General features: G+C 69.0%; 54 protein-coding genes and 1 pseudogene (2 of these 55 cut by a window edge). 20 read left to right on the top strand and 35 right to left on the bottom strand.

Annotated features, from left to right (window positions below; genetic code table 11):
- Together PTQ19_RS01325 and PTQ19_RS01320 are read left to right on the top strand one after the other, a co-directional pair.
- A protein-coding gene (locus PTQ19_RS01325) for a carbohydrate ABC transporter permease (RefSeq protein WP_274368159.1) crosses the window boundary here: on the top strand, positions 1-771 show its 3' portion. It extends 213 nt beyond the left edge of the window; the window shows 771 of its 984 coding nt (coding positions 214-984); the start codon falls outside the window, past its left edge; it ends in the stop codon at positions 769-771.
- Positions 772-773: 2 nt separating this feature from the next.
- Complete coding sequence (locus tag PTQ19_RS01320) at positions 774-1,682, top strand: carbohydrate ABC transporter permease (protein ID WP_274368158.1); 909 nt, start codon at positions 774-776, stop codon at positions 1,680-1,682.
- Positions 1,683-1,795: 113 nt separating this feature from the next.
- Here PTQ19_RS01320 and PTQ19_RS01315 read toward each other — a convergent pair whose 3' ends face one another.
- Entirely contained in the window at positions 1,796-2,782 is a 987-nt protein-coding gene (locus PTQ19_RS01315) for a hypothetical protein (RefSeq protein ID WP_274368157.1), read from the bottom strand.
- 244 nt (positions 2,783-3,026) lie between these two features.
- Positions 3,027-4,790 carry a glycoside hydrolase family 35 protein gene (locus PTQ19_RS01310; protein WP_274368156.1) on the bottom strand — a complete coding sequence of 588 codons (1,764 nt, stop codon included), beginning with the start codon at positions 4,788-4,790 and terminating at the stop codon, positions 3,027-3,029.
- Between the two features lie 88 nt (positions 4,791-4,878).
- Here PTQ19_RS01310 and PTQ19_RS01305 point away from each other — a divergent pair, with 88 nt between their 5' ends.
- Entirely contained in the window at positions 4,879-5,904 is a 1,026-nt protein-coding gene (locus tag PTQ19_RS01305; RefSeq protein ID WP_206550694.1) for a LacI family DNA-binding transcriptional regulator, read from the top strand.
- 8 nt (positions 5,905-5,912) lie between these two features.
- Here the strand turns inward: PTQ19_RS01305 and putP are convergent, their stop codons facing one another.
- Positions 5,913-7,427, bottom strand: a complete 1,515-nt coding sequence (putP, locus tag PTQ19_RS01300; protein WP_179409322.1) for a sodium/proline symporter PutP — start codon at positions 7,425-7,427, stop codon at positions 5,913-5,915.
- A 92-nt stretch (positions 7,428-7,519) separates the two neighbouring features.
- Between putP and PTQ19_RS01295 the strand changes: the two genes are divergently transcribed.
- The gene (locus PTQ19_RS01295) at positions 7,520-8,185 is read left to right on the top strand and encodes a DNA alkylation repair protein (RefSeq protein WP_274368155.1); all 666 of its coding nucleotides are present in this window, start codon (positions 7,520-7,522) and stop codon (positions 8,183-8,185) included.
- Between the two features lie 111 nt (positions 8,186-8,296).
- Here PTQ19_RS01295 and PTQ19_RS01290 read toward each other — a convergent pair whose 3' ends face one another.
- The 6 genes from PTQ19_RS01290 to PTQ19_RS01265 all read right to left on the bottom strand — a co-directional run bounded on the left by PTQ19_RS01290 (position 8,297) and on the right by PTQ19_RS01265 (position 14,401).
- Positions 8,297-9,259, bottom strand: coding sequence for a siderophore-interacting protein (locus tag PTQ19_RS01290; protein WP_274368154.1), 963 nt, complete (start codon positions 9,257-9,259; stop codon positions 8,297-8,299).
- The gene (locus tag PTQ19_RS01285; protein WP_274368153.1) at positions 9,249-10,061 is read right to left on the bottom strand and encodes an ABC transporter ATP-binding protein; all 813 of its coding nucleotides are present in this window, start codon (positions 10,059-10,061) and stop codon (positions 9,249-9,251) included. Before PTQ19_RS01285 ends, PTQ19_RS01290 begins: the two co-directional genes overlap by 11 nt.
- A complete protein-coding gene (locus PTQ19_RS01280; protein WP_274368152.1) occupies positions 10,058-11,101 on the bottom strand; it encodes a FecCD family ABC transporter permease in 1,044 nt (347 codons plus the stop codon). Before PTQ19_RS01280 ends, PTQ19_RS01285 begins: the two co-directional genes overlap by 4 nt.
- Entirely contained in the window at positions 11,098-12,144 is a 1,047-nt protein-coding gene (locus PTQ19_RS01275; RefSeq protein WP_274368151.1) for a FecCD family ABC transporter permease, read from the bottom strand. Before PTQ19_RS01275 ends, PTQ19_RS01280 begins: the two co-directional genes overlap by 4 nt.
- Before the next feature lie 46 nt (positions 12,145-12,190).
- A complete protein-coding gene (locus tag PTQ19_RS01270; RefSeq protein ID WP_274368150.1) occupies positions 12,191-13,258 on the bottom strand; it encodes an ABC transporter substrate-binding protein in 1,068 nt (355 codons plus the stop codon).
- Between the two features lie 120 nt (positions 13,259-13,378).
- The gene (locus PTQ19_RS01265; RefSeq protein ID WP_274368149.1) at positions 13,379-14,401 is read right to left on the bottom strand and encodes a GGDEF domain-containing protein; all 1,023 of its coding nucleotides are present in this window, start codon (positions 14,399-14,401) and stop codon (positions 13,379-13,381) included.
- Between the two features lie 33 nt (positions 14,402-14,434).
- Between PTQ19_RS01265 and PTQ19_RS01260 the strand changes: the two genes are divergently transcribed.
- Positions 14,435-15,175: an EAL domain-containing protein gene (locus PTQ19_RS01260; protein WP_274368148.1), complete on the top strand. Its 741-nt coding sequence runs from the start codon at positions 14,435-14,437 to the stop codon at positions 15,173-15,175.
- Here PTQ19_RS01260 and PTQ19_RS01255 read toward each other — a convergent pair.
- The 3 genes from PTQ19_RS01255 to PTQ19_RS01245 form a co-directional block, all read right to left on the bottom strand.
- Positions 15,137-15,343, bottom strand: a complete 207-nt coding sequence (locus PTQ19_RS01255) for a hypothetical protein (protein WP_241263490.1) — start codon at positions 15,341-15,343, stop codon at positions 15,137-15,139. The genes PTQ19_RS01260 and PTQ19_RS01255 overlap by 39 nt on opposite strands.
- Positions 15,340-16,800, bottom strand: a complete 1,461-nt coding sequence (locus PTQ19_RS01250; RefSeq protein ID WP_274368147.1) for a glycosyltransferase family 2 protein — start codon at positions 16,798-16,800, stop codon at positions 15,340-15,342. The genes PTQ19_RS01255 and PTQ19_RS01250 overlap by 4 nt, the downstream gene beginning before the upstream one ends.
- A gap of 79 nt (positions 16,801-16,879) precedes the next feature.
- Entirely contained in the window at positions 16,880-17,959 is a 1,080-nt protein-coding gene (locus PTQ19_RS01245) for a DUF998 domain-containing protein (protein ID WP_274368146.1), read from the bottom strand.
- A gap of 176 nt (positions 17,960-18,135) precedes the next feature.
- On the opposite strand from PTQ19_RS01245, the gene PTQ19_RS01240 reads away from it, so the two are divergent.
- Positions 18,136-19,185, top strand: a complete 1,050-nt coding sequence (locus PTQ19_RS01240; RefSeq protein ID WP_274368145.1) for an FUSC family protein — start codon at positions 18,136-18,138, stop codon at positions 19,183-19,185.
- Positions 19,186-19,250: 65 nt separating this feature from the next.
- Here the strand turns inward: PTQ19_RS01240 and PTQ19_RS01235 are convergent, their stop codons facing one another.
- The 7 genes from PTQ19_RS01235 to PTQ19_RS01205 all read right to left on the bottom strand — a co-directional run bounded on the left by PTQ19_RS01235 (position 19,251) and on the right by PTQ19_RS01205 (position 27,258).
- Positions 19,251-20,639 carry a tripartite tricarboxylate transporter permease gene (locus PTQ19_RS01235; protein WP_224818263.1) on the bottom strand — a complete coding sequence of 463 codons (1,389 nt, stop codon included), beginning with the start codon at positions 20,637-20,639 and terminating at the stop codon, positions 19,251-19,253.
- On the bottom strand, positions 20,636-21,064 hold the full coding sequence (locus PTQ19_RS01230; protein WP_274368144.1) for a hypothetical protein: 429 nt from the start codon (positions 21,062-21,064) through the stop codon (positions 20,636-20,638). The genes PTQ19_RS01235 and PTQ19_RS01230 overlap by 4 nt, the downstream gene beginning before the upstream one ends.
- A gap of 14 nt (positions 21,065-21,078) precedes the next feature.
- Positions 21,079-22,023 (bottom strand): hydroxymethylglutaryl-CoA lyase, encoded by a 945-nt coding sequence (locus PTQ19_RS01225; RefSeq protein WP_274368143.1) that lies wholly within the window; start codon positions 22,021-22,023, stop codon positions 21,079-21,081.
- A complete protein-coding gene (locus tag PTQ19_RS01220) occupies positions 22,020-23,294 on the bottom strand; it encodes a hydroxymethylglutaryl-CoA reductase, degradative (RefSeq protein ID WP_179409332.1) in 1,275 nt (424 codons plus the stop codon). Before PTQ19_RS01220 ends, PTQ19_RS01225 begins: the two co-directional genes overlap by 4 nt.
- A 157-nt stretch (positions 23,295-23,451) precedes the next feature.
- On the bottom strand, positions 23,452-25,239 hold the full coding sequence (locus PTQ19_RS01215; RefSeq protein WP_274368142.1) for a helix-turn-helix domain-containing protein: 1,788 nt from the start codon (positions 25,237-25,239) through the stop codon (positions 23,452-23,454).
- Between the two features lie 31 nt (positions 25,240-25,270).
- A complete protein-coding gene (locus tag PTQ19_RS01210) occupies positions 25,271-26,896 on the bottom strand; it encodes a SulP family inorganic anion transporter (protein WP_274368141.1) in 1,626 nt (541 codons plus the stop codon).
- Positions 26,893-27,258, bottom strand: coding sequence for an ArsR/SmtB family transcription factor (locus PTQ19_RS01205; RefSeq protein WP_179409335.1), 366 nt, complete (start codon positions 27,256-27,258; stop codon positions 26,893-26,895). Before PTQ19_RS01205 ends, PTQ19_RS01210 begins: the two co-directional genes overlap by 4 nt.
- 62 nt (positions 27,259-27,320) lie before the next feature.
- Here PTQ19_RS01205 and PTQ19_RS01200 point away from each other — a divergent pair, with 62 nt between their 5' ends.
- Complete coding sequence (locus tag PTQ19_RS01200) at positions 27,321-27,680, top strand: zinc ribbon domain-containing protein YjdM (RefSeq protein ID WP_274368140.1); 360 nt, start codon at positions 27,321-27,323, stop codon at positions 27,678-27,680.
- A 145-nt stretch (positions 27,681-27,825) separates the two neighbouring features.
- Positions 27,826-30,321 (top strand): DEAD/DEAH box helicase, encoded by a 2,496-nt coding sequence (locus PTQ19_RS01195; RefSeq protein ID WP_274368139.1) that lies wholly within the window; start codon positions 27,826-27,828, stop codon positions 30,319-30,321.
- On the opposite strand, the gene PTQ19_RS01190 is transcribed toward PTQ19_RS01195, so the two are convergent.
- From PTQ19_RS01190 to PTQ19_RS01145, 10 genes are all read right to left on the bottom strand, one after another.
- On the bottom strand, positions 30,299-30,487 hold the full coding sequence (locus tag PTQ19_RS01190) for a hypothetical protein (RefSeq protein ID WP_179409346.1): 189 nt from the start codon (positions 30,485-30,487) through the stop codon (positions 30,299-30,301). The two genes, PTQ19_RS01195 and PTQ19_RS01190, sit on opposite strands and share 23 nt — an antisense overlap.
- 96 nt (positions 30,488-30,583) lie before the next feature.
- Complete coding sequence (locus PTQ19_RS01185) at positions 30,584-31,123, bottom strand: histidine phosphatase family protein (RefSeq protein ID WP_274368138.1); 540 nt, start codon at positions 31,121-31,123, stop codon at positions 30,584-30,586.
- Entirely contained in the window at positions 31,120-32,202 is a 1,083-nt protein-coding gene (locus PTQ19_RS01180; protein ID WP_274368137.1) for an ABC transporter ATP-binding protein, read from the bottom strand. Before PTQ19_RS01180 ends, PTQ19_RS01185 begins: the two co-directional genes overlap by 4 nt.
- Before the next feature lie 21 nt (positions 32,203-32,223).
- Entirely contained in the window at positions 32,224-33,885 is a 1,662-nt protein-coding gene (locus tag PTQ19_RS01175) for an ABC transporter permease (protein ID WP_274368136.1), read from the bottom strand.
- Complete coding sequence (locus PTQ19_RS01170) at positions 33,885-34,922, bottom strand: ABC transporter substrate-binding protein (RefSeq protein ID WP_206821247.1); 1,038 nt, start codon at positions 34,920-34,922, stop codon at positions 33,885-33,887. Before PTQ19_RS01170 ends, PTQ19_RS01175 begins: the two co-directional genes overlap by 1 nt.
- A gap of 8 nt (positions 34,923-34,930) precedes the next feature.
- A complete protein-coding gene (locus tag PTQ19_RS01165; protein ID WP_206550711.1) occupies positions 34,931-35,737 on the bottom strand; it encodes a metallophosphoesterase family protein in 807 nt (268 codons plus the stop codon).
- On the bottom strand, positions 35,734-36,405 hold the full coding sequence (locus tag PTQ19_RS01160; protein WP_206821248.1) for a tyrosine-protein phosphatase: 672 nt from the start codon (positions 36,403-36,405) through the stop codon (positions 35,734-35,736). The genes PTQ19_RS01165 and PTQ19_RS01160 overlap by 4 nt, the downstream gene beginning before the upstream one ends.
- Before the next feature lie 164 nt (positions 36,406-36,569).
- Complete coding sequence (locus tag PTQ19_RS01155) at positions 36,570-37,400, bottom strand: MurR/RpiR family transcriptional regulator (RefSeq protein WP_274368135.1); 831 nt, start codon at positions 37,398-37,400, stop codon at positions 36,570-36,572.
- An 81-nt stretch (positions 37,401-37,481) separates the two neighbouring features.
- The gene (locus PTQ19_RS01150; RefSeq protein WP_274368134.1) at positions 37,482-38,990 is read right to left on the bottom strand and encodes an SDR family NAD(P)-dependent oxidoreductase; all 1,509 of its coding nucleotides are present in this window, start codon (positions 38,988-38,990) and stop codon (positions 37,482-37,484) included.
- 19 nt (positions 38,991-39,009) lie between these two features.
- The gene (locus tag PTQ19_RS01145; protein ID WP_274368133.1) at positions 39,010-40,263 is read right to left on the bottom strand and encodes an ATP-binding protein; all 1,254 of its coding nucleotides are present in this window, start codon (positions 40,261-40,263) and stop codon (positions 39,010-39,012) included.
- Between the two features lie 248 nt (positions 40,264-40,511).
- Here PTQ19_RS01145 and PTQ19_RS01140 point away from each other — a divergent pair, with 248 nt between their 5' ends.
- From PTQ19_RS01140 to PTQ19_RS01105, 8 genes are read left to right on the top strand one after another with little or no spacing between them, the layout of a single operon-like run.
- A complete protein-coding gene (locus PTQ19_RS01140) occupies positions 40,512-41,567 on the top strand; it encodes an extracellular solute-binding protein (protein WP_274368132.1) in 1,056 nt (351 codons plus the stop codon).
- A 47-nt stretch (positions 41,568-41,614) separates the two neighbouring features.
- Complete coding sequence (locus PTQ19_RS01135) at positions 41,615-42,679, top strand: ABC transporter ATP-binding protein (protein ID WP_274368131.1); 1,065 nt, start codon at positions 41,615-41,617, stop codon at positions 42,677-42,679.
- Positions 42,676-44,442: an ABC transporter permease gene (locus tag PTQ19_RS01130; RefSeq protein ID WP_274368130.1), complete on the top strand. Its 1,767-nt coding sequence runs from the start codon at positions 42,676-42,678 to the stop codon at positions 44,440-44,442. Before PTQ19_RS01135 ends, PTQ19_RS01130 begins: the two co-directional genes overlap by 4 nt.
- Positions 44,439-45,359, top strand: a complete 921-nt coding sequence (locus PTQ19_RS01125; protein ID WP_274368129.1) for a glycerophosphodiester phosphodiesterase family protein — start codon at positions 44,439-44,441, stop codon at positions 45,357-45,359. The genes PTQ19_RS01130 and PTQ19_RS01125 overlap by 4 nt, the downstream gene beginning before the upstream one ends.
- Entirely contained in the window at positions 45,356-46,408 is a 1,053-nt protein-coding gene (locus PTQ19_RS01120) for a LacI family DNA-binding transcriptional regulator (RefSeq protein ID WP_274368128.1), read from the top strand. The genes PTQ19_RS01125 and PTQ19_RS01120 overlap by 4 nt, the downstream gene beginning before the upstream one ends.
- A 32-nt stretch (positions 46,409-46,440) precedes the next feature.
- Positions 46,441-47,526: a M4 family metallopeptidase gene (locus PTQ19_RS01115; RefSeq protein WP_274368127.1), complete on the top strand. Its 1,086-nt coding sequence runs from the start codon at positions 46,441-46,443 to the stop codon at positions 47,524-47,526.
- A complete protein-coding gene (locus tag PTQ19_RS01110; RefSeq protein ID WP_274368126.1) occupies positions 47,504-47,866 on the top strand; it encodes a protealysin inhibitor emfourin in 363 nt (120 codons plus the stop codon). Before PTQ19_RS01115 ends, PTQ19_RS01110 begins: the two co-directional genes overlap by 23 nt.
- A 47-nt stretch (positions 47,867-47,913) precedes the next feature.
- Positions 47,914-48,147 carry a hypothetical protein gene (locus tag PTQ19_RS01105; RefSeq protein WP_274368125.1) on the top strand — a complete coding sequence of 78 codons (234 nt, stop codon included), beginning with the start codon at positions 47,914-47,916 and terminating at the stop codon, positions 48,145-48,147.
- Positions 48,148-48,157: 10 nt separating this feature from the next.
- On the opposite strand, the gene PTQ19_RS01100 is transcribed toward PTQ19_RS01105, so the two are convergent.
- Genes PTQ19_RS01100 through PTQ19_RS01090 form a run of 3 tightly spaced genes read right to left on the bottom strand, consistent with a single transcriptional unit; the run spans position 48,158 to position 51,479 of the window.
- On the bottom strand, positions 48,158-49,552 hold the full coding sequence (locus PTQ19_RS01100) for a hypothetical protein (protein WP_274368124.1): 1,395 nt from the start codon (positions 49,550-49,552) through the stop codon (positions 48,158-48,160).
- Entirely contained in the window at positions 49,549-50,625 is a 1,077-nt protein-coding gene (locus PTQ19_RS01095; RefSeq protein ID WP_274368123.1) for an NAD-dependent epimerase/dehydratase family protein, read from the bottom strand. Before PTQ19_RS01095 ends, PTQ19_RS01100 begins: the two co-directional genes overlap by 4 nt.
- On the bottom strand, positions 50,622-51,479 hold the full coding sequence (locus PTQ19_RS01090) for an MTAP family purine nucleoside phosphorylase (protein ID WP_274368122.1): 858 nt from the start codon (positions 51,477-51,479) through the stop codon (positions 50,622-50,624). The genes PTQ19_RS01095 and PTQ19_RS01090 overlap by 4 nt, the downstream gene beginning before the upstream one ends.
- 141 nt (positions 51,480-51,620) lie before the next feature.
- On the opposite strand from PTQ19_RS01090, the gene PTQ19_RS01085 reads away from it, so the two are divergent.
- The 4 genes from PTQ19_RS01085 (at position 51,621) to PTQ19_RS01070 (ending at position 53,629) form a co-directional block, all read left to right on the top strand.
- Positions 51,621-52,229 (top strand): hypothetical protein, encoded by a 609-nt coding sequence (locus PTQ19_RS01085; protein WP_274368121.1) that lies wholly within the window; start codon positions 51,621-51,623, stop codon positions 52,227-52,229.
- On the top strand, positions 52,219-52,824 hold the full coding sequence (locus tag PTQ19_RS01080; protein ID WP_274368120.1) for a molybdopterin-dependent oxidoreductase: 606 nt from the start codon (positions 52,219-52,221) through the stop codon (positions 52,822-52,824). Before PTQ19_RS01085 ends, PTQ19_RS01080 begins: the two co-directional genes overlap by 11 nt.
- Positions 52,824-53,054, top strand: a complete 231-nt coding sequence (locus tag PTQ19_RS01075) for a hypothetical protein (protein WP_274368119.1) — start codon at positions 52,824-52,826, stop codon at positions 53,052-53,054. Before PTQ19_RS01080 ends, PTQ19_RS01075 begins: the two co-directional genes overlap by 1 nt.
- 152 nt (positions 53,055-53,206) lie before the next feature.
- Positions 53,207-53,629, top strand: coding sequence for a GNAT family N-acetyltransferase (locus PTQ19_RS01070; RefSeq protein WP_274369010.1), 423 nt, complete (start codon positions 53,207-53,209; stop codon positions 53,627-53,629).
- On the opposite strand, the gene PTQ19_RS01065 is transcribed toward PTQ19_RS01070, so the two are convergent.
- The 3 genes and pseudogenes from PTQ19_RS01065 to PTQ19_RS01055 all read right to left on the bottom strand — a co-directional run.
- The gene (locus PTQ19_RS01065) at positions 53,567-54,127 is read right to left on the bottom strand and encodes an HIT family protein (protein WP_206821259.1); all 561 of its coding nucleotides are present in this window, start codon (positions 54,125-54,127) and stop codon (positions 53,567-53,569) included. The genes PTQ19_RS01070 and PTQ19_RS01065 overlap by 63 nt on opposite strands.
- Positions 54,128-54,290: 163 nt before the next feature.
- Positions 54,291-54,854 (bottom strand): hypothetical protein, encoded by a 564-nt coding sequence (locus PTQ19_RS01060; RefSeq protein ID WP_274368118.1) that lies wholly within the window; start codon positions 54,852-54,854, stop codon positions 54,291-54,293.
- A gap of 446 nt (positions 54,855-55,300) precedes the next feature.
- A pseudogene (locus PTQ19_RS01055) lies at positions 55,301-56,063 on the bottom strand (MFS transporter); its annotated part runs 110 nt beyond the window's last position; the annotation flags it as partial.

The following is a 56,063-nucleotide window of genomic DNA, read 5'->3' as shown; positions in this document are numbered from 1 at the left end:
GCCGGCGGCGGGCTCTACGGCGGCGGCGAACTGGTCGACACCTTCGTCGGCTTCGACAACTTCGCCCTTGCCATCGGCAACAGCGCCTTCTGGATCGGTATGGGTCGCGTCGTGCTCTACGCGGCGTTCCAGATCCCGGTGATGATCATCGTGGCGCTGGCCCTGGCGCTGCTGCTGGACTCGTTCATCGTGCGACGACCGGCGCTGTTCCGGCTGTCGTTCTTCCTGCCCTACGCCGTGCCGGGCGTGATCGCCGCGATGATCTGGCTGTACCTGTACACGCCAGAGGTGTCGCCGTTCATGGACTACCTGCCCGCCGGCACCGACTTCATGGCGCCGAGCACGATCCTGCTGTCGATGGCGAATATGACCACGTGGACGTACACCGGCTACAACATGCTGATCTTCCTGTCGGCGCTCCAGGCGATCCCGCGCGACCTGTATGAGGCCGCCCGGCTCGACGGCGCCACCGGCTTTCAGATCGCCACGCGCATCAAGGTGCCGATGGTGCGCGGTGCCGCGCTGCTGGCCGTGCTGCTATCGATCATCGGCACGATCCAGCTCTTCAACGAACCGGTGATCATGGAGGGCGCCAACTCGTGGATGGGCAAGGACTTCACGCCCATGATGCTCACCTACAACTCGATGATGGGTGAGATCTCACCCTCGGGCAGCGGCCCCGCCTCGGCCTACTCCCTGCTGATGGCCGTCATCGCCGGTGCGCTCGCAATCGTCTACGCGCTGCTGCAGCGCCGTAAGGGAGATGCATGATCATGGCATCCACGACTCTCACAACCGTTCCCCGTCGCGCAGGCAAGCCCCGCGGCGCCGATGAGCCGCCCCGTTCGATCGCGCCGACGCCGCTGGCCCGCACGCTCGGCGTCATCGTCCTCGTCGTGGCGATGCTGTACTTCCTGGTACCGGTGTTCTGGCTGATCGTCGCCTCCACCAAGGACAACGCCGACCTCACCTCGTCGTTCGGGTTCTGGTTCGCCGACTGGAACCTGCACACCAACTACGACAGCCTCATGGGCTGGACCCAGGGCCTGTTCTGGCGCTGGGTGGCCAACTCGATCCTGTACTCGGTCAGCGCCGGCGTGATCGGCACGCTGTTCGCCGTGATGGCCGGCTACGCGATCGCGAAGTTCGCGTTCCCTGGCAAGAAGATCGCGGTCGGCGTCATCATGGCCGGCCTGCTGCTGCCGGTGGCGCTGCTCACCGTGCCGCTGTACATCGAGTTCAGTGCGCTCGGGTTGACCAACACGATCTGGGCGATCATCATCCCGTCGGCCGTCTCGCCGTTCGGGGTCTTCCTGGGCATGGTGTTCGCGCAGTCGTCGGTTCCGACCGAGCTGCTCGAAGCCGCCCGGATCGACGGAGCCAGCGAGGCGCGCATCTTCTTCACGATCGTGCTGCGTCTGCTGAGCCCGGCCATGGTGACGATCTTCCTGTTCATCTTCGTGGCCACGTGGAACAACTTCCTGCTGCCGCTGATGATGGTCTCGAGCCCCGAGCTCAAGCCCGTCACGCTGGGCCTGTACGGCATGATGAGCTACTTCTCGCCTGACAAGGGCGCGGTCATGCTCGGCGCGCTGCTCGGGGTCATCCCGCTGGTGATCCTGTTCTTCACGTTGCAGCGCTACTGGCGCAGCGGCCTGGCCGCCGGCGCCGTGAAGGGCTGACCCCCGCCCGCGCGCCCGCCCCGCTCGTCGCGCTCGTCGCGCCCACCGCTGAGAAACCACTTCCCGTCTGAGAAATCACGCGGGAGGTGGTTTTTCGTACGGGAAGTGATTTCTCAGCGAGAGGCTCGGACCGTGCGTGGGGAGTATGACGCGAGAGTCGCCAGGAACGTGGAGTGGGGAGCGTACGTACGTCGGATGCCGGCGGCGCGCAGCGCCCGAACGAGAGGATCCACCCGCCACGCCTCGGCCAGATCCCACCGAGCGAACGGATGCCCGTAGCGCCGCAGCCTGTCCTCCCGGCGCTTCTCATCAGCAAGGCGCTGCGCCGCGGCATCCGGATCTGCCAGCGCGTACTTCTCCCACCCGTCGACCTCGCCGATGGCATCCGATTCGGGAAAGTGGAAGTCGACCCGATCGCGGTGCCCCTCGTACCGGAACGTGCGCTGCAGCACTGGCCGCGGAAAGCCGACCCACTCGATCACCGCCCGGCTGACGCTCTCGGCCGGCGATTCGGCGGCCCCGTCGGCGAACTCCCAGAGCCACCGCAGGTGCACGCGCCCGCGGCGGGCGCGCTGGGACGCCGCCCGCGCCGACAGTTCGGGCAGAGCCTGCGAGCCGCCCTGCACGGAAGAGATCGACGCGTCGACCACGGCGAGGGCCTGGGCGGGCGGCAGCACGCGGGCGAGATCGACGACGGTGTCGATCATCGTCGTCACGAGGATGCCATCGACCGACGTCACTGCGCGAGGATCGTCGCTGGTGTGCACGGCAACGTCGCCGAAGCGCCGGGATGCCGCGCGATCCGGATCGTAGACATGGATGTCGCGGGCTTCGCCGAACGTCGGCAAGCCGAGCACGACCGCCGCGGATTCGAGGCAGAGCACCGCCGACGGATGCCGCCGGGCGAACGCCAGCACCCGCACGGCGTACCGCTCCCAGGGCTTCAGCGCATCATAGGCGGCGCCATCGACATACACGCCCTTGCGGATGCGGCGGTGCGTCGCCCGCGAGACGGATTGCCCGAGCATCCGCGCTTCTTCGATGAGGAGCAGCGGCAACGGTGAAACGGTGACGGCACGGTCGACGAGTTGGAACGGCATCCGACGATGATGGCGGGTCACGGGCATCCGAAACCCGCCTGTGGAAAGTTCGCGTCCCTCTCCCCCACCCCCTGTGGACAACTCCCTCCCCACCTCGCCCTGCCCCCTACCCGTGAGAAACCACTTCCCGTCTGAGAAACCACGTGTGGCGTGGTTTCTCGAACGGGAAGTGGTTTCTCAGCGGAGAAGCGGCGCGAAGCGGCGCGGCGCGGCAGCGTCGCGAGAGCGGCAGCGGCGCGGCGCGTCAGCTGCCGATGAACTCCTCGACGGGGCCGAAAGCGGGCTGTTCGCGGATCTCGACGGTGGCGCCGAGGCGGTCGGTGTCGAGCACGACGACCTCGTTGGTGCCCGCGTGCCAGAGGGGTGCCGGGGCGTACAGGGTCTCCTGAGGGCCCCGCTCCCAGTAGCGGCCGAGCAGGAAGCCGTTCAGCCACACCATGCCCTTGGCCCCGCCGGGGAACGCGAGCCACGCATCGGCGACATCGGTCACGTCGAAGGTGGCTGCAGCGAGGCCGGCGGCATCGGCCGCACCGCCAGCATCCGCACCCGCACCCGACGGCACGGCGTCGCCGAGCACCCGGTGGTCCCAGCCGTGCACGTAGCGGCGGCCGTTGATGACGACGCCCTGCAGAATGCCCTTGGCCTCGCCCGTGAACGGGCCGTAGTTGATGCGTCCCAGGCTCTCGACGATGATCGTCAGGCGTCCGCTGCCGCCGTCTGCGGGCAGCGCAAGGGTGTGCTCACCGTCGTGCTCGAACGTGCCCAGGCGCACGTCGTCGAGGTAGAGCGTGGCGCGGTCGCGCAGCCCGAGAATGCCGACGGTCGCGCCCTCGGGGTAGGTGATGTCGGCCTCGTAGACGACGAGCCCGTCTTCGGCGCCGAGCGCCTCGAACGTCAGCGGCACCGGTGCGTGCGCCGTCACCGGCACGGCGCGGACGATGTCGAGCAGCGGCGCCTGCGTCGCCAGGGGTGCGGATGCCGCAGACTGGCGCCGTGGTGCGTCGGGCACCGCGGGCAGTTCGCCGTCGTGGAACGGGGCGAAGGCGGCGCGCAGCGCGTGGAACTTGTCGTTCAGCGTGCCGTCTTCACCGATCGGAGCATCGGAGTCGTAGCTGGTGACGGTCGGCTGGATGAGGCCGTCGTGGTTCGCGCCGGCCCACAGCCCGAAGTTGGTGCCGCCGTGCGCCATGTACATGCTGACCGATCCGCCGGCCTGCAGAAGCTCGTCGACGGTGGCGATCATGCTGTCTGCCGAGCGCACGTGGTGCTGCTCGCCCCAGTGGTCGAACCAGCCGCCCCACAGCTCGCTGCACATCAGGTGCTCGTCGTCGCGGCGCAGCTCGACGGCGGCCGGCACGCCGGTGCCGAAGGTGAACGTGCCCATGGCGCCCGGCGTGCTGCCGTTGCGCACCATGTCGGCGGTGGTGCCGTCGGCCGTGGTGAGCAGTTCGACCATGCCGCGCCGGGTGAGCGCGTCGCGCAGGTGCGCCATGTAGTCGGCGTCACTGCCGTAGGAGCCGTACTCGTTCTCGACCTGAATCAGGCGGATGGGCCCGCCGTGGGCGGCCTGCAACGGCACAAGCTGCGGGATCAGCTGGTCGTACCAGGCATCGACCGCGGCGAGGAACTCGGGGTCGATCGTGCGCAGGGCGCGGGTGCGTCCCGAGAGCCAGAACGGGATGCCGCCGTTCGACCATTCGGCGCAGATGTAGGGGCTGGGGCGCACGAAGACGTCCAGGCCGACGTCGCCGGCGATGCGGATGAAGCGGGCGACGTCGCGCCAGCCCGAGAAGTCGTATTCGCCCTCGACGCGCTCGTGGAAGTTCCAGGCGATGTAGGTGTCGACGGTGTTCGCGCCCATCGCAGCCAACCGGCGCAGGCGGTCTTCCCACTGATCCGGGTGCACACGGAAGTAGTGCACCGCGCCGGACAGGATGCGGTGCGGCTTGCCGTCGCGCAGGATCTCGCCGTCGCGCCAGACGAGCGACGGGGATACGGAGGTGGACATGAATCTCCCTTGAAGACGATGTTTGCGCTCTCATTGTGGCATCCACCGGGGGAACCGGCCAATCCTGAACGGTCGCTAGCATGAGCACATGTCTCCGCGTCACCCATCCGAAGATCGCGCACCCAACCAGGTCGACGTCGCCCGCATGGCCGGGGTCTCGACGCAGACCGTCTCGCGGGTGATGTCCGGGCAGCAGAACGTGCGCCCCGAGACCGCCCGACGCGTGCTCGCCGCCGTCGAAGAGCTCGGCTATCGGGTGCATGCGGCCGCGGCATCACTGGCATCCGGCCGGTCCCGCATCCTGGGCGTCATCGTCGTATCGACCGACCGCTACTCGACCGCCGCGGTCGGCGTCGGCATCGAGCAGGCCGCCGCCGCCCATCGGTACACCGTGACCACCGCCTCCGTCGCCGATCACGCCTCGCCCGAGGCGTTCATCGAGGCGTTCGACCGCCTCGAACGGCAGGGCGCCGAAGGTATCGTCCTCGGCGTCCCCGTCGAACTCGACAGCCCGGCGATGCGACTGCGCACCGACCGGACCCCGTCGACGCGCAACGAGCGCGCCTCGGTCGATCCGGATGCACCTCTGCTGCTCGACCAGCATGCGATCGCGCGCCTCGCCGTCGAGCACCTGCTCGATCTCGGCCACAAGACCGTCTGGCACGTACCCGGTGACGAGTACTGGCTCGAGACGCAGCAGCGCCAAGAGGCGTGGGAACAGGTGCTCACCGAGCGCGGCATCACTCCGCCACCGGTCATCGCCGGTGACTGGACGCCGGAGTCGGGTTACCGCGCCGGGCGCATCATCGCCTCGATCCCCGACGCCACAGCAGTGTTCGTCTCGAGCGATGAGATGGCGTTCGGGCTGATCCGCGCCTTGCACGAGGCGGGGCGCAGCGTGCCCGAGGACGTCTCGGTGGTCAGCGTCGACGACATCGCGCTGGCCGGCTTCGCGTCACCAGCCCTGACCACGGTCCGCCAGCCCTTCGAGCAGATGGGGCGTGCGGCGGCGCTGCGACTCATCTCGCAGCTGGAAGGCACGGACGTGACGGATGCCGTCGACGTACGACCGGAACTGGTCGTACGCGCGTCGACGGCTCCGCCACGCCCGTAGCATCCGACTCAGGGCATGTCGCCGACCGCGTGCGGACGCGGCAGCGTGAGCATCGTCCCGGTGTCGGTGAACTCCTTCTCGATCTCGTCGTTCTTGCGGTAGGTGAGCAGGCTCACCACGACCGCCACAACGAGGGCGAGCACGAATGCCGGCAGCAACTCGTAGAGGCCGGTGTCAAGCGCCTTCCAGATGAACACCGTCGCGGCTCCCACGAACATGCCCGCCAGGGCACCCCAGTTGGTCAGGCGGCGCCAGAACAGGCTGAGCAGGATCAGCGGACCGAACGCGGCACCGAATCCGGCCCACGCGAACGAGACCAGCTCGAGGATCGTGTCGTTCGGGGTGAACGCGAGCAGCATGGCGATCAGGCCGATCACCAGCACGGTCGCACGTCCCATCAGCACGAGCGTCTTCGGCTTCGGCGCGTCCTTGCGGACAACCTTGAACAGGTCCTCGACCAGCGCCGACGACGACACGATCAGCTGGCTGGAGATCGTGCTCATGATCGCGGCCAGCACGGCGGCCAGCACGAGACCCGCGATGAACGGGTGCAGCAGCGTCTGCGACATCACCAGCACGACTGTCTCGGGGTCGGCGAGGTCGATGCCCTTGGCTGCCATGTAGGCGATACCGACCAGGCCCGAGATGATCGCGCCGAAGAGCGAGATCACCATCCACGACATGCCGATGCGGCGGGCGCTCTTGGCCTCCTGCGGCGAACGCAGAGCCATGAACCGCACGATGATGTGCGGCTGCCCGAAGTACCCCAGGCCCCAGGCGAGCGACGACACGATCGCCAGGATCGTGGCGCCGGTGATGGCCGTGCCACCGAACCACGAGAGGTGTCCGTCGCCGGTGTTCGCCGCGATCAGGCTGGTGGTCTCGTCGATACCGCCGATGGCGATGACCGCCGCGATCGGCACGACAATCAGCGCGATGATCATCATCACGCCCTGCACGACGTCGGTGAACGAGGCCCCCAGGAACCCGCCGAAGAGGGTGTACAGCAGGGTGATCACACCGATCAGCACCACGCCGAACAGGTACTCACCGCCGAACGAGCTCTCGAAGAACACGCCCGCGGCGACCATACCGGCCGAGATGTACAGGGTGAAGAACACCAGGATGACGATGCCCGAGAGAATACGCAGCAGGCGCGTGTTGTCGCGCAGGCGGTTCTCGAAGAAGCTCGGCACGGTGATCGAGTTGCGCGAGACCTCGGTGTAGGCGCGCAGTCGCGGGGCGACCAGCAGCCAGTTGAGGTACGCACCGATCGTCAGACCGATGGCGATCCACGCTTCGATCAGGCCCGTCAGGTAGATCGCGCCGGGCAGACCCATGACGAGCCAGCCCGACATGTCGGAGGCACCGGCGCTGAGTGCCGCGACCCACGGCGGCAGATTCCTCCCGCCGAGCATGTAGTCCTCGTGGTCATCGGTTCGCCGATAGGCGATGTAGCCGATGAAGAGCATTGCCGCGAAGTAGAGAGCGAGCGCAGCATAGGTGAAGATCTGGTCGGACATCGACGTCCCTCCTGCGGTGGCGGTCACCGCGGTCTTGCCGATTCTAGAAAACCGGGGCCACTTCTGCCAACAGCACGCCTACCATGATGAGCATGTCGACCATGACTGCAACTGATGCCTTGGCAGAAATCGCTGCACTCGAAGACCCCACTGCGCGTGCCGTCAATGAGCGGCACGGCGACGCCCACGGGGTGAATCTGGCCAAACTGCGAGCACTGGCCAAGCGGGTGGGCATGGACACCGATCTGGCGCGCGAACTGTGGGCGAGTGACGACGTCGCGGGGCAGCTGCTCGGCGTGCTGATCAGCAAGCCACGCGAGCTGTCTGTCGCCGAAGTGGACGGCATGCTGCGCAGCACGCGTTCGGCAAAGGCGCACGACTGGCTGGTCAACTACATCGCCAAGAAGTCACCCCACGCCGAAGCGTTGCGGGAGCGGTGGTTCGACGACGCGGATGCCGATGCGCGCGCCGCAGCCTGGTCGCTCACCACGGCGCGCGTGGTCAAGAAACCGGAGGGACTCGACCTGGACGCGCTGCTCGACCGCATCGAGCGCGAGCTGAAGGATGCTCCGTCGCGCGAGCAATGGGCGATGAACGAGACCCTCGCGCAGATCGGCATCCAGCATCCGACGCACCGCGAGCGCGCCCTCGAGATCGGCAACCGCCTGCAGGTGCTCGCCGACTACCCGACCCCGCCGAACTGCACCTCGCCATTCGCTCCGGCCTGGATCGCCGAGATGGTGCGACGCCAGGGCTGAGCCCGGGCATCCGCTCCCACCTCCCGAGAACAGGACAAATCCCGAAAACAGGACGGATGCCACAGATCCATCCTGTTCTCGGTAACGAGCCTGTTTTCGGAGACGCCGCCCTCAGCCGCGCATGGCGACGCCGCGGCGCCAGTAGCCCATGAATGCGACCTGGGCACGGTCGATGCCGAGCCCCTTCACGAGGTGTCGGCGCAGGGTCGTGACGACGCCGCTCTCGCCGGCGATCCAGAAGTAGCGCTCGGCGGTCGCCGTATCCGCGGCGCTGATCTTCTCACCTGATCCCGAGTACACGGGCGTCTCCCACACCAGGTCCTCGCCCTCGGCGTCCTGCACGACGATCGCGTCGCCCGTGGACTCGCCCAGGTAGTCGAGCACGGTCGGGATCACCCGCAGACCATGTGCGGCATCGCCGCGGGGCAGCCAGTGCACCTCGACGCCCTTCGGCGCGTCGATCGCGAGTTCGTCGGCAGCCTGCGGCACCTCGATGAAGGCGATGCCGCGCAGGTCGCGCGGGGCGTCTTCGAGGATGCGCGCGATCGCCGGCGCCGCCGTCTCGTCACCGACCAGGCAGACCTGCGCCGCATCACCCGGGGCGTACTCGATGCCGCCGCGGTCGGGGCGCCCCCGGCGCGGACCGGCCATGAGCACCGCATCGCCCGGCGCCGCGGTGCTCGCCCACAGAGACGCCGGGCCGGTGAGCCCGGGCTCCAGGTGCAGCACGAAGTCCACGACGATCTCGGTGCCCTCGGGCCCGACACGCAGATCGCGTACCGAGTACGTGCGCATCGAACCGCGCTCGGCCTCAGGCACAGCCAGGTAGGCGCCCCACCAATCGTCGTCGTCGCGATCGACCGGCGGGAGGATGCCCGATGCCGGCGGGAAGACGAGCTTGATCCGCACGTCGAAGACGTCTCCCGGCGTACCGAACTCGTCGAGCTCATCACCGCCGAACGTGATGCGCACAAAGCTTGGCGAGACGCGTTCGACCGTCTTCACCTCGGCGAGGCCGAGCACGAAGGAGGGCCGCGTGCGGGTGGCGGTGGGCGCGTTCGTTTCAGAGGACATGGTGCCTTCCCATCGGTGTGATCATCGGTTTTCCTGAGGCGGGATCCGCGGTGACGACATTGGCCATCCCGAAGACCTCCTCGACGAGTTCGCTGGTGAGGATCTGCTCGGGCGCACCGCAGGCGTGCACCCGCCCCGCTCTCATCGCGACGAGCTCATCGGCGTAGCGCGCCGCGAGATTCAGGTCGTGCAGCACCATCACGATCGTCGTGCCGCGCGAGAGGCACAGATCGGTGAGCAGGTCGAGCAGGTCGACCTGGTGGGCGACGTCGAGAAACGTGGTCGGTTCGTCGAGCAGCAGGATGTCGGTCTCCTGCGCGAGGGCCATCGCGATCCAGACGCGCTGGCGCTGCCCGCCCGAGAGTTCGTCGATGCTGCGGTCGGCGAGGTCGGTGATGCCGGTGGCCTGCAGCGCGTCGGCGACCACTTCGTAGTCGTGGGCGGTCCAGCGCGCGAGCGCCTTCTGGTGCGGGTGCCGCCCACGCCCGACGAGGTCGGCGACGGCGATGCCCTCGGGCGCCAGCGGCGATTGCGGCAACAGGCCGACGATGCGGGCGACCTCTTTGGTGTGCATGCTGCGCAGTGGCGCACCGTCGAGGCGCACCTCGCCGGCATCCGGTCGCAGCAGGCGCGCCAGCGCACGCAACAGCGTCGATTTGCCACAGCCGTTCGCGCCGACGATCGCGGTGATGCGCCCCGGCGCGATGGCGAGATCGAGGTCGGCGATCACGGTGCGGTCGCCGTAGCCGAGGGTGATGCCCTCGGCGCTCAGCGTGTGATGCGGAATCGTGGGCTCGGTCACAGTGATCCTCCCGAGCGGTTGGTGCGGATGAGCAGGTAGATCAGGTAGGGGGCACCGAGGATGCCGGTGATCACGCCGACCGGATAGCGCCCGTCGAGCGCGAACTGACCGATCAGGTCGGCGCCGAGCACGAGCAGCGCGCCCACCAGCGCCGATGGCACCAGCAGGTTCGCGCCGGGCCCGGTGATGCGGGCGGCGATGGGCCCCGACATGAAGGCGACGAAAGCGATCGGGCCGGCGGCGGCGGTCGCGAACGCCAGCAACGCGACGGCTCCGATGATCAGCACGAGCCGGGTGCCCGACACGCGTACCCCGAGGGCTGCGGCCGAGTCGTCGCCGAGGCGCAGCACGCTCAGGCTGCGCTGGCGCAACAGCATCAACGGGATGACGATCGCGCACACCGCCAGCAGCGGGGGCAGCCGCTCCCAGCTGGCCGAGTTGAGACTGCCGGTCAGCCACTGCATCGCCGACTGGATGTCCCAGTCGGCGGCGCGCGAGAGCTGGTATGAGATGACCGCCTGCAGCATCGCGGCGACGCCGATGCCGATCAGGATCAGCCGCACTCCCGAGAATCCGCCCTTGTACGAGAGCAGGTAGATCGCCAGAGCGGTCAGCAGCGCTCCGGTGAGAGCGAACAGCGACACCCCTGCTCCGGACAGCGAGAAGGCGACGATCCCCAGCACGGCCGCGGCGCTGGCGCCGGCGGTGATGCCGATGATGTCCGGGGATGCCAGCGGGTTTCGCAGCATGGTCTGAAAGGTGATGCCCGCGATGCCGAATGCCGCTCCGGCGAGCACCGCCGTGATCGCGCGCGGCAGCCGCAGCTCGCCGACGGTGAACGATGCTCCGGCGACCTGCTCACCGCGGATCACCGCGAGCACCTGCTCGGGCGGGTAGAACGTGTTGCCGACCATCAGCGACACGGCGAAGAGGGCCAGCACGAGGGCGGCGAGCACCATGCTCGACACGGCGTGCCGGCGTCGCCGACGTCGACGCCCCGCGATGACGGCCTGCGCACCCGATGCAGCGACGACGTTCACAGTTCACGCACCTTCTGTCGGCGGACGATCCAGATGAACAGCGGGGCGCCGATGATCGCGGTGACGATCCCGACCTGGATCTCCTCGGTGGGTGAGACGACCCGACCGATCACGTCGCCGGCGACGAGCAGGGCGGCACCGGCCAACGCCGAGAATGGCAGCAACCACCGGTGGTCCGTGCCCACCAGCATCCGACACATGTGCGGCACGACGAGCCCGACGAAGCCGATCGGGCCGGCGATCGCCGTGGCGACGCCGGCGAGGATCACGGCCCCCAGCGCTGACAGCATCCGCGTGCGGGCCACATTCTCACCCAACCCCGCCGCCATGTCGTCGCCGAGCGCGAGGGAGTTCATCCCACGTGCGCTCAGCACGCAGATCAGGGCGCCGAGGGCGAGCACGGGGGCGGCCATCGCCATGCGCGACCACTCCGCGCCTCCCACTCCGCCGACCTGCCAGGCCTGGAAGCTGCCGAGGACGTTGACCCGCGGCAACAGGATCGCGCTGATGAGCGACGCGAAGGCCGCCGAGGTGGCCGCGCCCGCCAGCGCGAGCTTCAGCGGGGTCGCTCCCCCACGGCCGAGCGAACCGACCAGGTACACGAACACCGCCGCGAGCGCGGCACCCACGATCGCGAACCCCATGTAGCTGAGCGGATGCGTGATACCGACGAACGCGATGCCGATGACGATCGCGAGCGACGCGCCATTGGTGACGCCGAGGATGCCCGGATCGGCGATCGGGTTGCGGGTGACGGCTTGCATGGTGGCCCCGGCGAGCGCGAGCGCGGCGCCGACGAGGATGGCGAGCACCGTGCGTGGGATGCGCTTGACGACGGCGGCCTGCGAGACGGTGTCGGTGTGTCCGGCGAGGCCGGCCAGGATGTCGTCGATCGTCACCGAGCGCGATCCGAAGGCCACCGAGAGCGCGCAGAGCAACAGCAGGACGAGCACCCCGACGCCGAGCCAGCCGATGCGCACCAGTGTCGGGCGACGCAGGTCTGCGGCGCCCGACACAGCGGCGGGTGCGGCGGTCACGGTCATGATCTCGCGGTGCCTGTCGGATGCAGTCGGTTCGGGCGTTGCGGGGTCACTCGCCGGCGACGGCGTCGGCCAGCAGTGCGAAGTACTCGTCGATGCCCCAGCCGATCGACAGCGGCGAGGGGTTGGCCGAGGCGGCCAGCGGAGTGCTGTCCTGCAGGATGGCGATGTTGCCGGCGGCGACGGCTGGAATCTTCGACAGCAGCGGGTCTGCCTGCAGCGTGGCGATGGTCGAGTCGTCGCCGTAGCTGACGAACACATCGACGTCATCGAAGCGTTCGGCCTGCTCGGCGCTGACGGTCACGTAGAAGCCGTCGGTGCCCTCGGTGACCTCTTCGACGATGGCCGGGGTGGGCAGGCCGATGCCCTCCAGGAAGCCCGGGCGGGTGTCGTGGCTGGTGTACACACCGATCTGGCTGAGGTCGTTCATGTCGAGGTAGCTGAACAGCACCCGCGAGTCCTTGAGCGCACTGTTGGCATCGAGGGCCGTGGTGATCTGCGCCTGCAGGTCGTCGATGAGCGCGTCGCCCTCGGCGGCGAGGCCGAGCGCCGCAGAGTTCATCTCGATCATCTGGTCGAGCGGAGTGGCCCAGGCGACCTCGGGGTAGGCGACGACGGGAGCGATCTTCGACAGCGTGTCGTATTCCTCCTGGGTCAGGCCCGAGTAGGCGGCCAGGATGACGTCGGGGTTCGTGTCGGCGACCGCCTCGTAGTCGATGCCGTCGGTCTCGTCGAACAGCACGGGCACCTCACCGGCGGCCGCGGCCTGCTCGTCGCCGATCAGTGAGGTGTCGACGCCGAGCGCGGCGAGTTCGTCTTCGACCCAGGGCAGCACTCCATCGCCGTCGTCATCGCCCCACGTGGCCTTGCTCATGCCGACCGGCACGATGCCGAGCGCCAGCGGAACCTCGTGGTTCGACCACGCGACGGTGGCCACGCGCGCCGGCGCGCTGTTGATGGTCGTCTCGCCGTAGACGTGCTCGATGGTGACCGGGAACGCGCCGGAGGAGTCCGTGCCAGCGGTCGATTCCGGCGTGGTGGTGGCGGGCGAGCAGGCGACGAGGCCGGCGGCCACGGCCGCAACGGCTCCGAGGCCCATCAGACGGGAAATGCGCACGGGCGTCCCTTTCGGGTCGGGTTTCGGGAGGTGCCGGCACAGGAGAACCGGCGAAGGCCTACTTTGGTAAGCCTCACCTAACCTAACACCATGGCGTCGAAACCGAAAAGGCGCCCCCGCTCACTCCGATCGCTTGCGGTCGTACATCTGCGCGTCCGCGCGGGCCAGCACGTCGTCGACCGATTCGCTCGGCAACGCCTGCACCACGCCCCACGACCACGGGTGCGACGCGAGCCCCCGCATGCGCCGAAGCACCACTCGGGCATCCTGCTCATCGGTCTCAGGAAGAAGCAACGCGAACTCGTCACCACCGAGCCGGCCCACCGTGTCAGAGGATCGGGACAGCGAGATCCACTGCGCGGTGAGCGTCTTGAGCAGGTCGTCTCCCGCTGCGTGACCCGCGCCGTCGTTGATCTCCTTGAACTTGTCGAGGTCGATCAGCGCGATGCTGACCGGGCGCCGGTAGCGGTGCGCCCGGCGCAGCTCGCCCCGTGCCCGCCCGAGGAACCCACGCCGATTCAGCACGCCCGTCAGCTCATCGGTGTTGCTCTCCAGCCGCACCCGATGCCGCACGAAGAGCCCCGCCTCCAGACACAACCAGGTGAACAGCCCCGCCGAGATGATGTTCACCGGCCCAAGCAGCGCGGGTGCCTGATCGGCATCCGGGCCGGCGAACGGACCCGCCAGCATCGCCGCTCCCAGCAGTCCGAGGATGATCAGCCACCCGGGCCGCGCGAGACGGGCGCCGTAGAACCACGAGAAGTACATCGCCATGATCGGCGCCTCCTGCAGTGCGGCGATCGCGTTCTGCCGCTCATCCGAGAACCCCAGGTAGTAGACCGATACGCTCGTGTGCGCCACGACGAGCCCCAGCCCCACCCATCGCGGCAGCTCCTTGCCACCGACGGCCACCAGAAGGGCGAACAGCAGACCGCCGGCGAAGATCGCCCACGACAGGACGACCTCGAACAGCGAGATGTCGTCCTCGAACAGCTCGGCCAACCCCAGCGCCGAGTACAGCAGCATGAGCGCGGCCGTCACGATCGAGTACGTGGAGGTGCGCCGCAGCATGCCGCGCATCATGTCCGAGCGCAGCCACCGCATCTCGTCGGCTTCTGGCAGTGCGATCCGGTGTGTGTCCATCAGTGTCTCCGCTCCCCGGGGGTAGACTGAATCGTGATCTCGCGCGGTGGACCTGCCTCTGAAGAGGTGCCGGTCGCACACAGCGCCGTGTTCCAGCCGATCGTCGATCTGGCCGAATGGCGCGTCGTCGGTTGTGAGGCACTCGCGCGTTTCGCCGACGGGCGTTCCCCCGTGCAGCATCTCGATGACGCCGCCCGACGCGGCGAGCAGACTGTCCTCGAGATCGCCTTGATCCGCACCGCGGTCGTCGCCGCAGCGGCACTGCCCGACGACCTGTTCGTCACGGTGAATGCCGCGGGTGCAACGTTTCGGCATCCGGCATTGCCCGACGTCCTGGCGGGACTTCGCCGCCCGTGGGGGCTGGAGCTGACCGAGGGTCCCACCGATGTTGATCTGGCCGAGATCCGCGCCCTCGTGACGGACCTCGGTGGCATGCTGCTGGTCGACGACGCCGGCACCGCCGACGCCGATGCCGCGCGCATCCTCGCCGCGCGTCCAGACATCGTCAAGGTCGACCGCGCCCCGTTCTGGGAGATCGTGGCGGATGCCAACGCGCGTGCCCGTCTGGAACCGGCGCTCGCGGCGGCGCGCGAGGTCGGCGCACCACTGGTCGTCGAGGGTATCTCGCAGCCCGAGCACCTCGATGTCGCGCGCGGCCTGGGAGCACGTCTCGGCCAGGGCTTCCATCTCGGGATGCCCACGCCCGCCCCCGAGCTGGGCAGGGAGCTATCCGAACTACGGCGCCGCATCGGGGTGGATGCTCCGGGTCTGTGACCTGCGGTTGGCGCCGGTGCGGCGTCCCCATCGGATCTTCGGCGTCATCTTGATCACGCCGAGCACGACGTAGATCACGGTGTTGATCGCGACGAACGTGGCCAGCACACCGAACCAGTCGGTGTACAGCAGGCTCTCGGGCAGCAGAATCCCGGTCGGCGCGATCACGACGCCACCTCCTCGGGCGCGTGCTGCACGTGTTTCCAGGTCGCTCTGCGGCCGAAGGCGATCTCGACGACGCCCTTGAGGAACGCGAGGTTCAAGAAGCAGTCGTAGACCAGCTCGGGAAAGATCAGCAGAGCCAGCACGCGAGCCCGCCACCCGCCGCGCCACGCGGTGACCATCCGCTCGACGGCGAACAGCAGACCGATGCACAGCCAGAACGGGAACCACACCCAGGTGTCCATTGCCAGCACCATCAGCAACAGCAGGGCGAAGTACGCGAACAGGGCGATCACGCCGTAGCCGATCGCGATCTGCTGCGCCCAGTACCGCATCGTCTGCGGTGTCACGCCGTAGGCGCCCAGGTTCTCGAGCGCGCCGCGCTGCCACCGCAGCCGCTGAGCCCACAGCATCCGCCACGTCGGCATCAGCTCGGTGATCACGGTGCAACCCTTCGGCGAGACGGTGAGCCCGCCGAGCGACTTGATGGCGATGGTCAGCTCGTTGTCCTCGGTGAGCGCGGCGGTGTCGTAGACCTCGCCGGCCTTGCCCGGCAGGTCACGGCCGCGCGCGTCGGCGACCGCGCGCAGAGCGGATGCCCGGAACACCGACGCCGTACCGGTGAGGACGAACACGCGCCCGTCGCGTCGGCTGATCTCGCGCCGGTACCGGGTGTACTCGTTGCGCTGGAACTGGCCGAGCAGCCCATGCCCCTCTTCGCCCTCGAACAGGCCGCCGACGGCCATCAGCGCGCGGTCGTCGGTCAGCCGGCGGGTGGCCTCGGCGATGAAGCCGGTTCCGATCTGACTGTCGGCGTCCATCACCAGCACGCAGTCGTTGTCGCCCATGCTCGGCAGCAGGTCGGTGAGCGCCTGGTTGAGTGCGCCGCCCTTCTTGTGAGCGTTGTCGACGGTCTCGAAGACATCGGCGCCGTGGGCGCGCGCGACCTCGACAGTGCGGTCGGTGCAGTTGTCGGCCACGACGAGCACGCGCAGCGGCGCCAGCGTCTGCTCACGCAACGACGTCAACGTGTGGGGCAGCGACGCCTGCTCATTGTGCGCGGGGATCAGCACCGTCACGGTGACCTCACCGGCGAAGACCCCGCGGGTGCGTGCCATGACGGTCTGCGGTGCCAGTGTGAGCCGTGTCACCTCGACACCCGCGCGGCGATAGCGATTGGCGACCACGCGCTCGCCCACCACGACGAACAGCACCAGGATCAGCGCGATCCCCAGCGCGACCGCGAGCACGCCGAGATCGGGCAGTTGGGTGTTGTACACGACATCCCAGATGCCCGAGAGCGTGACGTGCGCGGGCTGCCACATCGACGGAGGGTCGGTGACGGCGATGCCCCACCACAGCAGTCCCGCGGCGAGCGCCACGATCAGGACCACCGCGAGGCCGACGATCCGCTGGAAGAACCGGTTCACGGGCGCGCTCCACTCCGGTACCCAGAATGGCACCGTATCTCCGCGCGTCCCCACCGCTTCACCACCAACAATGCCACCTTCTGCGGTGGGAAGCCGAACGTTCGGTGAGAGGTTACGCCGGATGGGGCGTGCGCGCCTCGGTGCGCAGCGGCGACACCGTGTGCGAAGGCCGCGATCGGGTGGGGCCGAGAATGGCCAGAACACGGGCGAAGGTCGTCATCCACAGCAGCACCAGACCGATGACGATGCTCTCCAGGGCGGTGACCGACATCAGTGAGAACGCCACCGTCATGACCACCGCGGCGACGACCAGCACGACCAGCACCGTCGTGATCACCCGCAGCATCCGACCGCCCGCGAGCACGCGGGCCGACAGCACCACCGCCACCACGATCAGCACCATCGTGCCGACCGCGAGGATGTCGTGCGCGGTCGGGAACCTGTTGATCGGCAGCAGGCCGACGGCGGCCAGCGCCAGCCCCGACACCACCCAGGCCAGTGCCACGACGGCGATGCGTCGTAGCATCCGATCCCCGTACAGGCGGTGCAGATCGCGACCGATGTACAGGCCGGTCGTGGCGACGAGCATGCCGGCGATCACGAGCGTGCCGTTGAAGGCCCAGCCGCCACCTCCCGAACCGAGCTGCGAGAAGTTGCGCTGCCACCAGGTCGGGTCGGCGGCGGTGATCATCGCGAACAGCGTGCCGATGATCAGGAAGGCGAACAGCAGCGCGGCGATGTCGCCGGTGCGCAGCTCGATCCCCGCGTCGAAGGCCAGGCGCCCGCCCACGGCGGCCGCGACACCGACGATCAGGCCACCGCCGATCGGCGAGAGCTCGAGACCCTGCAGTCCGGTGCCGATGATCTCACCGGCCAGCAGCACGCCCAGTCCGGCAACCCCCGCGATCGCGATCGTCACGGCGATCGCCGCGATGTCCGAGATGACGGCCTGCCAGCGCGGCATCGGGAACGTCTCACCGCGTCGATGCATGAGCGTGCTGACGACGAACGCGCCGGCGGTGATCACACCGGTGATCAGGGCCGTCGGTACGATCACCGACCCCTCGCCGGTGAAAGGACGCGCCGTGCCCCACAGCGCGGCGAGACCGGCGACGGCTCCGAGCACGAAGCAGAACAGCGTCGCCCACAGGGCGCGCGCCTGAGCGTGCAGCAGTCGCTGGGTGTTGTCCACGTCTCTTATCGAACCATGTCTCTTGTCGAGCCCTGTCGCCTATCGAGCCTTGCTCCGCCGACACCCCCACCTCGCGTCGACACCCCCACCTGTTGACGCCCACAGCACGGGGTGTCGACGGCAGCTGGGGGTGTCGATGACTGCGGGGCGCCGGTGACCACGACTACCGTGAAGGTATGCGACTGCCGTCCGCGATCCGCGCCCCGCAGCGGGGTCCTCTGCTGCAGGTGCTGAAGTCGGCCGCCGCGACGATCGCGGCGTGGCTGTTGGCGGGCTGGCTGGTCCCCGGGCAGCTGCCGGTGTTCGCCGCGATCGCCGCCCTTCTGGTGGTTCAGCCCAGCGTCAACCAGTCGCTCGCCAAGGCGCTCGAGCGCAGCGCCGGGGTGGTCGTCGGCGTGGTGATCGCCGTACTGCTGACCATGCTGCTCGGCTCGCAGCGGTGGGTGGTGCTTACCGCGGTGGTCGTGGCGATGCTGGTCGCCTGGGCGCTTCGTGCGTCTCCGGGAACCGGCAATCAGGTCGCCATCTCGGCGCTGCTCGTGCTCGCCCTCGGTGCTTCCGACCCCACCTATGCCGTGGAGCGCATCATCGAGACGCTGATCGGCGCGGCGATCGGCTTCATCGTGAACATCGCCATCGTTCCCCCGGTGCTCTCGGCCCCCGCGCGGCGGGACGTGATCATGCTGGGGCGCGAGGTGGCGGCCTCGCTCGACCGCCTGGCCGATGCCCTGCCGTCGGTGCGCACCGGACCGCAGCTGCACGAGCTGATGCTGCAGGTGCGCCTGCTGCGGCCGATGAAGGTGTCGGCCGACGAGTCGTTGCACGCCGCCGACGAATCGCTGTCGCTGAATCCGCGTCGCTCCCGCCACCGCGATGACCTGGTCGACATCCGCGCACTGCACGATCGGCTGTCAGCGATCGTGACGCAGGTGATCGGCATGACGCGGGCATACTTCGACCACTACGACGATGCCCTCGCCGACGATCCCGCTGTACAGGCCATCGCCGAGCAGCTGCACCGCGCGGGCCACGACGTGCGTCTCGCGGTGCAGAACCTCGCGCATCAGGCCTCGGATGCCCGCGACCCGGCCCTGCCGGAGACATCGGTGATCCCGGCGCTGACCGCCCCCTTGGTGGTGCGGCCGCCGGCATCCGATCACTGGATCCTCGTGGGATCGCTCATGGAAGATCTGCGGCGCATCCACAACGAGCTGGCCGGCGACTGATCCGCCGGAATGCGACAGGGCTCCCCGTGCGACGCACGAGGAGCCCTGTCACCCCGGGGGGTCGATCAGGCGAACAGGGCCGTGACCGCCGGAACTGTGAGCACCGCGACGTAGTAGCCCATGAACTGCACGCCCGTGTGCATGTGGAACATGCGGTTGAGCAGGCCACCGACGAGACCGATGCTGATCGCCACCAGCAGCGCGACCACGCCACCTTCGTAGAGGCAGATCACGGCAATCAGTCCGGCGAAGGCGCCGATGATGGCCTCGTGCGAGACCTTCTTCATGATCCAGGCCGCAGCCTTGTGGGCCTGCGTCATGGCGAACGGATACGTGATGATCAGGGCGATCAGCACCGCCGCGAGGCCGAACACCAGGAACTCCCACGGCCCGAGCATGTCGTGCAGGTTGTTCGTCTCGCCGGTCTCGGCGTTGATGGTGAACACCGGCGGGGCGTTGAACAGCGGGTTCGCGGGCCCGGCGGCCATGGGCGAGAGCGGCAGGCCGATGGCGATCAGCGGGATGAGCGTCTCGGCGATGTAGGTCGACTCGGTCGTGCCGTTCTTGACGGCCATCATCGTGGTCAGACGACGGTAGCCGTTCTTGATGCGGCCGCCGAACAGCTCACCCATCAGCACGGTCATCGCCACCGGCGAGAACACGAACGTCGCGCTGGAGATCACCGCGGCTCCCGCCGTGCCACCCAGCTGGGTGCGGTCGAGCACGCGCATCGGGTTGGGCATGCGTCCCTTCCAGGTGCGCACATCGGCGGCCAGCTCGAACGACCGCGGAGCGTCGCGCTTGAGGCCGGCACGACCGGCCGGGCTCGACGCCAGGAACAGGTCGAGGATGAGCGGTCCGATCGCGATGCCCAGGAAGAAGCTGATCGACAGGCCCTTGCCGAGGGCGCCGACGGCGAAGTTCTGCAGACCCACCACCACGAGCACGAACGGGATGAGAGCGATCAGTGCCGCCCAGCGTCCCTTCGACAGCACGGCGATGAGCAGCGCAGCGGCGAGGAACAGCCACGGTGCGACCGCGCTGATCGCCTCGGAGAACGGCGTGAGCACCCATGCGAAGAACACCGCCATCGGCACCGCGATGACCGCGGCGATCACACCGCCCGAGATCGCCTTGCGCAGGGCGATGTGCGGCACGCCCAGCTCGCGCAGCATCTGCGCGTCGCGCAACAGCGGTGCGGCCATGGTGTCGCCCGGGATCCCCAGCAGGGTCGTCGGGATCGCATGGGTGATGTGCTTGGCGGCGATGGATGCCATGAAGAAGGCGAACACGCCCGCCGGCGGCACGCCGAGCAGGATCACCAGCAGGGTCAGCGGAGCGATCGTGGCGGTCTCATCCGTCCCCGAGACGAGGCCGATCAGGGCGAAGACGATCGTTCCGACCAGGGCCATGCCGAGCGCCCACAGGGTGGGTTCGAGCAGCGTGTCGATCATCGTGCGGCCTCCTGACGGGCCTGGTTCTTGCGATGCTGGGCGAGCAGATCGTCGTACAGCCCGAGTTCCTTGACCTCGGCCAGCGCGGCGGCCGGCAGCTCGTCGGGGTTGCCCAGCGGGCCGAGCTCTGCCTCGATGGCGTCCATCGCGTCTTCGCGACCGCCGGCAGCGGCGGCACCGATGGTGACCACTCGCTTGGGCTTGAAGAGGTTGGCCGCGATCACGGCGGCGACGATGCAGGCCGCCAGGCCCGTCACCAGCGCGTAGGAGCGTCCGACGGCGTCACCGTCGGTGAGCTGGGCGAAGCCCCACTCGGCGAAGAGGTAGACGGGTACGGCGATGCCGACGCCCAGGCCGATGGCGCCGAGCAGGTGCCGGCTGTCGACCGTGTCGCCCCACACCTCCAGCAGTCGTTGCTGTTGCACGGGTAGTTCCTTTCTCAGCGGCTCAGCGCCGTCGCGACGCGTGACGTGGGCGCCTTGCCCAGCGCCCGGGTGAGCCAGATGCTCGTTTCGGTGAGGGCATCGAGGTCGATGCCGGTGCGGATGCCGAGCCCTTCCAGCATCCACACGAGGTCGTCGGTGGCGAGGTTGCCGGTCGCCGACCGCGCGAAGGGGCATCCGCCGACGCCGCCGGCGGCGGCGTCGAAGACGCGCACGCCCTCTTCGAGGCCGGCGTGCACGTTGGCGACGGCCATGCCGTAGGTGTCGTGCATGTGCAGGGCGATCTCGCCCACGGGGATGCCCGAGTCGACGAGAGCGCGCACGATCCCGCGCACCCGCCCCGGCGTCGCGACGCCGATCGTGTCGCCGAGCGAGAGCTGTTCGACACCCCACGAACGCATGACGGATGCCAGACGCACGACCTCGTCGGTCGCGACCGCCCCTTCCCACGGGTCGCCGAACACCATCGACAGATAGCCGCGCACTCGCACGCCATCGGCGATGGCTCGCGCGACGACCTCGCCGGCCGCCGCCTCCATGGTCGCCCGGGCGGCGCCGAGGTTCTGCTGCGAGAACGATTCGGTGACGCTGAGGAACACGGCGATGTCGTCGGCGCCCGCGGCGCGGGCCAGTTCGTATCCGCGCAGGTTCGGAACGAGCACGGGCGTGCGCACGTCGAGCGCCGCGGTGCGGGTGAGCACCTCGGCCGAGTCGGCCATCTGCGGCACGCGGTCGGCGCGCACGAAGCTGCCCGCCTCGATGATCCGCGCCCCGGCCTGCGCGAGCCGCTCGATGAGCTCGACCTTGGTGTCGGCGTCGAGGGTGACGCTCTCGGCCTGGAGTCCGTCGCGCGGGGCGACCTCCCAGATCTCGACCGTGTCGACGTCGATGCCCGGGTCGGCCTGCGTCATGGGCAGGCCGAGCTGGCGCACCGCGCTCATCGTGCGCGCAGTTCGGCGAGCACCGTCTCGGCGACGTCGACGCGCACGGCCCGGCGCGCGACGAGTTCGGCGGCGACGTCGTCGACCTCGGTGCCGGTGGCCCCGGCGGCGACGGCGATGTTGCGGGCGTGCAGCCCCATGTGTCCGCGCTGGATGCCCTCGGCGGCGAGCGCACGCACGGCGGCGACGTTCTGTGCAAGCCCGATCGCGCAGATGATCTCGCCGAGCTCACGTGCGGTGGTCACCTCGGTCATGGCGACGCCCGCACGGGCCGTGGGGTGCGACTTGGTGGCTCCGCCGACGAGCCCGACGGCCATGGGCAGTTCGAGGGTCGCGACGAGGTTGCCGGCACTGTCCTTCTCGAACCGCGACAGGGCCCGGTACTGTCCGTCGCGGGCGGCGTAGGCGTGGGCGCCCGCCTCGACCGCGCGGGTGTCGTTGCCGGTGGCGAGTACGACGGCCGAGATGCCGTTCATGATGCCCTTGTTGTGGGTCGCGGCACGGTACGGGTCGTCATAGGCGAGTGCGGCACCGGCGATCATGTCGTCGATCACCTGCGGGCCGCCGATCTGGTCGGGGGCGATGGCGATGCGGGCGCGGGTGATGCGCATGTCGGCGAGGTTGGTGAGGATGCGCAGCAGCGACCGACCCTGGGCGATCTCGGCCAGCAGCGGGGCGATGGCCTCGGCCATGGTGTTGACGGCGTTCGCGCCCATCGCGTCGCCGACGTTCACCACGAGATGCACGATGAGGTGGTCGTCGAGCAGGCCGTGCACGGTGCGCACGATGAGGTCGCGGGCGCCGCCGCCGACCTCGACCAGCTTGGGGTCCTGGGCGTTGGCGAGGGCGAGCACATCGTCCTTGCGTTCGAGGATCCGTGCGCGGGCGCCCTGCGGATCTGCGACGTCGAGCAGCTGCACCTGGGCCTGCATGACCGGCTCGGACGACGTGGCGGTGACGCCGCCGAGGGTGCGCGACATGCGGGCGATGTTCGAGGCCGCCGCGACGACGCTGGGCTCTTCGGTGGCCATCGGCACGAGCACCTCGCGGCCGTTGAGCACGAGGTTCGTGCACACGCCGACGGGGATGCCGATCTGTCCGATGACGTTCTCGACCATGCGATCGGCCTGCGCCATGGTCAGCGCCTCGTCCGAGGTGGGGTCCAGTGCGGTGAGCAGTTCGGGCTGCCCGCCAATCGCGTCTGTCACTGCGGTGCGCCGGTCGGCGATGCTGAGGTTCCGCAGTCCGCTGAGCCGTGATGTCGTGGCCACGTCGTCGTCCTTCCTTGTGAGCGGCCGGACGGCTCCCGGTGGGCGCCGTTGCCGGACCGGCGGAGCACCGTTCGGGTCGGGCCCTCCGCCAGATCGACAGCCAACCAGTGCAGTGCGCGCCGGAACAGGTGCGATTCGCACACTGTTGGACGCTTGACTATGTCTGTTCGAGTGATCTGCGCGCCTGCTCGACCCGCACGGCCATCTCCAGCCGGAAGCGGGCCTCGGGCGCGTCGAGCACGGGGCCCAGCATCTGCCGCAACCGGGCGATGCGCTGGGCGAGGGTGTTGACGTGCACGTGCAGCTCGCGGGCGGTCGCCGCGAGCTGCCAGCGCTGATCGAACAGCGCGACGAGCGTGGCGAACAGCATGGTGCCCTTGGCGGCATCCCAGTCGACGACCGGATGCAACATGCTGTCGACGAAGCGGGCGAGCCGCGCCCCGTCGCCGTGGAACAACGGCGCGTAGGGGGCCAGCACGGCAGCTTCCATCCGTCCTCGGCGAATGCCGAGACCGTGCGCGAGGCGCGCGGTGAGCCCGATGTCGCGTACCGCGTCAGCGGCCTCGTCGAGGTTGCGGGCGCGACCGAACACCAGCAGCGCGGCATCGACGCCGCTGGTCGCCTCGGCATCGGTCACCGCCGGCTCGGGGTCGCCGGGGGCGAGCACGGCGATCCCGTCGCCGTGAGGCGCGACCAGCCAGTCCGTGCGCAGACGCAGGCGACTGAGCAGGGATGCGCGCTGTTCGGCGGCGCACGTCACCACCAGGGCGGTCCAGGGGGCGGCGATCGGATGCCCGCGCCCGGCCGCCCGCGCCAGCGCCGCCTCTCGGCGCGCCGGGTCGGCCAGCAGTTCTGCGGCCAGTTCGCCCCGCACGCGCTCCTCGGCGTCGGCGAGCGCGTCGCGGCGCAGCAGCACGAGCGCCGCGGTGAGCGCCGACCGCTCGACGGTGCGCCGTTCGACGGCCGTCAATGGTTCACCAGCGCGCTCGACCAGCAGCGCTCCGCTGACCTCGGTCGCGCCGAGGATCGGCGCGACGAGTTCGATCGGCCCGTCGTCGAGCACGGTGCTGCGTCCGCCATCACCGGAGGCCCGGATCACCTGTCCGAGGGGGTCGCCGCCCTCGCCCGCGCGCCGCAGGGTGACGCGGCGCCCGAGCGCGTCAGAGAGCGCCGCGGCGATGCCCTCGGCATCATGGCCGGTCACCGCCAACCGGGTCAGTTCCTCGTGCAGTCCCGCCGCCCACTCGGCCTGACGCTGGCGCACGGCGGCCTGCTCAGTGGCATCGGTGGCCCGCCCGAGCAGCCGGGCGAGATGCAGCACCAGCGCGGCGTGCCCGGCGAAGGCCGACAGGAGCGAGATCTCATCGGGTCGGTGCGCACGTGCGTCGCGCCCGGCGGTGAACAGCACACCCAGCACCTCACCCTTGACCACCAGTGGGGCGCCGAGCATCGATCGCAGCCGCTCCTCGTGCACGATGGCGTCGATCGTCGGATCGTGCGGAACAGAGGTCAGCGTCGTGTAGTCCTCCACCCACTGCGGGTGGCGGGTGTGCACGGCGCGGCTCGCGAGCCCCACCCCGGCCGGCACGACCATGCCCAGAAAGCGCGACGAGATCGTGCCGCTCGCGGCGCGCACCCGCAGCTCGTCGCGCGTGGGGTCGTAGACCGACAGGTAGGTGACATCGCCCGCGATCAGCTCGTGCGCGTGATCGACGATGCGCTGCAGCATCAGATCGGCGTCGGGTTCGGCGAGCAGTTCACGGGTCGACGACATCATCACCCGCAGTTCGGCGCTGCGCTGGCGCAGCCCCTCGACGCGATACGCGAGCTCGACCAGGGCATCCGCGGTGGCGGAGTCGGTTCCGACAGCGGTGCGGATGCGATCGGGCTCGGGCGTCGCGCCGTCGCCGATCGCCCGCAGGATCGCCGCGAGATCGGAGCTCATCCCTCCATTCTCGCCGTTGCTGCACGGCGGGTCATGACCGGGAGACATGACTGCGTGCGTGCGCGATCGCCGCATCGAGGTCGTCGAAGAGGTGGTTCTCGTGCCGCAATGACGACAGCACACCGACCCGCTCGGCGAGGGGCAGATGCTCTGCGGGGATGCCCTTGATGAGCACCGTGATGCCGCGGCGCTCGAGCGTTCCGATCAACTCGGTGATCACCTGCGCCCCTGTGGCGTCGAGCATGCGCATCTGCGCCATGCGGATCACGACGACCTCGATGTCGTCGAGTTCGGCGACGCGTTCGAGCATCCGTTCGGCGGCTCCGAAGAACAGGGCCCCTTCGAGGCGGAACAGGGCGATGCGCTCATCGCCCGGCTGCGAGGGTGCTGGCAGCTCTTCGCGGTGCACGCCGCTGGCCTTTGCCAGCTGACGCAGGGCGAAGAATCCCGCGGCCAGCAGGCCGATGAGCACGGCATAGATCAGGTCGACACTCACGGTGACCACGGCGGTCACGACGAACACGGCGGCATCGGCACGCGTGGATCGCATGACGGTGCGCACCGTGGCGGGGGTGATCATGCGTACCGCTGTCACCATGAGCACGCCTGCGAGGGCGGCCAGGGGGATGTGGGCGACGACCGCGGCGCCGACGGAGGCGATCGCCAGCAGCAGCAGGGCGTGCACGATGGCGGCCATGCGGGTGCGCGCCCCGGATCGCACGTTGACGGCGGTGCGGGCGATCGCGCCGGTGGCGGGCATGCCGCCGAACAGGCCGGCGGCGATCGAGGCGAGCCCCTGTCCGACCAGCTCGCGGTCCGCGTCGTACGGGCCGGTGTCGGCGAGGGTCGCAGCGACCCGCACAGACAGCAACGACTCGATGGCGGCGAGCGCGGCGACCGCCACCGCCGGGCCGATCAGCGCCAGGGTCGTCGCTGCGTCGATCGTCGGAAGGGTCGGTGACGGCAGCCCGGCGGGCAGTTCGCCGATCGTGTCGACGGGGAGCCCCGCGACGGCGGCGATGAGAGAGGCTGCGACGATCGCCAGCAGCGACCCCGGGAAGCGCGGGTGCACGCGCATCGAGATCACCATGATGATGACCACGACCGCCACGAGCAGCAGCGACCAAGCCACCTTCGGCCAGGACAGCGAGCTCAGCGACTGCGCCGCGGAGATGAGAGCGTTGGTGCTCTCGCCGGGCGGGGCGCCCGTGGCGGTGGGCACCTGCTGCAGAAAGATGATGACGGCGATGCCGAGGGTGAACCCCTCGATCACGGGCCATGGGATGTAGCCGACGGTACGCCCCAGGCGCAGGGCCCCCGCGGCCAGGACGAGCAGACCGGCCATCAGGCAGATGGCGGCCAGCGCGCCGGCGCCGTGCACGGCGAGGATCGGCGCCAGCACCACGACCATGGCGCCGGTCGGCCCCGAGACCTGCACGTGCGACCCGCCGAACACGGCGGCGACGACCCCGGCGATGATGGCCGTGACCAATCCGCTCTCGGCGCCGGCGCCCGAGCTGACGCCGAAGGCGAGGGCGAGGGGCAGCGCCACGATGCCGACGGTGACGCCTGCGAGCAGGTCACCGCGCCAGGTGCGGGGCAGGTCGCGGTAGTCACCGACCGACGGCAGCAGAGTGCGGAGTGACCAGGCGTTCATGGGCGAGGTGTTGTGATGTGCGGGAGGTGCTCGCTCTCGACGAGCTGCTGCTGCGTGGTGTGCAGAATCTCACCGAGCAGTTCGCGGGCCACGTGCAGCAGGTCTGCCACCTGCGGGTAGGCCAGGCGGTAGAACACCAGGCTGCCCCGGCGCTCGGAGACGACCAGGCGGTTGCGGCGCAGCACCGCGAGATGCTGCGAGACGTGCGAGGGTTCGAGCTCGACGACGCGCAGCAGGTCGCTGACGGTGGCCTCGGGTGTGCCCGAGAGCACCTCGAGGATGCGGATGCGGATCGGGTGGGCCAGCCCCTTGAACAGTCCTGCCTTGACCTCGTACAGCGGGCGGTTCGGGTCGCTGAGCATGAAGGCCTCTCTTGCACGGGCAGTGATCTGACGGATTCATCATATCGCGATACCATCGAGACATGGCTGATTCCCTTCCCCCGTGCCCCGACTGCTCCAGCGAGCACACCTATGAGATGGGCGCCCTGCTGGTGTGCCCGATGTGCGGACACGAATGGGCACCAGAGGAGAGCGCTGCGACACCGGACGACGACCCCGCCCAGCGGGTCGTCAAGGACGCCGTGGGCAACGTGCTGTCCGACGGTGACACCGTCGTGGTGACCACCTCGATCAAGGTCAAGGGGTCGCCGCAGGGCATCAAGGCGGGCACGAAGGTGCGCGGCATCCGCCTGATCGATCCCGTCAACGGCCACGACATCGACTGCCGCGTCGAGGGCTTCGGGGCGATGCTGCTGAAGTCGAGCCTGGTCAAGAAGGCCTGATCGGCTCGCCCCGCTGCACGCAACTCCGGAGATACCACGGCTGATCCCGCACCAGCGGGCCCCTGCGCACCGGAACGGGGCATTTCTCCGGAGTTACGAACGGCGAACGGCGGCGACCCGCACGGGATGAAAGGATCGAGACATCATGGTTCTCGATCCCACTCCCCTGCGCGACGCCGATGCGGACGCCATCTACCTGGCCTTCGTCGAGTGGGCGGAGTCGACCGGCATCAGCCTGTACCCGGCGCAGGACGAGGCGGTCATCGAGATCGTCTCGGGCCAGAACCTGATCCTGTCGACCCCCACCGGCACCGGCAAGTCTCTGGTGGCGATCGCCGCGCACTTCGCCGCGCTCGCCGATGACCGCACCACGTTCTACACGGCACCGATCAAGGCGCTGGTGAGTGAGAAGTTCTTCGCCCTGGTCGATGTGTTCGGCGCCGAGAACGTCGGCATGATCACGGGCGATTCATCGGTCAACGCCGATGCGCCGATCATCTGCTGCACGGCCGAGATCCTCGCCAACCTCGCGCTGCGCGAGGGCGCGGATGCCGACATCGGGCAGGTCGTGATGGACGAGTTCCACTTCTACGGCGACCCCGACCGCGGGTGGGCCTGGCAGGTGCCGCTGCTCGAGCTGCCGCAGGCGCAGTTCGTGCTCATGTCGGCGACGCTGGGCGACGTCAGCGAGCTGGCATCCGACCTCACGCGCCGCACCGGACGCGAGACGGCGGTCGTGACGGGCGTCGAACGGCCCGTGCCGCTGCACTTCTACTACGAGACGACCCCGATCCACGAGACGATCGACGACCTGCTGCAGACCGGCCAGGCGCCGATCTACATCGTGCACTTCTCTCAGGCCGCGGCGATGGAGCGCGCCCAGGCGCTGGCCAGCGCGAAGGTCGCCACGCGCGAGCAGCGCGACGCCATCGCCGAGCTCATCGGCGGATTCCGTTTCACCACCGCATTCGGCAAGACGCTGTCACGGCTGCTGCGACTGGGCATCGGGGTGCATCACGCGGGCATGCTGCCCAAGTACCGGCGACTGGTCGAGCAGTTGGCGCAGCGCGGCATGCTGCGGGTCATCTGCGGCACCGACACGCTCGGGGTGGGTATCAATGTGCCCATCCGCACGGTGCTGCTGACCGCGCTGACGAAGTTCGACGGCAAGCGGATGCGGCAGCTCAACGCCCGCGAGTTCCATCAGATTGCGGGGCGTGCGGGACGTGCGGGCTACGACACCGCGGGTACGGTGGTCGCGCAGGCGCCCGAGCACGAATCCGAGAACCTCGCTGCGCTCAAGAAGGCGGGCGATGACCCGAAGAAGAAGCGCAAGATCATCCGCAAGAAGGCTCCCGACGGTTTCGTGTCGTGGGGCGAGCCGTCGTTCCAGAAGCTCGTGGGGTCGCAGCCCGAAACACTGACCTCGCACATGCAGATCACGAGCGCGATGATCCTGAACGTCATCGCGCGCGGCGGCGACGTGTTCGGCAATATGCGTACGCTGGTATATGAGAACCACGAGTCGCGTTCGACACAGCGGATGCTAGCGGTGCGCGCCCTGGGGATCTACCGCACCCTGGTGCAATCGGGCATCGTCGAGAACGTCGACGGTCAGATCCGTCTGACGGTCGACCTGCAGCCGAACTTCGCGCTGAACCAGCCGCTTTCGCCGTTCGCGCTGGCGGCGTTCGAGCTGCTGGAACCCGAATCGGCGACATTCGCGCTCGACATGATCTCGATCGTCGAGGCAACCCTGGATGACCCGCGCGCCGTGCTGGGCCAGCAGGAGTTCCTCGCCCGCGGCGAGGCGGTTGCCGCGATGAAGGCCGAGGGTATCGAGTACGACGAGCGCATGGAGCTGCTCGAGCAGATCACGTACCCGAAGCCGCAGGAGGAACTGCTGAGCGCGGCCTTCGACACCTTCAGCGCATCGCAGCCCTGGATCCGCGACTTCGAGCTGCACCCGAAGTCGGTGGTGCGCGACATGTATGAGCGGGCCATGTCGTTCGGGGAATATGTCGCCTATTACAAGATCGCGCGGTCAGAGGGCGTCGTGCTGCGGTACCTGTCGGATGCCTATCGCGCGGCCTCGCAGACGATTCCCGAGCACCTGAAGAACGACGAGCTGCACGACCTGATCGAGTGGCTGGGCGAGCTGATCCGCCAGGTCGATTCGAGCCTGCTCGACGAGTGGCAGGAGTTGATCGACGGTACCGATAATGGCGCCTTCGACCGGCCCGGTGACGAGCCGGTGGTGCCGCCGGCCCCCAAGCGACTGACGGCCAACACGCGGGCGTTCCGTGTGCTGGTGCGCAACGAGATGTTCCGTCGTGTGCTGCTCGCGGCGCGCGAGGACGTCGAGCAGCTGGCCTCGCTCGATGCCGACTTCGGTGCCGACGGGTGGAACGACGCACTCGATGCCTACTTCGCCGAGCACGACGAGATCCTCACCGACGCCGACGCCCGCAGCCCGCAGCTGCTCCTGATCGAACAGGGCGCGAGCACCTGGACGGTGCGCCAGATCCTCCACGACCCGGCCGGCGATCATGACTGGGGCATCACGGCGACCGTCGACCTGGTGGCATCCGACGAGGCCGGCGAGGCCGTCATCGCGGTCAGCGGTGTCGATCGCCTCTGACCGTGCTCACCCCGCCGAAGCGGTGCATTCGCTCGAGCGCATGTCGCTCGCGTTTGACGCGGACGTAGCTCATGAGGCCGGCGATCCCCAGGATCAGCATGGCCATGAAGCCGGTGAACAGCCACTCCGGCGGTCCGAAGACCAGCGCAGATGTCGCAAAAAGCATACGATCGCCCTCCTTTGGGTACCGATGCGTGATTCCTGCCAGAGTGCCACAGCGTGGGCGTTCCGGAAAGGGTCACTCGGCCCCTGAGGGCGATCGCTACTCGGTGAGGAACCGGGCCGTGAACCGGCCCGCCTCTTCGACTTCGAGCATCACGATCTGTCCGTTCAGAATGCGCGGGCACGGACTGCCGGTGAGCGTCTCGACGCCGACGCGCAGCAGCGTGCCGTGGGCGACGACGATGCTGTTGCCCCGTCGCGCGGCGATCTCGGTGAGCGCCGAACCCGCGCGCGCGGCGACGGCGGCGAGCGGCTCCGCGTCGGGATAGCCGCCGTCCGGCCACCGTTCGTGCACCTCGCTCACAGCGAGGCCCTCGGCGGCGCCGTAGTCGCGTTCGATCAGCCGGTCGTCGATTTCGCGCGCCACGCCCGTCACGTGCTCGCCGATGCGGTCGGCCGTGTCGACGGCTCGGCCGAGGGGCGAGGCGATCAGGTGCATCCACTCGGCGCGGGCCAGCAGGGCCCCAGCGGCGTCCGCCTGCGCCTGCCCGTGGTCATCGAGCGGCACCTCGGTGCGGCCCTGCATGCGGCGGGCGAGGTTCCACGCGGTGCGGCCGTGACGCACGAGGGCGACGGTCATGCGCTCACCAGCGTCGGCGCGGCAGACGCGGCCGCGTCGAGCGACTCGGCCGGGTAGACCACGACACGGTCGACGTCGACGCGCACCGTCTGTCCCACCGCTAGGCGGATGCCACGGGTGCGCGCGCGCAGCGTCACTCCGGCCCAGTCGATGACGGCGTCGCCGCCGTCGGGCGTGTACAGCGACGAGCGCACGACCGCGTCACCGGCATCCGAGGGGGTCACCGTGACCGCGGCGGGCAGGATCGCCGCGGTCGCGCGTCCCGCCGCCGGCATGGAGGCGTCGCGCGGCACGGACAGCGGATGCCCGTCGGCCTGGAAGCCGGCGTCGCTGAGCACTCCGTCGACGAGCGTGGCGTCGGAGAGGAAGCGCGCGACGAAGCCGCTGGCGGGCCGGGTGACCAGCTCGTCGGGTGCGCCGACCTGCTGGATGCGCCCACCGTCGAGCACGGCCACCCGGTCGGCGAGCGCCAACGCCTCGGCACGGTCGTGCGTGACGTGCACGACCGTGAGTCCGAGTTCGCGCGTGAGGGTCTGCAGTTCGAGGCGCAGCCGGTCGCGCAGGGGCTCGTCGAGGGCCGAGAGCGCTTCGTCGAGCAGCAGCACGCGCGGGCGTGCGACCAGGGCGCGCGCCAGTGCGACGCGCTGGCGCTGCCCGCCCGAGAGCGTTGCGGGGTCGCGCTTCTCGTAGCCGGCGAGTCCGACCAGGTCGAGTGCTTCGGCGACACGCGTCTTGCGCTGATCGCGCGGCACGCCAGCGCGACGCAGCGGGTACTCGACGTTGCGGCCGACGTTCCAGTGCGGCCAGACGGCGTGCTGCTGGAACACCATGCCCAGTTCGCGCTGCTCGGGCGGCACGAACTGCGCGTCGCCGGCGACGGTGCGGTCGCCGATGCGCACGGCTCCGCTGGTGGGTGTGAGGAACCCGGCGATGGTGCGCAGCAGGGTGGTCTTGCCCGAGCCGGACGGCCCGACCAGGGCGACGAACTCGCCGTCGGCGATGGTGAGGTCGACGCCGACCAGGCCGCTGGCCCCGGATGGGTAACGGACGGATACGGAGTCGAGGGTGACGGATGCCATGGTGGCCTCTCAGGTTGTCTCTCAGTTTGTGTCTCTGGGCCGGCGCGTGGCCAGTCCGATCACGGCGATGCCGGCGACGGCGACGACCAGCGACCATGCGGCCGCGGTGTTGTAGGCGCCCGCCTGCTGGAAGTTGAAGATCGCCACGCCCAGGGTCTGCGAGCCCGGTGAGAGCAGCAGCACCGACAGCGTGAGCTCGCGCACGGCGGTGGCGGCGACGACGACGGCTCCCGAGATCGCTGCGGGCAGGGCCATGCGCGACGAGATGTCGATCAGGGCGCGCAGTCGCCCGGCGCCGGCGACGCGGGCCGCCTCTTCGGCGCTGGACGGCGTGCTGGCCAAGGGCCCGGACACCGACTGCACCACCAACGCGGTGAACGAGGTGATGTAGGCCGCCAGGATGAGCCACGGGGTATTGAACAGACCGATACGCGGGGCGATGATGAGCCACGCGACCGCGATCACGATGCCGGGGATGGCCTGCGGCAGCATCGCGACCGGACCGAGTCCCCGCGTCCACCGGGTGCGCACGCGGGTGGTGACCACGCCGATGGCCAGCCCGAGCACGCCGCAGATCAGGGCTGCACCGGTGGCGAGCATGATCGAGTTGGCCGCCCCGTCGAGGGCGGTGCTCGAGGTGAGCGCCTTGGCGAAGTTGTCGAGGGTGAGGTTCTCGGGGGTCAGCGGCAGACCGGGCGCGCGCAGCAGGGTCTGGGTGAGCAGGGCGAGCAGCGGCAGCAGGGTGATGCCGAGCACGACGGTCCACATGACGATGCCGAGCGGCGTGCGGGCGCGCCCCAGCGGCAGCGGTTGTACGGGCGTGCTCGAGGCGTCGAGCTCCCACCCGCTGCCCTTGACCAGGGCGTTCAGCACGAGCGCGCCGATGGCGAGCACGAGCAACACGACACCGATGGTGGCGACCACGGCGAGGGGTTCGTCGACCGTGCCGGACTGCAGGTACCGGTAGACCAGGGTGGCGAGGGTGACGTACCGCTCGGGCAGACCGATGATCGAGGGGATGCCGAAGTCGGCCAGGTTTCCGACCGCGATCAGCAGGAACGACGACAGCAGCGCGGGCCGCAGCAGCGGCACGGTGACGCTGAACATGGTGCGTGCGGGTCCGGCGCCGGCGATGCGGGCGGCCTGCTCGAGGTCGGAGGGGATGCGTCGCAGTGCCGCTGAGACGATGAGCATCGCCAGCGGGTAGCTGTGCACGGTCAGCAGCATGATGACACCGTCGGCGCCGTAGATCGACCAGAGCGGACCGCCGAAGTGCTCGCGCCACCAGAGGTTGAGGGGACTTGCCGGGCCGGCGACGCCGAGCCATGCGATCGCGCCGACGAACGGGGGCATCAGCAGTGGGGTGAGGGCGATGATGCGCAGGGCGCCGCGGTGGCGCAGGTCGGTGCGTTCGAGGATGAGCGCGAAGGCGGCGCCGATGGCGACCGCGAACAGGGCGGATGCTGTCGCCGAGACGAGGCTGTTGATGCCGGCTTCGACGACGTCGCCCTGCAGCAGGACGTTGAGCTGGGATCCGCCCGCGGAGAGGGCGAGGATCGCTCCGAGGGGTACGAGGATCAGTGCGCCGCACGCGACCCAGAGGGTCACGGTCAGGGCACTGACCCCGTCGAGGCCCCGGGCCCGGCCAATGGCCGGACCCGGGGCGGTGGCGATGGTGCTCACTACTGGAACAGCTCCCGGAAGGTCTCGACGGCGCCGGGCTGGGTGGCGCGGATCGTCTCGAGCTCGGGGGCCAGCAGCGCGATGTGCTCGAGCTCGGGGGCGCCCTCGGGGCTTCCGACGTCGCCGCGCACCGGCAGGTAGGACTGCTCGACGGCGAGCTTCTGGCCGTCAGCGCTGACCAGGAAGTCGACGAACGCGCGGGCCGCGTCGGCGTTCTCGGTGTCCGAGAAGATGCCGGCGGGCTGCGAGACGAACGGCACGCCCTCGCTGGGGTACGACACGGCGATCGGCGATCCCTGGGCGGCGAGCTCGCGCACCAGGTAGTCGACGACGATGCCGATCGGCTGGGTGCCGGTGGCGACGGCCTGCGAGACGGGGCCGTTGCTGTCGGCGATGACGGGGCGGTTGGCGGCGAGCGCCGTCATCCACTCCTCACCCAGGGTGTCTTCGTCGAGCCAGACGGCCGCGTTGTAGGCGGCTGCGCCCGACACGTCGGGGTTGGGCATGACGATGCGGTCGGCGTAGTCGGCTGCGGTGAGGTCGGCCCACGAGGCGGGGACGTCGGCCGCGTCGACCATCGACGTGTTGTAGGCGATGACGGTCGGGATGATGCGGGTGCCGACGTAGAAGCCCTCGGGGTCGACGACGGCGGGGTCGAGAGCGTCGACGTCTGCGGGCGTGTGCTCGAGCAGCATGCCGTCTGCGGCGTAGTTCTCGAAGGTCGCGGCGTCAGCGGCGAGGAAGACATCGGCCTGGATCTTGCCGGTCTCCTTCTCGGCGGCGACGCGGGTGGTCAGGTCGCCGGTGCCGGCGCGGAACACCTCGACGGTGATCTCGGGGTGCACCTCGTTGAAGGCCTCGACGAGTGCGTCGGCCTTCTCCTGCGGCTCCGAGGTGTAGAGCGTGATGGTGGTCGACTCCAGCGCGCCGGCCGACGGCTGGGCGTCGTCGGCGGTGGACGCGGTCGAGCAGCCGGTGAGGGCGAGTGCGGCGACGCCGAGGACGGCGAACGCTGCGGGGCTGTGCGAGCGGAACATGGGTTTCCTTATCTGTGCAGGGTTGGGGGTACAGCGACGGAGGAGGAGAAGAGCGGGGTGGGCGTCTCGAGGCTGACGCTGGTGGCGGTGACGGCATCGGCGTGCAGGTGCACGACCGAGAACATCGCGCGGTCGTGCCCGCTGATGCGGTCGGCACGGCCGTCCATCACCTGGTGATAGGCGAGGGAGGGCCCCACCATCACGGGGATGTCGCGCACGTGCGCGGCGAGTGGGTGGTGGAAGTGCCCGGCGAGCACGGCGCGCGTGTCGGTGCCGACGAGGATGTCGAGCAGCTGCTCGGCATCGCGCAGACCCGCCTTGGCGAGCGTGGGCAGAGGGGAACCGAGGGGCGGGTGGTGCACGGCGACGACCGTGCCCTCGCCGTGCGGGGTGGCGAGCTCGTCGGCGAGCCACTGCCGCTGGGCGGCGCCGAGTTCACCCGATGACGAGTCGAGCAGCACGAAGCGGATGCCATCGACGAGCACCGTGCGGTGGTGGGAGTGCTCGTGCCCGTCGAGGGTTCGCGCGGCCTCGGTGTCGTCGTGGTTGCCGATGATCGTCAGCACGGGAGCCTGGACGGCATCACGCAGCTCGCTCACCGCGTCGCGGAGGGCGCCGTATGCGCCGGGGTTGCCGCGCTGGGCGAGGTCGCCGGTGATCAGCACGGCCTCGGGGGTCATCTGCGAGCGACGCACGTAGTCGCCGACGGCGCGCAGCCGAGCGATGCCGTCGACGGCGTCGTACAGCAGGCCGCGCTCGGTGACGTGCACATCGCTGATGTGCAGCACGGTCGAGCGTCCGGTGGCGCGGCTCATCGGGCATCCTCGTTCTTGTGACGCAGCCGGGTGAGCTGCGCGTCGGTCAGGCCGTGGCGGGCGAGGTAGGCGCCCGCGCCGCCGAGCTCATCGATGATCGCCAGTGCGTGCACGATCGCCTCGCGGGGGCTGTCGAGGTGAAGACGCAGCGCTTCGGCGCGCTCGGTCTCGGGCAGCGCCAGCACGAGGTCGCGCACGGCGGGTTCGCGCACCGGTCGCACGTGCTCGGCCGAGAGCACGTAGTCGTCGACGATGGCATCCGCGCTGTCGCCGGCGGCGAGGCGCGCGAGGGCGACGACGAGGCCGGTGCGGTCCTTGCCGGCGGTGCAGTGCACGAGCGCGGCACCCTCGGTGTCGGCGATCAGGGCGACGGCCGCGGTGAGCGCGCCACCCCGCTCGCGCAGCATGAGCGTATAGATGTCTTCGAGACGGCCGGATGCCGGCGGCTCGGCGCCGTAGATGCCCGCCTGCTGCACGGGGATGTCGTGCGAGCGGGCGCCGGCTTCGGAGGGCTCGCGCAGGTCGACGATCGTCGTGACACCCAGGTCGCGCAGCGCGCGCACGCCGTCGGCGGTGACGTTCTCGGGTGCGCCGGTGCGTACGAGCCACGGCTCGGTGGGGCTGGTGGCCCTCACGTTGAAGAGCCCGTCGATGGCGATCGTCTGCATGTGCACCCTCTTGATTTCGCGCGTTTCACCGCGCTTGGAATCTCGTTACATGGGAACCATCACAGCCGCAGGTGTACGGCAGGTGAAGCACACGCGACCGATCGGAGAACGCCCCAGAACCGGCTGGAGCGCGAGGCTGCGGGCGCGCGAGAAGGCGCCTTCGGTCAGTCCTCGCTGAGCGCGTCGGCCACGACGTGCCGCAGATCGGCGACGTCGGCATGACGTGCGTCACCGGCGAGCGCGCCGTGCAGCGTGTGCAGCACGACGGTGTGCCCCAGCCGCGCGAGATAGGGGTCGAGGTCATGGGCCGAGCCCACCGGCCCGGTCGCGATGACGATGTCGGCGAGCCGCCCGAGCGGCGAGCGGGAGTAGCTGGTGACCAGCACGACGGTCGCACCGCGTTCGGACGCGGCCGTGCACGCGCGCAGCGTCTGCACGTTGGCGCCCGAGTAGCTCAACGCCAGGCACACGTCGTCCGCCGAGAGGGAGTGCACCGCGAACTGCTGCGCGAGCGGGTCGACGGGCGCTTCGACGGCGCGCCCCACACTGCTCAGCCGCATCGCGAGGTCCTGCAGTGGCGGCCCCGAGAATCCGTTGCCGACGAGAACGACCCGCCCTGCCCCGCGTAGGGCGGCGGTCGCCGCGTCGACGCGTTCCGGATCGACGCTCTCCTGCGCCAGGCGCAGCGCATCCACCGCATCGTCGAAGGTGCCGCCGGCGGCGACCGGGTCGCTGTCGCGGGGAGTCAGCGGCGCCGAGCGGGCGAGTTCGAGCCGCAGGTGCTGGAACCCGCGGAACCCGAGGCTCTGGCAGGCACGGATCACCGTGGCCGTCGAGGTACCGGCCGCTGCCGCGAGTTCGGCGGCCGACCAGTCGACGACATCGTCGGGGCGTTCCATGATCACCGCGGCGACCCGGCCCTCGCTGGGACCGAGTGCGGATGCCGCCGCGCGCACGCGCGCGTGGACGCTGAGGTCGGGTCGGACGATGCTCATCGCCGGACTCCCTGCTGCTGTGCCATGGTGCCGCTGGTCATAGCGGCACAGCGTAGCGGGTTCAGGCGACGCGCTGGGTAATCACCAGGGGCTGGGCTTGTAGTCCTTGAGGAAGACGCCGTACAGGTCGACTCCGGCCTCGCCCTGCACGATCGGATCGTACACACGGGCGGCGCCATCGACGAGATCGAGCGGCGCATGGAATCCCTCTTCGGCGAGGCGCACCTTGGTGTAGTGCGGGCGCTCATCGGTGATCCAGCCCGTGTCGACCGCGGTCATCAGGATGCCGTCGGTCTCGAGCATCTCGCCGGCGCTGGTGCGGGTGAGCATGTTCAGCGCCGCCTTGGCCATGTTGGTGTGCGGGTGCCCCGGGCCCTTGTAGCGGCGCGAGAACTGGCCTTCCATGGCCGAGACGTTCACGACGTAGGTGCGGCGGGCGGTCGAGGCCGCCATCGAGGCCCGCAGGCGGCTGATCAGCAGGAACGGCGCCGTCGTGTTGCACAACTGCACTTCGAGCATCTCGAGCGGATCGACCTGCTCGACCGACTGCACCCAGCTGTTGACGCGATTCACGTCGGGCACCAGCCCACCGGCGTCGATGGCCGTGCCGTCGGCGTGCTTCTGCAGCGACGACGAGCCAGGGGCCATAGCCAGGCGCGCGAGGTCTTCGGCCGTCAGCGCCTGTCCGCCCTGCTCGGCGACGGTGCCGCCGAGCGCCGCCACAGAGAGCAGCGGATGCGCGTCGACCGAGGCCTGCAGCGCCTGCGGGTGCGGATCGGCGGTGTGCCCGAAGGTCTCCATCTCGGGCAGCGGTCCGTCCGGGAGGGGCTGCAGTTCAGCATCCGCCAACAGTGAATACGCACCCGGCGAGCGGCGCACGGTCTGCGCGGCGTTGTTGATGAGAATGTCGAGCGGCCCCTGGGCCGCGACCGAGTCGGCCAGGCCGATCACCTGCGCCGGGTCGCGCAGGTCGATGCCGACCACGCGCAGCCGGTGCAGCCAGTCGGCGGCATCCGGCAGCGCCGAGAACCGGCGCACGGCGTCGCGCGGAAAGCGCGTGGTGATCGTGAGGTGCGCGCCGTCGCGCAGCAGGCGCAGGGCGATGTGCATGCCGATCTTGGCGCGACCGCCGGTCAGCAGGGCGCGGCGACCGGTCAGGTCGGTACGGGCGCTGCGCTTGGCGTGGCTGAAGCGCGCGCAGTCGGGGCACAGCTGGTGGTAGAAGGCGTCGACGAGCGTGTACGGCTGCTTGCAGATGTAGCAGTTGCGGGGCTTGAGCAACTCGCCCGCGATGGGGGCGTCGACGACGCTGGAAGCGAGATCGTTGCCGCGCGTCTCGTCATCGATGCGGTCGGGGGCACCCGTCGCGGTGCGCGCGACAACGGCCTTGTCGGCCTCGGCGATCGCGTCGCGGATCTCTTTGCGGCGGGCCCGTTTGACGGCCTTGAACATGTTCGCGGTCGCGCGTCGGACGGCGATGTAGTCAGGATGCTGCTGATCGACGTTGTCGAGGTCGCCGAGCACCCGCAGCGTGGTTGCGAGGTCGTCGGGGTCGATGCCGGACGGGGATGCAGAAGAGGCATCGGTCATTGGGCCGATTTTACGCGGCTCAGGTGTGCACGGCCCACAGCGCATCCATCGGCACAGCCGAGATGCGTTCGGCGACCATCGCCGTAGAGCGCCCGGTGTGCAGCACGTACCCGGCGACGAACCGTTCGCCGAGACGGTCGCGCAAAGCGATGAGCCCAGAGGCGTCGTTCGCGCGCACCGTTGCCGACGACTTCACCTCTATGCCGACGACCCGCCCGTCAGGAGTCTCCAGCACCGCGTCGACTTCTACGCCTCGACTATCGCGGTAGTGATGCAGAGAGACACGTTGCCGCGCCCAGGTCTGCTGGCGACGCAGCTCTCCGACGACGAAACACTCAAGCAACGCTCCGACGAGTCCGGACGTCGGTCCCAGCGTTTCCCGCGAGGCCCCGAGCAGCGAAGCCGCCAGGCCGGAGTCAACGAGGAAGACCTTGGGCTGTTTCGTCTCGCGCGACGTGAGGTTCACGGACCAGGCTGGCAGCGTATGCGTCAAGAACAGCGTCTCAAGCAGCGCGACGTACGGATTGAGCGTTCGCCTCGGTATCGCCGCGTCTGCAGCGAGCGACGTCCACACCATAGCGCTGCCCATGCGAGCGGCGATGAGACGCAGGATGCGTGGCAGATCGGCGATCCGCTGTAGGCCGGAGATGTCAATGGCATCTCGCTTGACGATCTGGGATAGGTAGGCGTCATGCCAATCTCGGCGGCGCACTGGGGTGCGGCGCAACGCTTCGGGGTATCCACCCGCACATGCGTAGTCCAGATATCCGTCTCGGGTGAGGGCGCTCTCATGCTGCGACAGTGCCTCGGGGACGAACGCGATGTCGATGAATGATCCGCGAGACGCTTCGACTTCTCGGCGGCTGAGCGGATACAAGTCAATGTGCTCCGCCCGCCCTGCCAGCGACTCATGCGTTGCCGAGAGCTCGAGCAGGTTCGCCGAACCCGTGACGAGGAAGCGCCCCGGACGCTCGTCACGATCAACCGCGGCTTTGAGCGCGATCACCAGCTCAGGCACGCGCTGCAGTTCGTCGATGACGAGCAGCCGATCCGGAGCTTGCTCGACGAACGCAGTCGGATCAGTCCGAGCAAAGTCGAACGAGGCAGGGTCGTCCAGCGTCACAGCGACGCCATTGCGCCGCGCGAGCACCAGCCGGGACAGTGTCGACTTGCCAACCTGTCTCGCGCCTTGCAGCGCGACGATCCTGGTATCTGCCAGCGCATCCTCGACGCGCGAGAGCACGAACCTGGGGATGATTTCGGATGCTGACATGGCGTGATTCTACGCCCCGCTCGCCGTTTCACCACCTCCTGCTCGCCGTTTCACCACCCTGCGCTCGCCGTTTCGCCAGCTCTTGCTCGCCGTTTCACCACCTCTTGCCCACCGAGCCGCGCGAGTTCGCCTGCTGTTCATCTGGCGTGAACAGTCCGGTCACAGCGCACGGGCACAGTCATGTATGCGCATACACCGCCTCCGTATGTATGCGCATACATTCCGTCGTGCCTCTCAGATAGGACCCCATGAACCTGCATCGTCTTCTGCCCGCTACCGCAGGCATCGCCGCAACCGGACTGCTGCTCACCGGCTGCGCCGGCGCAACCGCCGAGACCCCCGCCGCCGACGCCGGTGCGATCGTCGTCTACTCGAACTCGGTCTCCGACGGTCGCGGCGAGTGGCTCATCGAGCAGGCCGCCGAGGCCGGCTTCGAGGTCGAGTACGTCGACGCCGGCGGCGGCGCCATCACCGAGCGCATCATCGCCGAGTCCGCCAATCCGATCGCCGACGTCGTCTTCGGCCCCAACAACGTCAACTTCGAGAGCATGAAGGCCGCCGGCGCCCTCGAGGCGTACACGCCCGCCTGGGCCGACAAGGTCGACGAGATCGACCCCGACGGCACCTACCACTCGATCGTCGAGGAACCGATCATGGTCGTCTACAACACGGCCGCCTTCCCCAACGGCGCGGGTGCACCGACCGACTGGACCGATCTCTTCGAGGACGAGCAGTACCACGGTCGCTACGAGACACAGACCTCGCTCAGCGGCGGCACCACGCAGCTCGTCATCACCAGCCTGCTCAGTCGGTACCGCGATGACAGCGGCGAACTCGGCATCAGCGACGAGGGCTGGGCCGCCATCGACGCCTTCTTCGCCAACGGCTCGCCCGCCGTCGAGGGCACCGACCTCTACGCCCGCATGTCGGCCGGCGATGTCGACCTGGGGCAGATGTGGCTGGCCGGCAAGGCCTCCCGCGAGGTCGAGTACGGCATCGAGACCGAGGCCATCCGCCCTGCCGGTGGCGTGCCGATCGTCAACCAGGGCATCGGCCTGGTCAAGGGCAGCGACAACAACGACCAGGCGCAGGAGTTCATCGACTGGTTCGGCAGCGCCGAGGTGCAGGCCGCCTGGTCGCAGGAGTTCTTCACTGCACCGACCAACGCCGATGCCCTCGCCAACGCCGACCAGGACGCCGTCGAGATGACCGGCTCGTTCACCCCGCAGGACATCGACTGGGCCTTCGTCTCGGAGAACCTGCCGGCCTGGATCGAAGAGATCGAGCTCAACCACCTGGGCTGAACGGCCCGAAACGACGAGTCGGACCTCCGGCTGGATTGGCGAACCCCATGATCACCTTCTCTGACGTCACCGTGACGTTCTCAGAGTTCACCGCCCTGCCGGAGTTCTCGCTGACGGTTCAGGAGGGTGAGTTCTTCACCCTCCTGGGCCCCTCAGGGTGCGGCAAGACCACCGCACTGCGCACACTTGCGGGGCTGACCGCGCCCTCGTCAGGCACCATCACCATCGACGGCGCAGACGTGACCCGACTGCGCAGCGACCAGCGCCATCTGGGCATGGTTTTTCAGAACTACGCCCTGTTCCCCTCGATGTCCGTCGAGGAGAACATCGGATTCGGGCTCAAGACGCAGCGGGTCAAGGCGGCCGAGGTCGCCGAACGCGTGCGGCGGATCGCCGCCGAGGTCGATCTGCGGCCTGAGCAGTTGTCCAAGAACGTCTCCGAGCTCTCGGGTGGCCAACAGCAGCGCGTCGCCATCGCCCGGTCGCTGATCCTGCGACCGAAGATCCTGCTACTCGACGAGCCGCTGTCGAACCTCGACGCCAAGCTGAGACATCAGCTGCGTCAGCAGCTCAAAGACCTACAGCAGCACTTCGGCATCACGACGGTCTACGTCACACACGACCAGGACGAAGCCCTGGCGATGTCTGACCGCATCGCCGTGATGAACGGCGGGCGCATCGAACAGATCGGCACGCCCGAGGAGGTGTACGCACGCTCGGCATCCGAGTTCGTGTGCACCTTCATCGGCGAGGCGAACCGGCTCACTCCGGCGATGGTCGCCCACCTGCGTGCCACAGCACACCGCGACGTCGCGCTCGACGCCGATGCAGCGACGTACCTGCGTCTAGAGAAATCGACGCTGCTCGACCCCGACCAGGCGAGCCCTCTGCCGGCGGTCGATGGAACAGTCGTTGGCCGCGTTTACCACGGCACCGACTCCACCTACACGGTCGACTGCGGCGACCTGGGGCGCCTTCGTGCGATCGTGCGGGAGGACGGCGCGACCTCGTACGACGTGGGCCGCCGTGTGCGCGTGGGGGTTCCCAGCGAACACCTGCTGCAGTACCCGACATCGACTCCTCCGGTTCGCGAGACGGCGGCGGTCGCATGAACGGCGTGCTGCGCATGCTGCGCAACCCGCTGTGGCTGATCGTCACGATCGTGTTGATCTGGGGCATCAGCACGTTTCTCGTCCTTCCCAACCTGACCTTGCTGGGGCAGGTCTTCTCCGACGGTCAGGGCGGTGTCAGCCTGCGCGCCGTAGAGCGCCTGCTCGGCTCGGAACGCGCGATGCGTTCGCTGTGGAACAGCCTGCTGCTGGCCACGATCCTCTCGGCCACGGTGAACGCCGTCGGGATCTTCCTGGTGCTCGTGACCCGCTTGTATGCCGTGCGCGGTGCCCGTCTGCTGTGGCTCGGCTACGCCAGCACTCTGGTCTGCGGCGGTATCGTGCTGGTCTTCGGCTACAAACAGGTGTACGGGCCCACCGGCGCGGTCACCCGCGCAGTTCTGGGAGTGTTTCCCGACATCGACCCGAACTGGTTCTCGGGCATGTTCGCCGTGGTGCTCGTGATGACGTTCGCCTCCACCGGCAACCACCTGCTGTTCCTCTCGGCAGCGCTTGCGAAGGTCGACGCCCAGACCCTCGAAGCCGCCCGCATGATGGGGGCCGGCGACCTGCACATCCTGCGTCGGATCATCCTGCCCCAACTGAAACCGATGATCTTCGCGATCACGATCCTCACCTTCCTCGGCGGCCTCGGGGCGTTGGCCGCCCCTCAGGTGCTCGGCGGGCGCGACTTCCAGACGATCACCCCGATGATCCTCGCCTTCGCCACCACCTCGACCTCCCGCGACCTGGCCGCCACACTGGCGATCCTGCTCGGCATCGTCACCGTCGTGCTGCTGGCTGCCCTGAACCGGCTCGAGCGCGGGGGCGTGTACTTGTCGGTGTCGAAGGCTCCCACCCCACTGACGAAGCAGCGCATCCGCAACCCGTTCGCGAACGCCATCGTGCACGTGCTCGCCTACGCGCTGTTCGTCATCTATGTGCTGCCACCCGCTCTGGTGGTGCTGTACTCGTTCACCGATGTGCAGGCGATCAACGCGGGAGTGATCACGCCCGCAAGCTTCACTCTCGACAACTACGTCGCCGTGTTCTCGACGCAGAAGGGGTTGCAGCCGTTCCTGATCAGCGTCGCGTACGGGCTGGTGGCGTCGGTGACCGTGATTGTGCTCATGCTGTTCACCGCGCGCATGGTGCAACGCAATCGCAACGTCGTCACGCGGGCGCTCGAGTACCTGCTGCACATCCCCTGGTTCCTGCCCTCGACACTGATCGCGTTGGGCCTGCTGGTCACCTTCAACGTGCCCCAGGTTCCGGTACTGGGCACCGTGCTCACCGGCACGTTCTGGATTCTGGCGATCGCGTACATCATCGGCAAGATCCCGTTCACCTTCCGGCTGCTCAAGGCGGCGTTCTCGGGCGTACCCGACCATCTCGAAGAGGCCGCCTCGATGCTCGGCGCGAGTCAGCTGCACACGTTTCGGCGGGTGTTGCTGCCTCTGGTGGCTCCCACGGCGGCGGCCATCACCGCTCTGAACTTCACGAGCTTGCTCGACGACTACGACTCCGCCATCTTCTTGTCGCACCCGCTGCTGCAGCCCCTCGGCGTGGTGATCAAGAACGCCACCAGTTCAGAGACCATCGGCGACAGCACGGCACTGATCTACGTGTACACCGTGCTGATCATGGTGATCTCCACGCTCGTGCTGTGGCTGGTGTACGGGCGTGCGCCGCGGCGCCGCCGCGCGCCAGCATCCGCTCCCGCCCCCATCCCCGCCTCCGTCGACAACCGAAAGCCCGCACTGTGACCCGCACTCCCCCGCCGCCGCCCGCCCCGTCCCGCGTCCACGAGGCCGAGTTCGGCCATCCCCGGCATCGCCGGGTCAACGCCTACCTGAACGCCCGCCTGCAGGTGCGCGGCACGCTCATTGCCGTGCATCGCGGCACCGCGCTCGGGATGGTCGTCGAGAACACGGCAGCGGCGGTGACAGCGGCGGCCCGTTGTGGGGGCGACCTGGTCGAGATCGACGTTGTCGAGTCGACTGACGGCGACTTCTTCGCCTACCACGACGGGTACGAACGGCAGCACTTCGGCATCGAGCGCAACCTGCAGACGCTATCGACCGCAGAGATCGAGCGACTCGCGTACCCTCATCGCAGCGTGGCGCCTCTTGCGCGGGTCGAACGGCTCGAGACGATCCTGCAGCAGATGCCCGACATCGCTCTGAACATCGACCGATCCTGGCGGTACTGGCCACGCCTGCTGGCCTTCCTCGACCGGTTCGACCTCGCCGACCGGCTGCTGATGAAGGTCGATGCCCGTGACGAGCGGGCGATCTCCGCCGCTCGCAGCCACGCGGTCAAGTACCCGCTGCTGCCGATCGCGACGACCGTTCTCGAGGCAGAGCGCCTGCTCGATGACGCCGAGCTGAATGTGATCGGCATCGAGACCGTCACCGCCGATCGGCAGCATCCGTTCTGCTCTCCGGATTGGGCGGCGCATCTGCACGAACGCGGTACCTTCTCGTATGTGAACGCACTCGATCTGGGCAACGGCAACGATCTGCTGGGCGGGTGGGACGACACCATGGCTGTGTTGCAGGGACCGGATGCCGGGTGGGGGCCGCTCGTCGACCTCGGCGCCGATGTGATTCAGACCGACTGGCCGACGCTGCTGCACGACTACCTGGTGCAGCGCGGTGCACGAACCGGGGCGATCACGTGAACGACGAACGTCGCCGCCCTCGCGCCTGGCCCCGGGTGACGATGAAGGATGTGGCGCGCGAGGCGAACGTGTCGGATGCCACGGTGTCACGCGTTCTCGATGGCGCATCCACCGTGTCCGCCGAGGCCCGCTCGGCGGTGATGGAGGCCGTGCGGCGTACCGGGTACATCCGCAACGGCGCGGCCAGCCAGCTCGCGGGCAGCCGCTCGGACGTGCTCGGTTTGCTGATCCGCGACGTCGCCAACCCCTACTACGGTCTGATGCACTCCGAGCTGCAGCGCGGTGTCGCTGATCGGGGCCTGCGCCTGCTCACGGTCTCGCCGACGTTCACGCAGGACTTCCATGAAGAGGTGATCGGCCTCGACCACCTGCTCGAGCAGCGGGTTCGCGGGCTGCTGATCGCCACGGGAACGCTGCCGCTCGAACGCGCTGCAGCGTTCGCGGCGTTCGTGCCGATGGTCGTGCTCGGGCGCCCGACCGACCTCGGCGATGTGCATTCGATCGCCTACGACGAGCGCGCCAACGGGTACCTCGCGGCCGATGAGGTGCTCGCGCGCGGGCACCGCGGCGTGGCCGTTGTCGCGACGGCGAGCGAGGCGTCGTTCGTCGAGAATGCACGGTCCGAAGCGATGATCGAGCGGCTCGGCGCCGGCGGTGCCCGGCCGGTGCCGGTGCCGCGCGATGCGCAGACGCCCATGAGCGCGGTGATCGCCGGGATCGTGGCGTTGACCCGTGAGAAACGCGTGACCGCCGCGATGTTCCCCTCGGATGGCAGCCTGCTGGCGTTCCTCGAAGCTGTGCAGCACTCCGACCTGCGGGTTCCGGACGACCTGTCGGTGACAGGGGTCGACGGTGTTCTGCCCGGGATCTCGCTGCTGGGTTTAAGCACCGTTCGCCTGCCGGTGGAGGGTATCAGCGCGCGCGGCGTCGAGGTGATGGCCGCCCAGTTGGATGGCACCGGCGACGACGCCCCGGTGCGCGAGGTACTGCCGGCGACGTTTCTCACCGGGCGCACTCTGGTGCCGGTCTCCGAACACGCCGCTCCCTGACAGCGTCGGCGACCAGGCGTATCGTCGGGCGCATGGACAGCATCCGGCCGTATTCGAGACAGGGCATCGTGCCGGGGTACCTGCTGGCCCGTCTGGCGGCGTCGGGGCGCTATTCGCACGCCGCGCAGGCGGCCAGGCAGACGCTGATCGCGGGGCGTCCGCCGTACCACTCCACGCTCGAGCTGTCGATCGACGCCTCGGGAGCGCTGGTCGCCGAGGTGACGGCCGCCCCCACCCGCACGATCTTCGACGCGCAGAACACCGAACGACTGCCGGGTGTGCGAGTGCGCGGCGAAGACGACCCACCCGTCTCCGACAAAACGGTGAATGAGGCGTTCGATGGGCTCGGGGCGACGTTCGATCTGCTGCTTGACGCGTTCGGGCGTGACTCGCTCGACGGGGCTGGTGCGGCGCTGAACGCGACGGTGCACTACGGCGTCGACTACGACAACGCGTTCTGGGACGGTTCGCGCATGGTGTTCGGCGACGGCGACGGCGAGGTGTTCGGCGGGTTCACCCGCTCGGTGTCGGTGATCGCGCACGAGCTCGGCCACGGAGTGATCCAGAGCAGCGCCGGCCTGATCTATCAGGGGCAGCCGGGCGCGCTGAACGAGTCGGTCGCCGACGTGCTCGGGGCGCTCACCGAGCAGCATCTTCAGGGGCAGGCCGCTCACGAGGCGAGTTGGTTGGTCGGTGAAGGCATCTTCACCGATGCCGTGCATGGCCGCGCGCTGCGCGACATGCTCCACCCGGGCACGGCGTACGACGATGACGAGCTGGGCCGTGATCCGCAACCGGCGCACATGCGCGACTATGTCCACACGGCCGAAGACAACGGCGGTGTGCACATCAACTCGGGCATCCCGAATCGTGCGTTCGCGCTGGCGGCTCGCACGCTCGGCGGGTACGCGTGGGAGGGTGCGGGTCAGGTCTGGTACCGCACGCTGACGGGCGGCCTGCCGGCCGACGCCGACTTCGTGCAGTTCGCCGAGCGCACACTGATCGAAGCCTCTACCGTCGGCGACGCCGTCGAGAGGGCAGTGCGTGAGGCGTGGATCGCGGTGGGAGTGCTCGATGAGCAGAGAGGGGCAGCGGATGCCCGCCGAGACCCCCGCTGACGGCGAGCCGGAGCACCTCGTGATCGCCGTGGTGCGCACTGGCGGGATCGCCGGGTTGCGGCGACGCTGGCGAGCCGAGCCCCCACCGGCGCAGACCCCGCAGTGGAAGACGCTGGTCGACCGGTGCCCGTGGAACGACGACCCCGAGAACCCACCCGGCGATGACATGCCGGGCGCCGACCGCTACGTCTGGACCATCCATGTGCGGGTCAACGCCACAGAGCGCGACGAACAGCTCGAGCAGGTCGTGCCTGATTCCCACCTGCGCGGCCCGTGGCGCGACCTCGTCGACGCCGTGCGTGATGCGGATGCCGGGAGAGGCGTGGATGCCCGCGGCTGACGCCGTTCTGTGACCCACCCGGCGCAGGTGCGCGCGACAATGGTCAGATGGGCATGTTCACGCAGAAGCCGCAGGAACCGAGCGCATGGGCCGCGCTGCCCGGTGAACCGCTGGAGCCGAACGACACCACCGAGCGTCTCGACGAGGCCCCGCCCGTCGATCTGCTCGGCATCGACCTCGGCACCACGCACGTGACGGTTCCGATCACCGTGACGCCGACGGCTGACGAGGCCGGCGGAGCAGCATCCGATTCGGCGGCGTCCGGCGACCCCGCCGACTGAACCTCCGCGGTCACCACCCCGTCTGCAGCAGCGACTGCACGACGATCGCGAACACCACCTGCACGGCCAACGCCACCCGGCGCACCTTCGGTGAGAACAGCGACAGCCCCAGCAGCGCCCAGGGCACGAACGGCAACCAGATGCGTTCGACCTCGGCGCGGCTCATGCCCGAGACGTCGGCCAGTAGCACCATCAGCCACCCGGCGAGGGTGAGCAACAGTACGATTCGGATGCCACTCGGATGCTCGTCGCGGGGCGTGCGGAAGCCGCGCGCGGCGGTACCCACCGCGCCGGCCAGTGAGGCACCGACCATGGGGCCGGCGCTGATGGCGAAGGCCGCGAGGTTGCCCCACAACCAGTAGGCGGCCGGCCGGTTCGATGCCACGCCGTCCCAGTAGCGCTGGTGCAGCACCGGAAATGCCTCCCACCAGGCGAACCCTGCGACGGCGAATGCCAGCACAACAGCCAGAGCGGTCACGGCCGCGACCGGCAGGGGCCACCAGCTGCGACCGGCGATCAGCACGGCGACCGCGAGAACGCCCAGCAGGGGCAGCCCGTACGAGAGCATGACGCAGTATCCCAGCAGCAGGCCGGCCAGCACCGCCCAGAGCATCGTCTTTCCGACCCGTCGGTGATGCCCAGCGCGCGTCGCACGCGCGAGTGCCCAGATGCCCCATGCGGCAACGGCCGCGAACATGCCATCGCCCGAGACAGCGATCCAGATCGCCGCCGGGCCGATGGCCAGCAGCGGTGCTGCCCGGCGCGCATGGGTCTCGGCGCCGAGTGTGCGCATCGTATCGAGTACGGCGATCGGGATGGTGGCGCCGATCACGGTGACGACGAACCCCGCGGCGAGTGCACTGCCCAGCCCGAGCTGGACCAGCAGGTAGAAGAACAGCAGGGCGCCGGGCGGGTGGCCGGCGATGTGCACCGGCCAGTTGTCGGGATGTGCGAACGGGATGCGTGAGACGTACTCGCGCAGCGTGGCGGTGAAGTCGGTGACCTCGCGGGCCGTGCCCAGGTACTCGTAGCGGTGATCGAGGATCGTGCCGATGCCGTCGAGGCCGTCGATGAGCGCAAGCGAGAGCAACCAGGCCAGAGCGGCGGCGAACACCACGGGCAGCAGGCCGCCCCAGCGCAGGGTGCGGGCGACCCGGTCGCCGTAGGCGATCACGAGCACTCCCACGGCGATCGCGGCGGGCAGGCCGGGTCCGACGCGCGGTGCCCATTCGGCGTGCAGGGGTGGGAACCAGCGCACGTGCACGTTCCACCCGGTGATCGCGGGCACGGCGATCGCGGCGGCGATCAGCACGAGAGCGGCGACGCCGCCCCAGAGCGCGAGCCGCCCGCTCGGCTCTGCGGTGTGCGGCGCGACCGACCCGGTAGCAGTCCTCTGCGCGGTCACACCCGCACCGCCGCGGGACGGAGCGGTGCGGTGGCGAACGCCCGCACGCCCGCGTCGAACGGCACCTGGGGCCGCCAGTCGAGCTCGGCGCGGATGCGGGCGGATGAGGCGGTGATGTGCCGCACATCGCCCATACGGAACTCGCCGGTGATCTGCGGAGCGGGGGCACCCAGCGCATCGCAGAGCACCTGCGCGAACTCGCCGATCGTGTGCACGTCGCCGCTGCCGACGTTGAAGGCGCGACTGGTGCCGGCGGCCTGCTCGTCGGTCCAGCGCGCGGCGGCCAGGTTGGCTGAGGCGACATCACTGACGTGCACGAAATCACGGCGCTGGCGGCCGTCTTCGAACACTCGGGGCGTCTGGCCGCGTTCGAGCGCCGTGCGGAAAAGTGCCGCGACCCCGGCGTATGGCGTGCCCTGCGGCATGTGCGGCCCGTACACGTTGTGGTACCGCAGCATCGCGGCCCGGCCGCCGGTCGACCGGGCCCAGTCGCGGGCGAGCAGCTCTTGTTCGAGTTTGGTCGCGGCGTACACATTGCGCGGGTCGCATGGCCGGTCTTCGTCGATGAGCTCGGGCTGCAATGGCCGGCCAGACGCCGAGCGCGGCTCGAACAGGCCGCGCTCGAGATCTGCCCGTGCGCGCGGGGGTGCGTTGACGAGCCGATCGCCGTCGCGGTAGAGCCCTTCGCCGTAGACGACCATCGACGAGGCCAGTACGAGCCGGTCGATACGGGCGTCACGCATCGCGGTCAGCAGTACGGCCGTGGCGAGCGAGTTCGAGGCGACGTAGTCGGGGGCGTCGGCGATGTCGACGCCCAGTCCGACTTTGGCCGCCTGGTGGCAGACCAGGTCGACGTCGCGCAGGGCGGCATCCAGCACGTCGCGGTCGCGCACATCGCCGATGACCGTCTCGACATTCGAAGGCGGCTCGGCATCCGCTGTGCTGCCGTGCACGTCGGCGCGCAGCGAGTCGAGCACGCGCACCTGCCACCCCGCGGCGAGCGCCTGCGCCACGACGGCGCCGCCGATGAAGCCGGCGCCGCCGGTGACCAGCATCCGCCCGATGGTGCTCATGGTGACCCCGCCCCCACCTGCCGTTCCAGAATGGCGTGCGTCGCTTCGGGTGGCAGAGCGGGGTTGGGCGGGCCGTCGAGCGGCAGGGCCGGGATGATCGTGCGCACCGCGGCGATGAGCCGCGGGGTGGCCGCGGCCATGACGGCGAAGACGCGTTCGGCGGTCGCTGAGGTGTCGTCGTCGCCCATCCCGGCGTCGGTGTCGGTGTCGGTGACGACGGCGATGTTGAGGTGCTCCAGGCCCAGTTCGGCGGCGAGCGCGGCCTCGGGCAGCTGGGTCATGTTGACCAGGTCGGCTCCCATCGCGCGGTGCCAGTCGGCTTCGGCGCGGGTCGCGAAGCGGGGGCCTTGAATGACGACGCTCGTGCCCGCAGGGTGCACGCGCTCGTCCATGCCGACCAGTACGGCGTGCGCGTGACGCCGCAGTCGGCGGCTGTACGGCTCGGCGAAGGGCAGGTGCTGCACCCCGCCGGTGCTGTCGTCGCCGTCGAAGTACGTGTCGGCGCGGCCGTGCGTGCGGTCGATGAGTTGGTCGGTGAGCACCAGGTCGCCGGGGCGCAGGGTCGCGGTGAGGCCGCCGACGGCGTTGGTCGACAGCAGGGTCTTCGCGCCGAGCGCCGCGAGCGCCCACAGGTGCGCACGGCTGTTCAGCCGGTGCGGCGGCACGCGGTGGCCGGCCCCGTGGCGGGCGACGAACGCGACGCGGCGGCCGGCGAGGTCGCCGACGGTGATGCCGGGGACGGGACCGTACGGGGTCGCGACAGGCAGGAGGGCACGGGCATCGTCCAGCGGGATCTCGGCGAGGCCGGATCCGCCCACGACGGCGATGTCGACGGGTGTGTGCGCGGGGTGCATGTGTCCAGCATGGGTCGGGGTGGCGCGTCGCGGTACCCCTGTTCCTTACAGCGCGGTGACAGCGCCCGCGAGGGGTGACTGTCACGGTCTCGTAAGCGGATGCCCGATGCCACCCGGATCGCACCGGCGCACACTGTCGTCATGGATGCCCCCCACGCGGCAGACTCCGGCGCGACCGTCTCGGTCGTCGACCGGGTGTCTGGCATGCTGCAGCGGCGATCGCAGCAGGTGCAGGAACTGTTGCGTTCACCGGTGCGTGACACGCGCATGGCGGTGGTGATCGGACGGATGCTGGCGCTGGCGCTGGTGGCGTGCTTCGCCACCGGAGTGTACAGCCATCTGCTGCAGAGCCCGTTGCCGTGGCTGCCGTTGCCGACACGGCCGATCGGTCTGTATGCGTGGACGCAGGGCATCCATGTCGTCTCGGGCAGCATGCTGCTGCCTCTACTGCTGGCGAAGCTGTGGACGGTGTACCCGCGACTGTTCCGGTGGCCGCCGGTGCGCGGCGTGGCCGATCTGGTCGAGCGGGCGTCGATCGCCGTGCTCGTGGCGACCGCGCTGGTGGTGCCGGTGACGGGTGTGCTGAATGCGCTCGAGTGGTATCCGTGGACGTTCTCTTTTCGGCGCACGCATTTCGCGTTGTCGTGGATGCTGATGGGCGCGCTGCTGGTGCACATCGGCGTGCAGCTGCCGGCGATCCGGCGGCATTGGCGGCGCGATGCGGGCGAGGAGGCCGACGATGACCGATGAGCGTGTCTCGCGTCGCCGGTTCTTGACGGGGGTGGCGGCGGGTTCGGCGGCGATGGGGGCGTTGGCGCTGACACACAGCGTGTTGCCGTGGGGGCCGTTCAGCCTCGCCGATGAGCGGCGCCGGCTGGATGCGCCGCAGCGGGTGCCGGTGAACCGCACGGCTGCGCAGGCCGGAGCGGTCGCGCTGGCATCCGATCCCGACTGGAGACTCACACTGCGCAACGGGGCCCGTACGGCCGTGCTGTCGGCGCATGAGCTGGCGGGGCTGCCGCAGCGCACCGAGACGCTGCCGATCGCGTGCGTCGAGGGGTGGACGGCGGTGGCCGACTGGTCGGGGGTGCGGTTGGCTGAGCTGATGATGCTGGTCGGAGCGGGGCCCGGCGAAGACCTGCGCCTGCGCAGTCTGCAGCAGCGCGGAGCGTTCTCGGTGACGACGATGCCTGCCGTGTACGCGCGGGATCCGCTCACTCTGATCGCCCTGCGCCTCAACGGCGAGCGCCTCTCGCTCGATCACGGCTACCCGGCACGTGTGATCGCGCCCGGGCGGCCGGGAGTGCTGCAGACCAAGTGGTTGCACACGATCGAGGTGCTCTGATGGGTGCCGCGCGGATGCTGCTGTGGGCGGTGGGGGCCGCCGGCATCGCCTACGGCGCGTGGCTGCTGGTGACCACGCAGAACCTGCAACAGTTGCTCGGTGTCGCCATCTGGTTGGTCGCGGCGGTCGTCGTGCACGACGCCCTGCTCGTGCCGCTGCTCACCGCAGCGCACCGTGGCGTCGACGCGGTGCGCGACGCCGCGCGCCGGCGCCGCGCGCGAGAGCAGTAACGCAGGCATGAGCGGGCGGTGTCGGATGCTGGCGCGACGCCGGCCGAAAACGGTGCCGAGGGTCTTTCGGCGGGCAATGGTTTCGGCAGGGGGTTAACGTATGGATGACTGGCTATGGTGTCGGAGTAAGTGGAATCGCCGCAACTGTCGAAGTGCTGTCGTCCGTCACTGACGCCGACGCAAAGGACGTCGCGCATCTGCTCGCCCAACTTTCAACGACGGCTACGGTTGACCGGCCTCGTCGGGAAGCGATCGTCACTCACCACGAGACGGAGCTGCTTGTCGTACGCGATCACGAGAGGATCGTTGGTGCCGCAACCCTCGTGACCTTCCCCCTGCCGACAGGACTTCGGGGTCACGTAGACGACGTCGTCGTAGACGACGAAATGCGAGGGAAGGGCATCGCCCGAGCTCTGTTGATTCGGATGACCGAACTCGCCACTGAACGCGGGATCCGAACCCTCGACCTCACATCACGGCCGTCGCGCGAGCTGGCACAGCGACTGTATGAGTCAGTGGGCTTCGTGCGACGCGAAACCAACGTGTTTCGCTTCACACCGCCCGTGCCCTTCTGAGCCTTCAAACGAAGACGGCATGCCTAGAGCTTCACGCAACCTCGTCGCGTACGGTTCTCGATCATCTGGTGTAACCCAACTGGACTGATCATGGCGCCGATAGAGATCGTCGGAGTCATACCGAGGAAACACATGTACGTGTAGGTGCCAGACGTCTTGATCTCCCGCGGGCTCGTTGTGTTGCCGGATCGAAGTACCCTCGCACCCGTATGCAGATCGAATACCTACCGCAACGCGCTGCGTTAGCTCCCACACGGCTTGACCGTCCTCCGGGGTGAGCGCGTAGATGTTCTCAACGTGCGTGCGCGGAATCACGAGAACCGCACCCGCGTTACCCGGCCACCACTTCGGCGCGATACGCGCAAAAGCACGCTCCGTGACGGCAACGACATCCGAAGGTTGATTCCGCTCATTGAAGATGCCCCGCTGAAGTCCACAGAAGGGGCATACGTAAGCAGCCGGTTCATGAGTAACGGAGAGCACGCACGATTGTCCCATGTGCCCCGGGTACGCAGTGTGTGAATCTCCGCGGAACCGCGTCCGCCGGAAAACCCTGCCGACCGGCAGTCATGACGATCGTCTACGGAGTCCGCGCCCCCTCCTCGCGCGTGTTGCGCCACAAACCGAGAAACCCGTACGCGGGCCTTTGCTCGACGGGCGCTCAGTATTCTGAGCGGATCCAATCGGTGACGGGTTCGAAGGTAGCGTCAAGATTCGGCGGCGTTTCACCAAGGGCAACGACGCTCGTTAGTATCAGCCCGCGGTCGTACTCAATTCGCTTTGTGGCGATGCCGGTGAACCGATCCACCACCATCGTCTGTCGCATTGCGGGGTCTTCCCCGTGCTCAAGCGTGAGAAGTAGCGAGCTTTGGCCGATGCGTTGAAGAAGGACCGGACGGAAGTGCGTAGGACGATTCCCCCAGAGCAACAACTCGGTTGGCCAGAGCATCTTCAGCTGTTCTGGTAGAGATGCGATGAAATCCAGCTGACGGGGCTCGCCGCCCCCGTAATCGACGACGCCTTCGACGTAGGACCACCTCGCTCCGTTGTCGCGCACCATCTCCCAGGCCGCTGCCGGTTCGCTCACCCAGAATCGAAACTGCTCGATCCCAAGCCGACCCTGACTCACACCCTCGACCATGAGAGTGCGCGGCGCAGCCAACGCAGCAATTTCGGAACGCATTTGTTCGGCATCCGCGAGGTCCAGAACGCGGTCATAAAGCATGGTTGCCAGTCTGCCCGCGCCGACCCGCGATGGACAACCGTCATCAGCGTCATCAGAATGACCTTGCAGTCCGGCGCTCCGTCTGACGGCGGCCGCAGGGCAGGCCTAGCGAAGCGGGTCTGGCGGCACTTGAGTGAGGCCCGTGGCCTGGCGACCTTCCCATCGAAATCGTCAGCCGCTACGCGGCTGTGAGCTCGGGTTCTGGACCCTGGCGCTCACGACCGGCAACCTCGCCACCGAGAACGATCGTCTCAGACAAGTTTTCCGCCATCCGCTTCCAAACGGCTGCCGCAGATGCTTGTCATGACCTCCGAACGGCAGACGTTGTCGGCGGATCTTGTGAGACGCGCTCGGCTTGTTCGCGCGGTGCCCGGGCCGCGGCGGACGGTGGGATTCGTGAGACTGCTGTGCCGGGGCAGATGTGACTCATCCGCCCCGGCAGGTGGCTATCGTTTGGAGCGTACGCTCGCTCTGCTCAATACAGCACTGGCGATGATGAGGATCACTGAGCCGGTGGCGATTCCGAGGACGGCGGCGGGGACCGTCGTAGCTTGGATCATGATGCCTGCGAGAGCGCTGCCGAGTGCTGCTCCTACGTTGTGGCTGGTGTTGGCCCAGGTTGTCGCTGAGTTCTGGCGGTGCTCGCCACCTTCCTGGTGGGCGGCAAAGTAGGCCACGATCATCACTGGGGAGAAGAACAAGCCAGCTGCGGCAAGAACAACGGACACGGCAACAGCCCCGGTCACAAGCGCAATGACGGAGCTCACGACGACCAGAGCGGCCGTTAAGGCCAGAAGCTGCCGCATCGGTGACCCGGGTACGCGAAGCGCTCCATAGAGAAGCCCGCCGGCTGCGCTACCTCCGGCAAACAGACCGAGTGCGATGCCTGCTGCTGCCGGGCCGCCGGCGCCGGCGACGACAACGGGGACGCTGACGCTGAGGCTGCCGGAAATCGCTCCCGCAACGAGTGTGGGTATCAAGATCGCAACGAACCGGGGTTCGAGGAGCAAGGGCCGTTCGCGGGGCCCTCGCTTATTCCGTGGAAGTTGTGGCCCCATATCCCCGACAGCGCGCGTGGTGACGAAGAGAAGCCCGCCGACGAGAACGAGAGCGGCTGGGACCAGAAGTACTGCGCCGGGAGCGATGAATGCGAGGGCAAGGCCTGTCACGGCGGGACCGCCGAGATAGAGCAACTCCTCGACAACCGCA

The organism is Microbacterium esteraromaticum (assembly GCF_028747645.1).
Lineage (GTDB): Bacteria > Actinomycetota > Actinomycetes > Actinomycetales > Microbacteriaceae > Microbacterium > Microbacterium esteraromaticum_C.
The sequence above is the reverse complement of the archived record's forward strand: the minus strand, read 5'-3'. Positions and strand labels throughout refer to the sequence as shown.

Excerpts from the sequence above, each read along its gene's own strand:
- PTQ19_RS01320 (WP_274368158.1), top strand. The coding sequence starts at position 774 with ATGGCATCCACGACTCTCACAACCGTTCCCCGTCGCGCAGGCAAGCCC.
- PTQ19_RS01315 (WP_274368157.1), bottom strand. The coding sequence starts at position 2,782 with ATGCCGTTCCAACTCGTCGACCGTGCCGTCACCGTTTCACCGTTGCCG.
- PTQ19_RS01310 (WP_274368156.1), bottom strand. The coding sequence starts at position 4,790 with ATGTCCACCTCCGTATCCCCGTCGCTCGTCTGGCGCGACGGCGAGATC.
- PTQ19_RS01305 (WP_206550694.1), top strand. The coding sequence starts at position 4,879 with ATGTCTCCGCGTCACCCATCCGAAGATCGCGCACCCAACCAGGTCGAC.
- putP (WP_179409322.1), bottom strand. The coding sequence starts at position 7,427 with ATGTCCGACCAGATCTTCACCTATGCTGCGCTCGCTCTCTACTTCGCG.
- PTQ19_RS01295 (WP_274368155.1), top strand. The coding sequence starts at position 7,520 with ATGTCGACCATGACTGCAACTGATGCCTTGGCAGAAATCGCTGCACTC.
- PTQ19_RS01290 (WP_274368154.1), bottom strand. The coding sequence starts at position 9,259 with ATGTCCTCTGAAACGAACGCGCCCACCGCCACCCGCACGCGGCCCTCC.
- PTQ19_RS01275 (WP_274368151.1), bottom strand. The coding sequence starts at position 12,144 with ATGACCGTGACCGCCGCACCCGCCGCTGTGTCGGGCGCCGCAGACCTG.
- PTQ19_RS01265 (WP_274368149.1), bottom strand. The coding sequence starts at position 14,401 with ATGGACACACACCGGATCGCACTGCCAGAAGCCGACGAGATGCGGTGG.
- PTQ19_RS01240 (WP_274368145.1), top strand. The coding sequence starts at position 18,136 with ATGCGACTGCCGTCCGCGATCCGCGCCCCGCAGCGGGGTCCTCTGCTG.
- PTQ19_RS01235 (WP_224818263.1), bottom strand. The coding sequence starts at position 20,639 with ATGATCGACACGCTGCTCGAACCCACCCTGTGGGCGCTCGGCATGGCC.
- PTQ19_RS01225 (WP_274368143.1), bottom strand. The coding sequence starts at position 22,023 with ATGAGCGCGGTGCGCCAGCTCGGCCTGCCCATGACGCAGGCCGACCCG.
- PTQ19_RS01215 (WP_274368142.1), bottom strand. The coding sequence starts at position 25,239 with ATGAGCTCCGATCTCGCGGCGATCCTGCGGGCGATCGGCGACGGCGCG.
- PTQ19_RS01210 (WP_274368141.1), bottom strand. The coding sequence starts at position 26,896 with ATGAACGCCTGGTCACTCCGCACTCTGCTGCCGTCGGTCGGTGACTAC.
- PTQ19_RS01205 (WP_179409335.1), bottom strand. The coding sequence starts at position 27,258 with ATGCTCAGCGACCCGAACCGCCCGCTGTACGAGGTCAAGGCAGGACTG.
- PTQ19_RS01200 (WP_274368140.1), top strand. The coding sequence starts at position 27,321 with ATGGCTGATTCCCTTCCCCCGTGCCCCGACTGCTCCAGCGAGCACACC.
- PTQ19_RS01195 (WP_274368139.1), top strand. The coding sequence starts at position 27,826 with ATGGTTCTCGATCCCACTCCCCTGCGCGACGCCGATGCGGACGCCATC.
- PTQ19_RS01190 (WP_179409346.1), bottom strand. The coding sequence starts at position 30,487 with ATGCTTTTTGCGACATCTGCGCTGGTCTTCGGACCGCCGGAGTGGCTG.
- PTQ19_RS01185 (WP_274368138.1), bottom strand. The coding sequence starts at position 31,123 with ATGACCGTCGCCCTCGTGCGTCACGGCCGCACCGCGTGGAACCTCGCC.
- PTQ19_RS01180 (WP_274368137.1), bottom strand. The coding sequence starts at position 32,202 with ATGGCATCCGTCACCCTCGACTCCGTATCCGTCCGTTACCCATCCGGG.
- PTQ19_RS01170 (WP_206821247.1), bottom strand. The coding sequence starts at position 34,922 with ATGTTCCGCTCGCACAGCCCCGCAGCGTTCGCCGTCCTCGGCGTCGCC.
- PTQ19_RS01165 (WP_206550711.1), bottom strand. The coding sequence starts at position 35,737 with ATGAGCCGCGCCACCGGACGCTCGACCGTGCTGCACATCAGCGATGTG.
- PTQ19_RS01160 (WP_206821248.1), bottom strand. The coding sequence starts at position 36,405 with ATGCAGACGATCGCCATCGACGGGCTCTTCAACGTGAGGGCCACCAGC.
- PTQ19_RS01155 (WP_274368135.1), bottom strand. The coding sequence starts at position 37,400 with ATGAGCATCGTCCGACCCGACCTCAGCGTCCACGCGCGCGTGCGCGCG.
- PTQ19_RS01150 (WP_274368134.1), bottom strand. The coding sequence starts at position 38,990 with ATGACCGATGCCTCTTCTGCATCCCCGTCCGGCATCGACCCCGACGAC.
- PTQ19_RS01145 (WP_274368133.1), bottom strand. The coding sequence starts at position 40,263 with ATGTCAGCATCCGAAATCATCCCCAGGTTCGTGCTCTCGCGCGTCGAG.
- PTQ19_RS01140 (WP_274368132.1), top strand. The coding sequence starts at position 40,512 with ATGAACCTGCATCGTCTTCTGCCCGCTACCGCAGGCATCGCCGCAACC.
- PTQ19_RS01135 (WP_274368131.1), top strand. The coding sequence starts at position 41,615 with ATGATCACCTTCTCTGACGTCACCGTGACGTTCTCAGAGTTCACCGCC.
- PTQ19_RS01130 (WP_274368130.1), top strand. The coding sequence starts at position 42,676 with ATGAACGGCGTGCTGCGCATGCTGCGCAACCCGCTGTGGCTGATCGTC.
- PTQ19_RS01115 (WP_274368127.1), top strand. The coding sequence starts at position 46,441 with ATGGACAGCATCCGGCCGTATTCGAGACAGGGCATCGTGCCGGGGTAC.
- PTQ19_RS01110 (WP_274368126.1), top strand. The coding sequence starts at position 47,504 with ATGCCCGCCGAGACCCCCGCTGACGGCGAGCCGGAGCACCTCGTGATC.
- PTQ19_RS01105 (WP_274368125.1), top strand. The coding sequence starts at position 47,914 with ATGGGCATGTTCACGCAGAAGCCGCAGGAACCGAGCGCATGGGCCGCG.
- PTQ19_RS01095 (WP_274368123.1), bottom strand. The coding sequence starts at position 50,625 with ATGAGCACCATCGGGCGGATGCTGGTCACCGGCGGCGCCGGCTTCATC.
- PTQ19_RS01090 (WP_274368122.1), bottom strand. The coding sequence starts at position 51,479 with ATGCACCCCGCGCACACACCCGTCGACATCGCCGTCGTGGGCGGATCC.
- PTQ19_RS01085 (WP_274368121.1), top strand. The coding sequence starts at position 51,621 with ATGGATGCCCCCCACGCGGCAGACTCCGGCGCGACCGTCTCGGTCGTC.
- PTQ19_RS01080 (WP_274368120.1), top strand. The coding sequence starts at position 52,219 with ATGACCGATGAGCGTGTCTCGCGTCGCCGGTTCTTGACGGGGGTGGCG.
- PTQ19_RS01075 (WP_274368119.1), top strand. The coding sequence starts at position 52,824 with ATGGGTGCCGCGCGGATGCTGCTGTGGGCGGTGGGGGCCGCCGGCATC.
- PTQ19_RS01065 (WP_206821259.1), bottom strand. The coding sequence starts at position 54,127 with ATGGGACAATCGTGCGTGCTCTCCGTTACTCATGAACCGGCTGCTTAC.
- PTQ19_RS01060 (WP_274368118.1), bottom strand. The coding sequence starts at position 54,854 with ATGCTTTATGACCGCGTTCTGGACCTCGCGGATGCCGAACAAATGCGT.